The following is a 55740-nucleotide window of genomic DNA, read 5'->3' on the forward strand; positions in this document are numbered from 1 at the left end:
TCGCAGCGAGTCGGACGCCGACAACGACTGGTTCCGCGTACGCCATGAGAAAGCCATGAGCGCTGACGCCGTGGTGCGCCTGGCGGAAGCCGCCCACGCCCGTTACGGTTTCAAGGACTTCAAGCTCAAGGGCGGCGTGCTCAGCGGCGATGAAGAAATCGAAGCCGTCACGGCCCTGGCCGAACGCTTTCCCGATGCGCGCATCACCCTCGACCCGAATGGCGCGTGGTCACTGAAGGACGCGATCCGTTTGTGCCGGGACCAGCATCACGTCCTCGCCTACGCCGAAGATCCGTGCGGTGCGGAAAACGGCTACTCGGGCCGCGAGGTGATGGCTGAGTTCCGTCGCGCCACGGGGCTTAAAACCGCGACCAACATGATCGCCACCGACTGGCGGGAAATGGGCCACGCGATCCAGCTGCAATCGGTCGACATTCCGCTGGCCGACCCGCACTTCTGGACCATGCAGGGCTCGGTTCGCGTGGCGCAGATGTGCCACGAATGGGGCCTGACCTGGGGCTCGCATTCCAACAACCACTTCGATATTTCCCTGGCGATGTTCACCCACGTCGCAGCCGCCGCGCCGGGTGACATCACCGCCATCGACACCCACTGGATCTGGCAGGACGGCCAGCGCCTGACCAAGGCCCCACTGCAAATCGTCGACGGTTGCGTGCAGGTACCGAAGAAACCGGGGCTGGGGGTCGAACTGGATCTGGATCAGCTGGCCAAGGCCCATGAACTGTACAAGGGCATGGGGCTGGGCGCGCGGGATGACAGCGTGGCGATGCAGTTTCTGATTCCGGGGTGGAAGTTCGATAACAAGCGGCCTTGCCTGGTGCGCTAACCCCATCACAGCACCGCAATCCCCCCTGTGGGAGCGAGCCTGCTCGCGAAGGCGGCGTGTCAGTCAACTTAAATGTCGGACGTGACGCCCCTTCGCGAGCAGGCTCGCTCCCACAGGGGTTGTGGTATTTAACCGACTAACTGGGCGGCTTGCAAAAGCCATCCCTTGAACGCCGCCATCGCCGAGGTCTCGGGCCGCGACTGCAAACGGGTCAGCCAGTAGCTGCCGGTGGTGATGCCGATGGCGAACGGTTGCTCGATCGCACCTGCCGCCAGTTGCCGGGCGAACATCAGTGGCGGCGCCAATGCCACGCCCACCCCTTGCAGCGCGGCCTCCATCATCGCCAGCGACGAATCGAAGACGATGCTTCGAGGCGGCGCGACATGGGCCGGCAGCCCGGTGGCCTGAAACCATTCCGGCCATTCGTCCGTGCGATAGGAACGCAGCAGCGTTTGCTGCAACAGATCCTCGGGCGTGCGCAGTTGACGCGCGATTTGCGGCACGCACAACACTGACAACGGCGCCTCGATCAGGCGCACTGCTTCAATCCCGTGCCACGCCCCCGCGCCAAACCGAATCGCGAAATCCAGCCCTTCCGCCGCGACGTCGACCCGATTGTTGTTGGTCGACAGCCGTAAATCTATGTGCGGATATTTCGCCTGGAAGTCCGCCAGGCGCGGCAACAACCAGCCCACCGCGAACGTTCCCACGGCGCCCACCGTCAGCACTTCGCGAAAATGCCCGCCCTCGAAACGTCCCAGGGTTTCGGCAATGCGGTCGAAGGACTCGCGCAGCACCGGCAACAGGGTTTCCCCTTCACTGGTCAGCATCAAGCCCCGGGGCAAGCGTTTGAACAGCGTGACGTTGAGCTGGGCTTCCAGGCCCTTGACCTGATGACTCACCGCGGCTTGTGTGACGCACAACTCCACCGCCGCCCGTGTAAAACTCAGGTGTCGCGCGGACGCTTCGAAGGCGCGCAGTGCGTTGAGCGGTAATTGTGGCCGGATCATGTCCAATCCCTAAATTTTCTAATGGCTCATCCGAATTAACGTCGTTTGTCGACGACTGGAAAAGTGAATAGATTTTGCCACGCTCATCGACGGACCTATTTGAAACGGCTCGACGTGCAGCGGGGAAATCGATCAAAACCTCATGGACAGCGACGCTCTCATGCAAAACTCAAGACTCGGCAAGGCCTTATCCTACAGCGCTTTCGGGCTTCTATTCGGCACGGGTTATTGCGCTGCCGCGAGCCCGACCGACCAGCAGATCGAAACGGCCGTCAAAGACGCCGTCACTCCGGTCATGCAGCAACAACACATTCCAGGCATGGCCGTCGCCATCACCCTCAACGGCAAGCCGCATTACTTTAACTACGGCGTGGCGTCGAAGGAAACTGGCACGGCAGTCACCGCGGACACGCTGTTCGAGATTGGCTCAGTGAGCAAAACCTTCACCGCCACCCTGGCCGCCTACGCCCAGGCCAGCGGCAAACTGTCCCTGTCCGACAAGGCCAGTGAGCTCCTGCCCGCCTTGCGCGGCAGCGCGTTCGACCAGATCAGCGTGTTGCAACTCGGCACCTACAGCGCCGGTGGCCTGCCGCTGCAATTTCCGAGCGAGGCGGACAAAGCAGACAAGATGCTCGGCTATTTCAAGCAGTGGAAACCGCTCTACCCCGCCGGCAGCCATCGACAGTATTCGAACCCGAGCCTGGGCCTGTTTGGCTATCTCGCGGCCCGAAGCATGGGCCAGCCGTTTGATCAGCTGATGGAAAAGACCTTGCTGCCAAAACTCGGGTTGCAGCACACCTTCCTCAAGGTGCCGCAGGCCGAAACGGCGCGGTACGCCCAGGGCTACAACAAGGATGACAAACCGGTAAGGGTCGGCCCGGGGGCACTGGATTCCGAAGCCTACGGGGTGAAAACCAGCGCGGCGGATCTGCTGCGCTACGTTGAAGCGAACATGAAACCTTCGGGGCTCGAAGCACCGCTGCAACAGGCCATCGCCACGACGCACACCGGTTACTACAAGGTCGGCGACATGACCCAGGGCCTGGGCTGGGAGTTCTACAACTACCCGGTCAGCCTCGACACCTTGCTGGCGGGCAACTCGTCGCAAATGGCGATGGAGGCTCATGAAGTGAAATGGTTGAACCCGCCGCAGGCTCAACCGGGCAGCGTGCTGTTCAACAAGACCGGTTCGACCGGAGGGTTTGGTGCTTACGTGGCGTATGTGCCGGCGAAGGACATTGGCATTGTGATCCTGGCCAACAAGAACTATCCGAATCCGGAGAGGATCAGGATTGCTCATTCGATATTGAGCGCATTGGCCAAATAGCCGGGCAAGATTCGACCCCGATACAAAAAATGGGCGACCTGTTGAGGTCGCCCATTTTCGTTAGTACATCGCGATTTGAGTGTTCAATCGTCAGGCATTTCCGGTGGTTTGGCGGGCTTCGCCGGTTTCGTCGGCTTGCCCGCTTTCGTACCTTTTGCGTCCTTCGCCGGCTCGGCTTCAGTGACGGGTGCCGCGACGGTCGGTGGCGCGGCTTCTTTCTCGGCCATCGGCATCTGGTCGATGGCACTGAAGATCGCCTTCAGGTCCACCGTGTCTGATTGTTCGAGTTTCTTTTCGCCATCCTTGCCGACCAGGATCACCTTGGTCTTGGCCCCGGCACCCAGCTTGAGCGAGCGGATCAAGGCCGCCGTGTCTTGCGGCCCGAGGTCCTTGCCTTCGCGCTGGCCCATCAGATTGAGCACGGTGTACAGGACCATATTGCGGTCGGTGAACTCTTTGCGATTGGCCGGTTCATCCAGGGATTTTTTCAGGCTGATCCATGCCGGGTCGACCGTGCTTGGCGCAATGACAATCAATGGCCGGGACCTGCCCTTGTCCATGTCCAGCGGTGAGTCGCCATCGGCGGCGAGCAAGGGGCCGGCAATCGCCAGCAAGGTTGCCAGGGTCAAAGACCTGATGAGCATGCGCATCTCCTTTTGATATCCACGCTCTAATGATTGCGCATCGCGGCGATCGTTCCGGGTGACGCACCGCAATTGTGTTTCGCCCTGACCCAAGCTTAGGTCAGGGCGGACATAGCGCAACAGGCTGGCCTCATCTGGAAATCAGAAGGCGAGTTTGTAACCGATCAGCACCAGCATCGTGGCCAGGCAAGGACGCAGCACTTCATCGGAGATGCGGCCTGTCAGGTGGCTGCCCAGGTAAATCCCCGGCAGCGAACCAACCAGCAGGAAACCCAGCACGTGCCAATCCATGTTGCCCATGCTGGCGTGCCCGAGACCGGCGACCAGGGTCAGCGGTACGGCGTGGGCGATTTCCGTGCCGACCAAACGGCGGGTCGGCAGCAGCGGATAGAGGATGAACAACGCCACGGTGCCCAAGGCGCCGGCGCCGATGGACGTAAGGGCGACCATGGTGCCGAGGACCAGACCGGTGATCACGGTCAGCCCGTTCAAGCGTTTGCCGCTCGGGTTGTAGGTGCCGCCTGCGCGCTTGTGGGCGAAATCGAGCAAGCGTTTCTTGAAGAAAATCGCCAGCGCGGTGGCAAACAGCACAAAGCCCAGCGCCTGTTTGATCACAGCATTCATGGCGTCGGGGGACGTTTGCAGGCTGCTGAGGAACCACAACGTCAGCGCCACCGCCGGCACGCTGCCGAGGGTCAGCCAGCCGGTGATGGCCCAGTCGATGTTCTTGTTCTTGCGATGAACCAGCACGCCACTGGACTTGGTGATCGCCGCGTACAGCAGGTCCGTGCCCACCGCCGTCGCCGGGTTGATGCCGAACCAGAGCAGGATCGGCGTCATCAGCGAGCCGCCGCCCACGCCGGTCATGCCGACGATGAAGCCCACCACCAAACCCGCCACCACCAAACCGAAATTGACCAAATCCATTAACACGCCCGCACAAACGCATGAAAAAACTGGCCCGCAGGATAGCGATTTTTCTTATAACCACTTAGAACGATGCGGTCTATCGTTATACCGAAGAGCACTTGTAGGAGCCGGCTTGCCGGCGATGAGGCCCTCAAGATGTGCATCGCCGGTGCGGACGCCATCGCCGGCAAGCCGGCTCCTACAGGTGTGAGATTTATTGGACGGGGAGGAAGTTGAGGAACAGCAGGCTCTGCGCATAGTTCAGGCCGATCCGCCGGTAGCGCTCGTCGAGCATCTGGGTCAGCAGGTCCAGGCGTGCGGTGATTTTGCCGAACTCCACGGCGAAACTCAGGTTGCTGCCCTCCTCCGAGATCTCGTTGGAAAACAGCAGGAGTTCGCCGTTCTTGTCCTGCCGCTGGCTGAGGATCCAGGTGGCTTTCTCGATGTTGCGCGCGGCGTTGTTGACGAAGGTCGGGTTGATCGCATCGGTCATGTAGAACTCCAGCCGGTTGCCATGCGCGGTGACCAGCATGCTGCCGATGGCATAGATGAACGCACCGACCCGGTCGCCGAGAAACTCCGGACTCATGGCGTAACTCAGCGCCGCCAGATCCTTCTTGCCCCCCAGCGTCGGCAGCGGTTGTTGCTGTTCGATGGCCATGCGCACTTGTTTGACCGCCGTGCGCGCGTCGAGGAAACCGGATTTTTTCAGCTCCTGCGGATTACGCAGGTAGAGCTTGCCCATGAGCAGATAGAGGCTGTCGAGGTTATCGCGCATCGCCAGAGTGGCCATGCGGTCGACGCTGGTCTGGAGGAATTCCTGCGGCCGGCCTTCACGAAACTGGCTGACGATGTCCCGGCCTTGCTGCTGGCTGCATCCGCCAGTGAACAGCATCGACAGGACGGCAAGCAGCAGGCAATGGCGGCGGATGTGCACAGCGGTGAGGGGTAAAACTCGGGCCATGGGTGCTTGAACTTGGGCATGGGCCGGCAGAGGGAATCGCCGCTGGCTGCCAAGGATAGAGCCATGGATAACGAAAAAGTGCGGTGCTAACCGTTTACAAATCTGAATGGCCAACACATTAGTCATACTTTATTTTAGCGATTTCGCCAGAACCAGCTATAAATCCTTCCTTATCGAGTTGAACATCGATAACTAGTATGACTACTTATAAAAAACAAAAAGGAAGGTCAACCATGCTTCAATCCCGACACCCTCTTTGCATCCTTGGACTGTCCCTGATGATCGCCACCCTCAGCGCCCAGGCCGCCGGCCTGTCCAGCGAACACAAAACCTTCGGCAAAACCAGTGACGGCACGCCCGTCGAGCAATACGTGCTGCGCAACAGCCATGGCATGCAGGCCACCGTCATTACCTACGGCGCGACACTGCAGGCCCTCGCCGTGCCGGACAAACACGGCAAGTCCGAGGACGTGGTGCTCGGTTTCGATGACGTGCAGGGTTATCAGAGCGGCAAGGCCTACTTTGGCGCAACCATCGGACGCTTCGGCAACCGCTTGGCCAACGGCGCGTTCGAACTCGACGGCAAGCGCTTCCAGGTGCCGCTCAATGACGGCCCGAATTCACTGCACGGCGGGCCGGTGGGTTTTGACAAACGGGTCTGGAAAGCCGAGCCGGTCAAAGGCAAGGACTCGGTGGGCGTGACCCTGACGTACCTGTCGGCGGACGGCGAGATGGGTTTTCCCGGCAACCTGAAGACCGAGGTGACTTACAGCCTCAATGAGCAAAACGAGTTGCGCATCGAGTACAAGGCGTCCACGGATAAACCCACGGTGTTGAACCTGACCAACCACAGCTATTTCAACCTGGCCGGCGCGGGCAATGGCGACGTGTTGCAGCAGGTCGCGACCTTGCATGCCAGCCATTACACACCGGTCAACGGTACGTTAATCCCGACCGGCGAGATTGCACCGGTGGCGGGTACGCCGATGGATTTCACCCAACCGACAGCGATTGGCAAGCACATCAAGGCGGATCATCCGCAGTTGAAATTTGCTGAACCGAAACAGGGTGGCTTCGATTTCAACTGGGTGCTGGATGCCAAGGGGGATCTGGGCAAACTGGCGGCCGATGTCAGCGATCCACAATCCGGGCGGCGTTTGCAGCTGTATACGACTGAGCCGGGTGTGCAGTTTTATACCAGCAATTTTCTCGATGGTTCGGTGAAGGGTAAGGCGGGCAAGACGTATGCGCACTGGAGTGCATTTACGCTGGAGACTCAGCATTATCCGGATGCGCCGAATCAGCCGGGCTTTCCGAGTGCGCGGCTGGATCCGGGGAAGACTTATAGCCAGAGCACGGTGTTTAAGTTTTCGGCTCGTTAGGGGGGCTTTGGGGCTTTGGGTGAATATCCGTTGCTGCGGTAACGGCGGCTAATGATTTCGCCCTTACGGCGAGTCACTTGGAAGAGCGCCAAGTAACCAAGCGCTTTTGCCCCATTCGTTCGGTGCCTCGCCCAGGCTCGGCATTCCCTCGCTCCGGTCCTGCTCCGTGGGCCCGCCGCCATCGGCCATCCATGGCCGGGGGCGGCTAACCCGGCATCCATGCCGGGTTGCCCACTGCGCAGAACCTCCACTCGGCCTCTCGGGGGGCGTGCACCGCAAGATCAAAAGCCAAGGCGAGCTAACGCTAGGCCTGATGAGTGGTGAAAATCAAAAGCGTACGCGATCCCTGTAGGAGCCAGCTTGCTGGCGAAAAACGCCCAGGCACCGCGTTCATCCAGACAGCCCGCGTCATCGTTGACGTCCATCGCCAGCAAGCCGGCTCCTCCAATTTTGACCGCGTGAACCCAATCCCTTGTAGGAGCGAGCCCTGCTCGCGAAAAACGCCCAGACACCGCGTTCCTCCAGACTGCCCGCGTCATCGTTAACGTCCATCGCCAGCAAGCTGGCTCCTACAGTTTTGACCGTGTGAACCCGATCCCTTGTAGGAGCCGGCTTGCTGGCGAAAAACGCCCGGACACCGCGCTCATCCAGACAGCCCGCGCCATCGTTGACGTCCATCGCCAGCAAGCTGGCTCCTACAGTTTTGACCGTGTGAACCCAATCCCTGTAGGAGCCGGCTTGCTGGCGAAAAACGCCCGGACACCGCGCTCATCCAGACCGCCCTGCGCCATCGTTGACGTCCATCGCCAGCAAGCTGGCTCCTACAGTTTTGACCGTACGAACCCGATCCCCTGTAGGAGCGAGCCCTGCTCGCGAAAAGCGCCCAGACACCGCGTTGATTCAGGCATCCCGCGTCATCGTTGACGTCCATCGCCAGCAAGCCGGCTCCTACAGTTTTGACCGTACGAACCCGATTTTCTGTAGGAGCGAGCCCTGCTCGCGAAAAACGCCCGGGCACCGCGTTTATCCAGACAGCCCGCGTCATCGTTAACGTAAATCGTCAGCAAGCCAGCTCCTACACGGGGGGCGGTGTACATATCCGGAATGAGGGAACGCAGACACCAGAGAGCCAGGTCGGCTTTAAGGCCGCCTCGACGGCTGTGGCGGTGGTCGCCCCCTCGAGAGGCCGAGTGGAGGTTCTGCGCAGTGGGCAACCCGGCATGGATGCCGGGTTAGCCGCGCACGGCCAGGGATGGCCGATCGCGGCGGGCCCACGGAGCAGGACCGGAACGAGGGAATGCCGAGCCTTAGCGAGGCACCGAACGAAAGGGGCAAGAGCGCTTGGTTACTTGGCGCTTTTCCAAGTAACTCGCCGTAAGGGCGAAACCAATAGAAGCCGTTACCGAAGCAACGGATATTCACACATACCAGAACCCAACCCAAGGGAACCCATAAGCTATCCTGCTGCCAACCGAAGTATCCCTAAAACAACACAAAGGAGGCATTCATGCGCACCCTCGAACTCGCCGGCGTCCAGGTTCCCATCATCGGACAAGGCACTTGGCGCATGGGCGAAGATCCAACCAAGCAAGCCGACGAGGTCGCCGCGCTGCGCCTGGGCATCGAACTGGGCATGACCCTGATCGACACCGCCGAAATGTACGCCGAGGGTGGCGCCGAAGAAGTGGTCGGCGAAGCAATCGCCGGCCTGCGCGATCAGGTCTTCCTCGTCAGCAAGGTCTACCCGCACAACGCCAGTTGCAAAGGCATCCCCCAGGCTTGCGAGCGCAGCCTGCGCCGATTGAACACCGACTACATCGATTTGTACCTGCTGCACTGGCGCGGCCAGTATCCCCTTGAGGAAACCGTCGAAGCCTTCGAACGCCTGCGCGAAGACGGCAAGATCGGCCGTTGGGGCGTGTCCAATTTCGATGTCAATGACCTACAGGAACTGGCCGCCCCGGCCTGCGCCACCAATCAGGTGCTCTACAACCTGGAAGAACGCGGCATAGAATTTGATTTGTTGCCATGGTGCCAGCAGCATCGGCAGCCATTGATGGCGTACTGCCCTATCGGCCAGGGCGGGCAATTACTGGCCCACCCGACGCTGAACAAAGTCGCCGCCCGTCACGCGGCAACACCGGCGCAGGTAGCGCTGGCATGGATTCTGCGACAGGATGGTGTAATCGCCATCCCCAAAGCGGTCCGGCCTGAACACGTGCACCGGAATGCGCAAGCCGCGCAATTGCAACTTGAAGTCGGGGATCTGGAGGCGCTGGACCAAGCGTTTCGCGCGCCACACAGTAAACAGCGACTGGCCATGGTCTGAGCCATCGCAGTTCTGTCAGAGGGCTTCTCATGAGAAGCACCGATCAGCTCGACGCCTTTAATCTGCAACGCTTCATCCAGGCGCAGGACCCGGTGTTCGAGCGTGTGCAAAACGAACTCGGCGCAGGCCGCAAACGCAGCCACTGGATGTGGTTCATCTTTCCTCAATTCACCGGCCTGGGAGGCAGCGAAATGTCGCAGCATTTCGCGATCCGTTCCGGCGCGGAAGCAGCGGCCTACCTCCATCATGCGGTTCTGGGCCCGAGGCTACGGGCCTGCACGCAATTAGTGCTGGATATTCCGGAGCGCTCCATCATCGAGATTTTCGGCCATCCGGACAATCTGAAATTCCGCTCCTCGATGACCCTCTTCGCCCAGTTCGCGGCGGGTGACAGTCTGTTCCATCAAGCGTTGCTGCGGCACTTCCATGGCATTCCGGACGACTGGACGCTGTCGCTGCTGGACTCAAAACAGACCCAGCTGCCCACCAATCAGGGTTGAGAAGTCGTCGTCCACGAACGGCAGGATCGCATCCGCCACCGGCTGCAGCTGGCGGGTGACGTAATGGTCGTAGTCGATGGGCGCACTGCGGATTTCCAGCGGTTCGGGCCCGGCTACGGTGATGACGTAGCTGATCCAGCCGCCGTTCTGGTATTGCCGCGGGCGGCCCTGCTGGTCGTTGAACTCGTCGGCCATCCGCGCCGCGCGCACATGCGGCGGCACGTTGCGTTCGTAGTCGTCCAGGGTTCGGCGCAGACGCTTGCGGTAGACCAGCCGATCATCGAACTCGCCGGCCAGGGTCTTGTGTACGTAGTCGCGCACGTAATCCTGATAGGGCTGGCGATGGAAGATTCGCGTGTACAGCTCCTGCTGGAATTGCCGGGCCAATAGCGACCAGTCGGTGCGCACGGTTTCCAGTCCCTTGTAGACCATCTCGTCACTGCCATCGGCGCGTGTCACCAGCCCGGCGTAACGTTTCTTGCTGCCCTCCTCGGCCCCGCGGATGGTCGGCATCAGAAATCGTTTGTAGTGGGTTTCGAACTGCAGCTCCAATGCGCTTTCCAGCCCGTATTCCTGTCGCACATGCTCGCGCCACCACTGGTTGACGTGGTCCACCAGGGCGTGGCCAATCTGCGCCGCTTCCTGCTGACCGTGGGCGCGGCGCAGCCAGACGAACGTCGAGTCGGTGTCGCCGTAGATCACCGTGTGGCCTTGGGCTTCGATCAATTGGCGGGTGCGCAGCATGATTTCGTGCCCGCGCAAGGTGATCGACGAGGCCAGGCGCGTGTCGAAGAAGCGGCAACCGCTGGAGCCGAGCACGCCGTAGAAGGCGTTCATGATGATCTTCAACGCCTGGGACAAGGGCGCGTTGTGTTCGCGCTTGGCGGTTTCCCGGCCCTCGGCGACCCGAGCGACAATCGCCGGCAGGCAATGCCGGGTTCTGGAAAACCGCGCGCTGCGAAAACCGGGGACGGAGTCGCTGTCGTCCGGATGCTTCAAGCCTTCGATCAGCCCCACCGGGTCAATGAGGAAGGTGCGGATGATCGACGGATAGAGGCTTTTGTAGTCGAGCACCAGCACCGATTCGTAGAGCCCCGGCTGCGAATCCATGACAAATCCGCCGGGACTGGCCTGCGCCGGTTTGGTCCCGAGGTTGGGCGCGACGAAACCCTGGCGGTGCATCAGCGGCATGTACAGGTGCGTGAACGCCGCCACCGAACCACCGCTGCGATCCGCCGGCAACCCGGTGACGCTGGCCCGTTCCAGGAGGAATTTCAGCAATTCGGTCTTGGCGAAAATCCGCGTGACCAGTTCGCAGTCCTTGAGGTTGTAGGTGGCGAGGGCCGGTTTGTCCTCGGCGAACATGCGGTTGATTTCGTCCATGCGCTGGTACGGCGTGCTGATGGCCTTGCCTTCGCCGAGCAGGGTTTGCGCGACGTTTTCCAGGCTGAAGGAAGGAAAGCTCCAGGTCGCCGAACGCAAGGATTCGATACCGTCGATGATCAAGCGTCCGGCCGCCGCGGCGAAGTAATGGTTGCGGCTGCCATGCTCGCGCCATTGCATTTCTTCGCCGCCGCGCCCCAGTTTCAGCGGCACCGCCAGACGCCGGGCGTGTTCGTGGAGCACGCGCAGATCGAACTGCACGACGTTCCAGCCGATGATCGCGTCGGGGTCGTGGCGGGCGAACCATTCGTTGAGCTTCTTCAGCAGCAGGGTTCGCGAGTCGCAGTATTCGAGCTGAAAATCCACCGCGCTGTCGTCGCCATTCGGTGGGCCGAGCATATAGACCTGGCGTTCGCCACAGCCTTCCAGGGCGATGGAATACAGATCGCCTTGAGCGGTGGTTTCGATGTCCAGGGACACCAGCCTGAGTGCCGGGCGGTAATCGGGATCGGGCTTCATCTGCGCGTCGAGCAGCAGACCATCGGAGCCGGGCGTACCGCCGAAAACGACCGGCGCGGTGATGAAGCGCTCCATCATGTAGCGTTCCGGCGGGCGCACGTCGCCCTCGAACAGCTCGACGCCGGCCTTGCGCAGCGCGGTTTCCAGGCGCATCAACTGACCGTGCTGCTGGCAATACAGACCAAGCACCGGGCGATGCTCGAAATCCTGCAGGGCCAGGGGTTTCAACTCGACGTTTTTTTCGCCGCGCAGCACTTGTTCCGCCTGTTCGCGCTGCTCGGCCGGGATGAACGCCACCGACGGCTGATGAGGCAGGCGGATGCACCGGGGACCGGTATCGGTCGCCAGCCAGAACTCGACTTCCGTACCGCTCGGGGTATCGCGCCAATGCCGGGTCAGGACGAAGCCCCGCTGTAAATCCACCACTGCAACCTCACATCCGATTCAGAGCGCAATTCTACGCGTCATTCCCGCCGATAGCTGTGAACGCCTGATCTGGAATGCGGCCCCTTGTAGGAGCTGGCTTGCCAGCGAGGGACTCCAACCCACCGCGTTTAACCAGTCAGCACGCGTTATCGTTGACGACCATCGCTGGCAAGCCAGCTCCTACAGGTCGGTGGTGGGTTCAAAATGTGAGGTTTATCGAAGAAAAATCGCTGAATGACGTTTTTTGCGCGTTATCTGCCGTTTTCCGCCTTGCCCTCGGCGCTCGGGTCTACGATTCTTCAAGGACAACGACAACACCCGAGAAGCCACCATGAAAACCGTCGCCCAACTGCTCAAGTTGAAAGATCAGAAAAATCAGGAAGTGCACCAGATCAAGCCTGATCACATGGTGCTCGAAGCACTGATGAAGATGGCCGAGAAGAACGTCGGCGCCTTGCTGGTGGTGGAGAACGACGAAGTGCTGGGCATCATCAGTGAACGCGACTACGCGCGCAAACTGGTGCTGCATGGTCGCTCTTCGGTCGGCACGCCGGTGCGCGACATCATGGTGTCGCCGGTGATTACCGTGGACACTCATCAAACCGTCGACACGTGCCTGGGCATCATGTCCGACAAGCGTTTGCGTCACTTGCCGGTGGTGGAGAACGGCAAGCTGATCGGCTTGCTGTCGATCGGCGACCTGGTCAAGGAAGCCATTGCCGAACAGGCTGAACTGATCCGGCAGTTGGAGCAGTACATCCGCGGCGAGTAATGCGAGCCATTGTAGGAGCCGGCTTGCCGGCGATAGCGTCGTATCAGACGATAAAAATGTGTCGACTGACCCATCGCCATCGCCGGCAAGCCGGCTCCTACAGTTGACCGATGGTGTTCAGGCCGGCCAGTTCAGGCGGGCCAATGCCGCGCAAACACCGGCGCCAGCGTCGGATGCCGGTCAATACGCTCAAGCCAGGCAAAAAACCCCGGTCTGGCGCTGCGCAAATGCTCCCGACTCCCCGCCCACCGCGAAATCACCGCCGCCAGCAGGTCCAGCGCCCCCGGCGTCTCGTCCCCCAGGTACAACTCCCCCGAAAACTGATCGGCAAACACCTCCCAACTCCAGTGCAATCGCTGGCGAGCACCGGCCACGAGGTTATCCCTGGAAGTTTTGTCCGCCACCTGCAACCAGCGTTCGGGATAGTCGATGACGCCGATCGCCGCATAACAATTGCTGACGATGTACGCCAGGCCACGGATGGCCTGATCGCGCTCGGCGGCATCGTCCGGCAGCAATTGAGACGTGGGAAACGTCAGCCCGAGGTGAATCAGGATCGCCGCACTCTCGGTGAGAATGCTGCCGTCGGGCAGCTGCAAGGTCGGGATCTGCTTGAGCGGATTGAGTTTCTCAAGGGCCTGGGCCGCCTCCGTGGACGATTCAACGTCGATGAAGCGGTACGGGATTTCGCAGAGTTCCAGGGCGGCTTCGATCGCGGCGGCGCCGGAGTTCCTGTGTCCGTAGAGCTGGTACATAAACACCTCCATTGCGTGTTCTCTTTGTAGCAGCTGACGCTGACTGCGCCTGAAAATTTCTTTTTCAGGCGTGCATCCAAATCGCTTTCCGACGGGTAGTACCAGTAGCAGCTCCTTTTGCTGCATGACGGAATACTCACGAGCGGAGAGATGTTCATGAACGCCAGACAGCTGATTTGCCTTGCCGGTTTGCTTGCCACCGCCCCAGCGGCCCTGGCCCAGACCGCCCTGCCCGACAGCATCAAGGTGCCGGACGGGCACAAGGTCGCCCTGGAAACCACCGGGGTCGGCGAGATTACTTACGAATGCCGCGACAAGGCCAATGCCGCCGGGCAGACCGAATGGTTCTTCGTCGGCCCCAAAGCAGTACTCAATGATCGCAGCGGCAAGCAGGTCGGCACCTATTTCGGACCACCGGCCACCTGGCAAGCGAAGGACGGCTCGAAAGTCACCGGCACCCAACTGGCCGTCGCGCCGTCGAGTCCCGGCAACCTGCCTTATCAACTGGTCAAGGCCAACCCGGCCGAAGGCAAAGGCGCGATGAGCGGCGTCAGTTACATCCAGCGCGTGGCGCTCAAGGGTGGCGTCGCGCCAAGCGCCGAATGCACGGCGGCCAACAAGGGCAAGCAGGAAGTGGTGAAGTACCAGGCGGATTACATTTTCTGGGCGGCCAGCTAACCCACCTGCCCCACGCAATCCCTTGTAGGAGCCAGCTTGCTGGCGATGGCGTCCGTCCAGCCAATGAACGTGTGGACTGACACACCGCTATCGCCAGCAAGCTGGCTCCTACAAGGTTCCTGATTGTTTGCTAGATTGCATTCGGACTGCCCACACATAACGGCTGAGATCTGTGTCATTGCCCGAACCCATTTTCGACTATGAAGCCCGTCTCGCCGCCTGCGGCCGGGGCGAGCGTCAGGCCCTGCGGGATTTGTACGTGCAGGAAAGCCCGCGGCTGCTCGGAGTGGCCAAACGCCTGGTGCGCGACACCGCGCTGGCCGAAGACATCGTCCACGATGCGTTCCTCAAGATCTGGACCGGCGCCGCCGGTTTCGACCCGGCAAGGGGGTCGGCGCGGGGCTGGATGTTCAGTTTGACCCGGCATCTGGCGCTCAATTTCATCCGCGACAACAGCCGCGAGATCCAGGGCGATATCGACGTGCAAAACGACGCTGAAACTTTTGATGCCGACGTGCACTCATCACGCATTCATCGGTGCCTGGAACAGCTTGAACCCTCCAGGCGCACTTGCATCCTGCATGCCTACGTCGACGGTTATTCCCACGCGCAGATTTCACACAAGCTCGGCACCCCGCTGGGCACCGTCAAAGCCTGGATCAAACGGAGCCTGACGGCCTTGCGGGAGTGCATGGGATGACCACTCGCCCTGCGGATGAAAGCCCGGACGAACGCGACGAACTGGCCAGCGAATACGTGCTGGGCACGCTCTCGGCCGAAGAGCGCAGCGAGGTTCAACAACGCCTGCACGACGACGCCGAACTGCGCACGGCGGTCGATACCTGGGAACGGCGCCTGCTGGGCCTGACCGACCTCGCCGAGCCGGAAAACCCGTCGCACCACCTGTGGCAACGCATCGAGCGCAGCGTCAACGCGTTGAGCCGACAACCCATGGCGCCAACGGTCGATCTGTCATCCTGGTGGAACCGCCTGCCGCTGTGGCGCGGTCTCGCCGGTGCGGGGCTGGCGGCGACGTTGCTGCTCGGCGCGTTGCTGCTGACCCAGGCCACGGTCAAACCGACCTATCTGGTGGTGCTGGTCGCGCCGCAGGACAAAGCGCCGGGTTGGGTAATTCAGGCCAGCAACCGCCAGGAGATCCAGCTGATTCCGCTGGGGGTTGCCGAGGTTCCGGCAGACAAAGCGCTGGAGTTCTGGACCAAGGCTGAAGGCTGGCAAGGGCCGGTGTCGCTGGGTCTGGTCAAGCCGGGTCAAACCCTGTCGGTGCCGCTGGACAAACTGCCGCCGCTGGAACCGAACCAACTGTTCGAACTGACCCTGGAAAACCCCAACGGCTCGCCGATCGGCAAGCCGACCGGACCAATTCAGTTCATCGGCCGGGCGGTGAAAGTCATCTGATCGCAACCGCCGATCATCACCACACAGGGGAAGCCATCCGATTCATCACTGCCGTCGATGTTCACCATCACGTCAATGAAGTTCTCTTAAAAATCGTGCGGCGTAACATCAGCTCCATACCAACCAATAACACCCCGGAGCACACCATCATGAAACGCCAAATCCTCCTCAGCATCGCTTTCTCGGTTTTTGCAGTTAACGCTTTTGCCGCGCCTCATGCCCGTACGATGATCGCTGAAGGCGGATCGGATCGGTTGATTGAAAGCCGTGTGGCCGAGGGTGGTTCTGATCGTTTGATCGAGAATCGTGTGGCTGAAGGTGGTTCGGATCGCCTGATCGAGCGCCGCGTTGCTGAAGGTGGCTCCGACCGCCTGATCGAAAACCGCGTTGCCGAAGGTGGCTCCGATCGCCTGATCGATCGCCGCGTCGCCGAAGGTGGCTCCGACCGCCTGATCGAAAGCCGCGCAGTATGAGAATGGCTGTAAAACCCTGTGGGAGCGAGCCTGCTCGCGATGGACGTCAACGATGACGCGTGTTGCCTGATTGAACGCTTTGTCCGACGTTTTTTCGCGAGCAGGCTCGCTCCTACACAGGTACGCGCCTCGCCCACTTTTTATACCGTCATGAAAACGATCACTTCCCCGCTTTCGCCATGCAACGCTGATATCGCTCATCCACGCGCTTGGCAAACCACGCCGTCGTGAGTTTGCGGGTGATCTTCGGACTTTCCAGCACAATCCCCGGCAATACCGCTCGCGGTAACGCGCGACCTTCGGCCTCTTCGGCCAGTTCAAAGACCCGCTGATACAGCCGGGTGTCCTCGAACTCAAGGCTTTTGCCCTTCTCCAGTTGATCCCGTATCGCCGGGTTGCGCATGTCCAGGCGCTTGCCCAGGGTGCGCACGGCCAATTCCGTGGTGCCGGGCATGATCGAGTCGTAGCGCACCAGGTCGCCGTCCAGCGCCAGCGGAATGCCCGACGCACGGCTCACCGCATTCTGAAACGCGGCATTGCGGCTCGCATACCAACCAGCGTTGAAATCGGCGAAGCGGTACAGCGGTTGTTGGTAGCTCACCGGATACCCCAGCAAGTGAGCGATGCCGAAATACATGCCGCCGCGCCGGCTGAACACTTCATGGCGAATCGTGCCATCCACCGTGTACGGATAATTGCGCGCCTGCTGCTCGGCGAAATCGATGCTGACCTGCATCGGCCCACCGGTGTGCACCGGGTTGAAACCACCGAACAGCGAGCGCCCCATGGGCACCATGCCGATGAAATCATCGAAAATCGCACTCAATTCTTTTTCACTGCGCGCGGCATTGAGGCGGTCGCTGTAGCTTTTTCCGTTGCTCGAGCGCACCTGCAACGCCCCGCTCACCAGCAGGCTGGGGATGTGGACTTTGGCGGCACGACGGTCGATTTCATCCCGGGCGATCTTGCCCAGGCCCGGCACCGGCGGGTCCACCTGAAAGGTCGACTCCTGCTCGGTCACCGCCAGTACGGAACACAGGTTTTGCGTGGAGGGATAGATATTCTGCGCAGCGAAGGCGGCGTAAATGTCCGTGGCCCAGCCCTGACGATCCACGGTTTTAGCCGGCAGCAGGCGCACGATTTCGGCCTTGACCTCATCGGGTTTGCGTGCAGGCGCTTCCTGGGTGCGCTGCGTCCCGCAACCGGCCAGCACCAACAGCGCCGCGACGCTCATGATCAATCGATTGGCTTGCATGGTGCTCCATCAAATCCGTTGGACCGGGTTAACCATACGATCAATGGCATGGCGCAGGCTATGACTATGCCGCCCCGGTACTGTTCCCTCAAAAAACACAGCCGGCTCCTACTCGGTCTTTTTCCGTTGGGCGGGCCGTCCACCGGCCCTCATCGACTGAACCATACTTGAGCCAAACGCCGAGGAGGACAGGCTTGTGAACCGTAGCGACGTACTGATCATCGGCGCCGGCCCCACCGGGCTGGTGCTTGCGTTGTGGCTGAGCAAACTGGGGATCCGCGCACGGATTGTCGACAAGACATCAGCACCCGGCACCACTTCCCGAGCGCTGGCGGTGCAGGCGCGAACGCTGGAGCTGTATCAGCAGCTCGGCCTCAGCGACGCCGTGATTCAGCGCGGCCACCGCGTGGCGGCGGCCAACTTCTGGGTCAAGGGTGAACCGGTGGCGCGGTTGCCGCTGAGCCGCGTCGGTGAAGGCCTGACGCCTTACGCATTCCTCGAAATATTCCCCCAGGACGAGCATGAACGGCTGCTGATCGAGCGCCTGGAAACTTTGGGCATTCAGGTCGAGCGCAACACTGAACTGGAGAGTTTCGAGGAAACCGGCGACAGCATCAGCGCGCGGCTGCGCCTGCCGGATGGCCAGCAGGAAACCTGCCAGACCTGTTACCTCGCCGGTTGCGACGGCGCCCGGTCGATGGTGCGCAAAACCCTCGACACCGGTTTTCCCGGTGGCACCTACCAGCAGATTTTCTACGTCGCCGACGTGCAGGCCAGCGGCCCTGCGCTCAATGGCGAATTGCACCTGGACCTCGATGAAGCGGATTTCCTCGCGGTGTTTCCGTTGGCCGGTGAAGGCCGTGCGCGGTTGATCGGCACGGTTCGCGATGACCGCGCCGAGCACGCCGAAACCCTGCAGTTCGAAGACGTCAGCAGCCGCGCCATCGAACACCTGAAGGTGCAGATCGAACAGGTGAACTGGTTCTCGACCTACCGCGTGCACCATCGCGTGGCCGATCACTTCCGCCGCGGGCGCGCGTTTTTATTGGGCGACGCGGCCCACGTTCACAGCCCCGCCGGCGGTCAGGGCATGAACACCGGGATTGGCGATGCCATCAACCTCGCCTGGAAAATCGCGGCGGTGCTGAGCGGTGGCGCGGCCCCGCATCTGCTCGATACGTATGAAACCGAGCGCATCGCGTTTGCCCGCAAACTGGTCGCCACCACCGACCGGGTGTTCAGCTTCGTCACCGCTGAAGGGCGCATGGCCGACTTGCTGCGCACGCGCCTGGCGCCGTTCCTGCTGCCGAAAATGGCGTCGTTCGAGGCGTCGCGCGAGTTTCTGTTCCGCACCGTGTCGCAGATCACCCTCAACTATCGCGGGATGCCGCTGAGCAACGGAGTCGCCGGACACGTACATGGCGGCGACCGGCTGCCGTGGGCCCATGACGGTGAAGGCGACAATTTCGGGCCGTTGAAATGCCCGTGCTGGCAAGTGCATGTGTACGGCGACACCAGCGACGAAATGATCGCCTGGTGCAACGAACATCATTTGCCGCTGCATGTATTTGACTGGCGACCGGCGTTTGAAGCGGCGGGCCTGGGGCGCAACGGGTTCTACCTGTTGCGGCCGGACACCTATGTGGCAGTGGCGGAGACGAATTCGGACCCGAAGGTGATCGAGCGGTACTTCCGGGATCGCGGGATCCGGCCGTACTTCGGCCCTCACTGATTCACCCAATCCAAATGTGGGAGCGAGCCTGCTCGCGAAGACGGCGGCACATTCAAAATTGATGTGTCTGATACACCGCAATCGCGAGCAGGCTCGCTCCCACATTGGATGGGTGGTGGGTTTTAAATCCCGGCCAGCGCCAGGTCCATCGCGAAGTAGGTGAAGATCAGGTCCGCCCCCGCGCGCTTGATCGCGCCGAGGCTTTCGCGCACCACGCGGTCCTCATCGATGGCGCCGGCCTGTGCGCCGAACTTGATCATCGCGTACTCGCCGCTCACCTGGTACGCCGACAGTGGCAGGCGCGAGACCTCGCGGATATCCCGGATGATGTCCAGGTACGCGCCGGCCGGCTTGACCATCAGCGCGTCGGCGCCTTCCTGTTCGTCCATCAGCGATTCACGCACCGCTTCGCGGCGGTTCATCGGGTTCATCTGGTAGCTTTTACGGTCGCCCTTGAGCGCGCTGCCGCCGGCTTCACGGAACGGGCCGTAGAGTGCGGAGGCGAATTTGGTCGAGTAGGCCATGATCGCGGTCTGGGTGAAACCAGCCTGATCCAGGGCCCGGCGAATCGCCTGGACCTGCCCGTCCATCGCCGCCGATGGGGCAATCACATCGGCACCGGCGCGGGCCGCGGCCACCGCTTGTTTGCCGAGGTTGATCAGGGTCTGGTCGTTGTCGACTTCATTGTTGTGCAATACGCCGCAATGGCCGTGGTCGGTGTATTCGCAGAAGCAGGTGTCGGACATGACGATCATCTCCGGCACGGCGTCCTTGGCGATGCGTGCCATGCGCGAGACCAGGCCGTTGTCGTTCCAGGTGTCGCTGCCGCTGCTGTCCAGGTGATGGGACACACCGAAGGTCATCACCGACTTGATCCCGGCCCGGGCATAACGCTCGATCTCGCCGGCCAGTTTTGACTCGGGAATGCGCATCACGCCGGGCATGCTTTTGATCGGCACGAAATCGTCGATTTCTTCTTCGACGAAGATCGGCAGCACCAGGTCGTTCAAAGTGAACTCGGTTTCCTGGAACAGGCTGCGCAGGCTCGCATTGCGGCGCAGACGGCGTGGACGTGCTTCGGGGAACTGACTGGACATGAATTTTCCTGAAAAAACGGTACGAGACGAAAGTCGTAAAGGGGGCGAAAGCTTATGCCCTGTGCGGCGCCGGGCACAAACCCCGGCCAAGGAAAAACCCTTACCGTGTCAGCAACAATCCCCCTGTAGGAGCCAGCTTGCTGGCGATCGCGGTGTGTCAGGCACATCAATGCTGACTGATTGGCCGCCATCGCCAGCAAGCTGGCTCCTACAGGGATCGTGGTCAGTTGGAGACTGGCTTGGGAATTTCCAGCCCGCGAATCACCGCCGGCCGTGCCAGGAAGCGCTCCAGCACCCGCGTCACATTCGGGAAGTTCTTGATGCCCACCAGATCGCCCGCCTCATAGAAACCGATCAGGTTGCGTACCCACGGGAATGTGGCGATGTCAGCGATGGTGTAGCGTTCGCCCATGATCCAGTCGCGCCCTTGCAGGCGGCCGTCGAGCACGCTTAGTAGACGCTTGCTCTCCTCGACATAGCGGTCCCGTGGTCGTTTGTCTTCGTAGTCCTTGCCGGCGAACTTGTTGAAAAAACCGAGCTGGCCAAACATCGGTCCGATGCCGCCCATCTGGAACATCAGCCACTGGATCGTCTCGTAGCGTGCCGCCGATTCCTGGGCCAGCAATTGACCGCTCTTGTCGGCGAGGTAGATCAGAATCGCCCCGGATTCGAACAGCGCCAGCGGCTTGTCGCCCGGACCGTGGGGGTCGAGGATGGCCGGGATCTTGTTGTTGGGGTTCAGCGAAAGAAACTCGGGCGACAGCTGATCGTTGGTGTCGAAGCCCACACGATGCGGCTCGTAGGGCAGCCCGATCTCTTCGAGCATGATCGACACCTTGACGCCGTTGGGGGTCGGCAACGAGTAGAGCTGAATCCACTCCGGGTATTGGGCCGGCCATTTTTGGGTGATGGGGAACACGGACAGATCGGTCATCGCAAGGATCCGAGAAGAGATTGAGAGACACGATCATAGTGGCAGTGGCCGCGGGCGGCGATGTCCGCCGTATCGATATTGATGATTAGCAAGATCAATGGATAGCGGCCGGCTCCAGCGACGGGCCCGTGTACTGTGTCCATAAATCCGCAACATCCTGTCGATAACCTTTGCTCCAACCCGTTCAAGGTTATCGGTAGATTGCTGCGCTCTATGCCGGAATCGAACCAAACGGGCTTCAGTGGACTCTGAGCTTTGCCCTTTCGGAAACGGACCGGCTTCACGACATGGAAACCACCCGGTGCTGGGAGCTCGGGGTGCAAAGGTTTGTCAGCCTTAACCGAATGCGCTGAAGACCCTTTATTCCAATGACGAACTTTTTGAACTTCGCCAAACGCTTCAAGCATCGTGCGTATGTCTTGCTACCCTCCCTGTTGGCAGTCAGCGCGCTCTTCCTCTCGCTTGAGGTCAGTGAAAGCCGTGCCCAACCGGTGGACGGCACTCAGACGCTGGTATTCCTGCGCCACGCCGAGAAACCGGCAGGCGGCCTGGGCCAGCTCAATTGCCAGGGCCTGAACCGCGCCATCGACCTCGCGACCTTGCTCCCGGAAAAATTCGGCAAGGCCAACTACGTGTTTGCCGCCAACCCGACCCGCAATGTCGAGGAAGGCGAACTGGATAATTCCTACAGCTACATTCGCCCGCTGATGACCATCAGCCCGAGCGCGATCAAGCTTGGCTTGCCGGTGAACATCAACTTCTCGGCCAACGACACCAGCGACCTGGCCGACGAGCTGCTCCACGACAAGTACCACAATTCGGTGATCTACACCGCGTGGTCCCATGGCTACCTGCCCGAACTGATCAACAAGGTTGCCGGCGAAGCCGTCGGCAAGAAGCAGAACATCACGGATGACTGGGAGTCCAGCGACTACGACTCGCTGTATGTGCTCACCCTGACCTGGCACAACGGCAAGGCCAGCCTGCAGAGCCACAGCTACAAGCAAGGCCTGGATAACGGCCGCGAAACCTGCCCGACATAACCCCCCCCTTGTGGGAGCCAGCTTGCTGGCGATGGTGGGTCAGCCCAATCAATGTGACTGACATACCATCGCCAGCAGGCTGGCTCCTACAGGATGCGGGTTACGGCAGCAGGATGACTTTGTCGCCAGCCCCCTGATTCACCTCCGCATAACGCTCAAGCCCTTCGGCCAATGGCGACTCGAACAGCCCTTGTGGCAAGGGCAACAAATCCTGGTCGAAGAACTGCCCGAACTGATCCAGCATCGCCGCACACGCCTGCACGCCGTACAGCAACGAGTTGATCCCCACGACAGAGCCGCCCTTGCGATACAACGCCAGCGCCGGCAATTGCACCAGGCCGTCCACCGGCGCGGCGATGATCGCGATGCGGCCGAAAGTGGCCAACGCGGCCACCGAAGCCGGTAGCCAGAAGCCGGTGGTGTCGAAAATCACGTCGGCACCGCCGGCGTAGACCGCGTTCACCTGGGCGCCCAGATCTTCGGGTTTATCCAGTTGCAGGGTCTGATAGCCCTGGGCCTGCAAGTCCTTGACCTGCTCCGGCCGCCGCGCCGCCGCCAGTACCTGGGCGCCACGGACTTTGGCCAGCGCCAGCGCCGCGCTGCCGACCGCCCCGCCGCCGATCACCAGCAGCCGCGTCTGCGCCGTCACCAGGCTGCGCTCCAGTGCATCCCACGCCGTGGTGTAAGGCACGCCGAGGCTGGCGGCCTGGGCGAAACTCAGGTGCGTGGGTTTAAGCGCCACGCCGTTGGCCGGCAATTTGACGAACTGTGCATGGGACCCGTCGGCGAAAAAGCCCAGTTCACGGCCGGTGCCCCAGACTTCCTGACCGATCAATGCCTGCGGGCCCTCCACCACGACGCCGGCGAAATCACGACCGGGAATGCGCGGCAAGGTGGTGTAGGGAAAACGCCCCAGCACGTTTTTCACGTCGCTGGGATTGAGGCCGGCGGCCTTGATCTGCACCAGCACTTCATCGGCGCCGGGCACGGGGGTAGGCACCTCGACATAGCGCAGGGCCGAGAGGTCGCCGGTTTTATCGAACTGCAATGCTTTCATGGGAGTGTCCATCGAACGGGGAAAGGGAATTCAGGAGATCCAGCCAGCGACCAGTTGACGGCCCATTGGCCACAATTTTTCACCGGCGAGCATGCCCAGCAAGCCGACCAGCGCGATGGCCGGGGGTGCGGGAGAACGAAAATCCAGTGCGCCGTAGAGCAAACCGACGCCCAGACCGATGACCAGCGAGATGAGGTAGCTCATGGCAGACTCCGTGGGCAAATGAGGTATGCCCGCAGTCTAAAGTCCGGCCTGCGCGAGCACCGGCCAAGTACTTCTGAATTCCTGCCAAATACCCTGAGAACACCGAATACCCTGTAGGAGCGAGCCTGCTCGCGATAAACCGGAGAGTGCCGCGGGGTGTCAGGCATCCAGCGTGATCGTTAACGACCATCGCGAGCAGGCTCGCTCCTACAGGTTCGTGGAATATTGCGAAGGCGCGACACCCAGTTCCCGGCGGAACATGTCACTGAAGCTACTCGGCGAATAGCCCAGCTCCCGGGCAATCGTGCTGACGGCCACGCCCTGGATCAACTCGGCCGCGGCGGTCGCCAGTTGCACCTGCCGCCGCCACTCGGCGAACCCCATGCCCAGACCGTCCTTGAACAGCCGCGCCAGGGTGCGCACGCTGGCACCGGCGTTTTCCGCATGCTGTTCGAAGGGTATGTCCAGCGAGGGCGCGGCCATGACCGCCTGGCACAGGCTCATCAGGCGCCGGTCGGAATCATCCGGCAGCGGAATTTTCAACAGCGAACGCCTGGCCCGCCGCAGCTCCAGCAGTGCCAATCCGACCAGCGCTTCGTAATACTCCGGCGCCCCGTCGTCGCCCTGCTCCACCAGCCCGACGATCAGCTCACGCAGCAGGCCACCCACTTCGATCACCTGGACCGTGGCGTCCAGCGTCGCGGCCAATGACGGCCGCAAGTAGATGTTGCGCATCTGCAGGTCCGAGACCACGCGAATCCCGTGGGGCACACCCGGCGGCAACCACACCGCCCGTTGCGGCGGCACCACCAGTGCCTCATGCGGTGTTTCGACCCACATCACGCCGCTCATCGCGTACAGCAACTGACCCCAGACATGCTCGTGAGGCTCGATGAACAACCCGCGCGGGTAGGTTCGCGCCAGCGGTTGTACGGGCACATCGGTGTCACTCAGGTCAGGGGGTGCGGCAAGGGCCATGGTCAGCAATCATTGGGGTTTTCAGAGACCGCATGGTAACCAGCCGTAAGCCTTGTCGCCACTGGGGGCAGCCGTCTGACAATCCGACTGAATTTTCCGTACCCCCGACGATCCTTCTATTACCACAGGGAGGAATACGGGCTTTATGAACAACGCAAAACTTTTCGTCATTGAATACACCCTTCATGGCGACCCCAAGTCTTTCATTATCCGTCTGGACAAGATGGACAATGCGGAAGCCTGGCATTGGGCGAGCTGCGACGCCGGCGTGGGTCGGATCCCGCGCTTTGGCCGGGAGAAGGTGCAAAAGACCACGAAACCGATGGCGGAGAAATTCGGCGTTGAGAACGTCACGTGGCGCCCGGCAAGCTGACACCACGCTTTTCTGTAGGAGCGAGCCTGCTCGCGATGGACTCACGAGCGACGCGGTAAATCAGAAAACCCGCGTTATCGTTGACGTCCATCGCGAGCAGGCTCGCTCCTACAGTGAACCAGTGAAACCGTCAGCCGATCAGTGCTGAGCGCACTTGCAGCCTTCGCCCGCGCATTTTTCACCGTGTTCATGGTGTTTGGCGCACGCCTCGCAGCAGTAGTGCTTGCCGTGGCGGGCGATTGGATGCTGGCCCAGTTTGCAGGAGCATTTCGGGCAGTCGCAGATACTTTCGCTATCGATCATGAGTCTGACTCCTGGGGTGGTGGTCGTCGGGGATTGAACGTGCAACCCGTCTTACCAGTGTAGGAGTTGTCCAACGCGGCGCATGAACGAAAGGCGATCAGGCCTGGCGCGTATTGCTGCGATACATGAACACCAGCGCCAACCCGAGCAACACCATCGCCAGTATCCGGCTCCCGGACAACTCGATTGCCGGGTTGCCCAGCCAGCCGAAGTTATCGATCAACATCCCCATGCCCAACTGGCCGACGATCACCGCGACCGTCGCCACCGCCGTGCCGACCCGAGGCACCGCGCCCACCATGACCATCATGTAGACCACGCCGAACAACGCGCCGCTGAGCTGCCATTTCGGCACATCCAGCAAACTCACGGCATGGGCCGGCTCGAAAAACAGGATCAGCAAACCCGTGCTCACCGCGCCGACCACGAACGTCAGCAAACTGCTACGCAACACGCCGACCGTTTCGCCCAGACGCCCGTTGATCGCTGCCTGGACACTCAACACCGCACCGGCCGCCACGACCACCGCCAACAAAATAATCAGATTCATCATTAACCCCGAGCAATCAGAACAAGAGCCGCCACAATCAGCAGCAACGCCAGCCAACGTTCATCGTTGACCTTTTTACGGGTCGCGCCGAACCAGCCGAAGTGGTCGATCAGCACGCTTTTGCCGACCTGCCCGGACAGGATCGCGATCATCGTCATCGCAATGCCGATGTGCGGCGTGGCCAGGGTGAGCACCACCACGTAGATCGGCCCGAGAAAACCGCCGATCAACTGCCAGCGCGGCAAGTCGCTGAAGGCCGGCCCCTTTTGCGGGCCGCTGAACAACAGCAGGAGAAACAGGATCGCCGAGCCGACGCCGAAGATGCTCAGGGTCGCCCACAAATGGCCGACCTGAACCCCCAGCGGCCCGAGCAGCCCGGCCTCCACGGACAGGCCCATGCCGGCCAGGATCACCAGCGGCAGAAGCAACAGCCGCAGCCCGGGTTTGCTCGCGGGAACCGCAGCGATATCGATTGAAGAAGTTTGCATAGAGAACACCTGTGTAAACGATTAACGCGCGATTCCTGTAGGAGCCGGCTTGCCGGCGATAGCGATCTCGAGGACGCCATCGCCGGCAAGCCGGCTCCTACAAGGGATTCGCGTTGTCAGTGAGATTGGCGGGCATTATCGGGTGGCGCTGCTGTGCGATAAATGGGAGCATCCTGACAACACTTTTGCGTAACCCGCACAGCAGGATTCTTCATGCACGGCCTGAACGAATTGGGATTCAAGGCACTTCGGCTGTTCGTCGCGGTGCTCGACCATGGCAGTTTTTCCGAAGTCGCGCGCCGCGAGGGCCTGGCGCCCTCGTCGATTTCCCGGCAGATCCAGTTGATGGAACAGGCGTTGAGCCAGCAATTGCTCTACCGCCACACCCGCGCAGTCACGCCCACCGAGGCCGGGCGTATGCTCGGCCACCATGCGCGACTGGTGCTGGTCCAACTGGAGGAAGCCGAGCAAGCCTTGCAGGAACAGCAAAGCGAACCCACCGGGCTGGTGCGGATCAACGCGCCGGTGGTGTTTGGCCAACGGCACCTGACGCCTTGGCTCGGGCGTTTGTGCGAGCGCTATCCGAAACTGCAACTGGATATCCAGCAGACCGACAGCTACGTCGATCCGCTGCAGGAAGGCGCCGATCTGCTGTTTCGCATCGGCCCGCTGCATGACTCAAGTATGCAGGCGCGGATTCTGGCGCCCCATCGATTTCAGGTCGCCGCCAGCCCGGCGTATCTGGCGCGTCATGGCGTCCCGCAACACCCCGAAGACCTGGCGGCCCATCAGTGCCTGGCCTACAAAGGCGTGACCGGCCAGCAGCGCTGGTTTTTCCGACAGGATCAGCAGCAGTGGACACCTTACTCAGTGAGAGGGCCGATCACCGGCAACCATGCCGACACACTCACCCAGGCCGCCGAGCAAGGTCTGGGGCTGGTGATGTTTCCGTCCTGGCTGATTGGTGAAGCGGTGCGCAACGGCACGCTGGTGCCGGTGCTGGGGGATTATCAGGTGTCCAACAGCCTCGAACCGCAACAGATCGCCGTGCTCTGGCCGGGCAGCCGGCGGTTGTCGGTGAAGGTGCGGACCGTGATTGATTTTTTTGTCGAGTGTTTCGGCGATGTGCCCTACTGGGACAGGCCCTGACACAAATTGCACAACTGTAGGAGCCGGCTTGCTGGCGATAGCGGTGTGTCAGGCACTATCGATGTTGACTGACACGACGCCATCGCCGGCAAGCCGGCTCCTACAAGGTGGTGTTGTGTCAGGCGGCATTGGTGTTGATTGACACAACGCCATCGCCGGCAAGCCGGCTCCTACAAATCAGATGCGGAACTGGCCGACCAGGCTGCCCAGGCGCTGACCGAGATCGGCCAGGCTGCGGGAGGTCTGGGCGCCGAGTTGGGTTTCGTCGGCCACGTTGTCCACGGCCACCGCGATCTGATGCACGCTGCGGTTGATCTCTTCGGCCACGGCGGTCTGCTCTTCGGCGGCGCTGGCGATCTGTGCGTTCATCGAGTTGATGGTGGCGATCAGCTGGGCCATGGTGTCGAGCGACGCCCCCGCTTCGTTGGCCTGGGCCGACGTGCCGTCGCCGGCTTCGCTGGAACGGCGCATCGCTTCCACCGCCGATTGCGTACCGGCCTGCAAGCGATCGATCATGCCCTGGATTTCCTGGGTGCTGATCTGCGTGCGACTGGCCAGCGCGCGGACCTCATCGGCCACCACCGCAAACCCACGACCGGCCTCACCGGCACGGGCTGCCTCAATGGCGGCATTGAGCGCCAGCAGATTGGTCTGCTCGGCAATCGAACGGATCACCCCGAGCACGCTGACAATCGACGACACGTCCTTTTGCAGGCTGTCGAGTGACACGCCGCTGCTGCGAATATCATCGACCAGTGCATGAATCTTGACGATGCTGCCGGCCACCACACGCTTGGCGGCCTGGCCTTCTTCGTCGGTCTGCTGGGCAGCGACGGCGGCATTTTGCGCACTCTTCGCCACTTCCTGGGCGGCGGCTGACATCTCGTTGATCGCCGTGGCGACCTGATCGGTCTCGTGACGCTGACGCTCCATCGCCTGATCCGAGCGCTGGGCCTGATCGGACACCTGATTCACCAGCCCGGTCAATTGCGAAGTCATTTCGGTGATCTGGCGCACCAGGCCGTGGATCTTGTCGACGAAACGGTTGAACGAGCCGGCGAGCTGGCCGAGTTCATCCTGGCTGGTGATGCTCAGGCGCCGGGTCAGGTCGCCCTCGCCCGCCGCGATGTCGTCGAGGTTGGCTTTCATCAGGTTCAGCGGACGCAGGATGGTGTTGGCCAACAGCATGCCCGCTGCGGCGATCACCAGCAGCACGACGGCGGCAATGCCGATGATGCTCAGCAACACGCCTTCCATGCGGTCCTGGACCTTGGCCTCGACCACCGCCACCTGGGCTTCGATGCCGTCGAGGTTGACCGAGGTGCCGACCGCCATGTCCCACTTCGGCAGGTATTCGGTGTAGCCGAGTTTCGGCACCAGCACCTGGCTGTTGCCGGGCAATGGCGAGCTGTATTGCAGGTAGTGCGTGCCGTCCTTGGCGACTTTCACCAGGTCGCGGTTGACGTAGACACCGTTCGGGTCACGGTTGTCCTTGAAGCTCTGGCCCACGCCTTCAGGGCTGTTGGCCTTGAACAGGCGCACGGTGTTGGAGTCGTAGCCGAAGAAGTAGCCTTCCTTGCCGTAGCTGATGCTCGACAGCAGTTTGATTACCTGCGCCCGCGCGGCGTCATCGCCAGGGGCCGCGGCGTCGTAGAGCGGCTTGATCGCGGTCATGGCCACGGCCACGTAGCTTTGCAGGGTGGCCTTGGCATCGGTGAGCAGGCGCTGGCGCGTCTCTTCGACCTCCTTGCGGGCCTGTTCCTGCAGAACGAACAGCGTGGTCAGACTGATGACCAGCGCAAAGAGCAACACCGGGAGTACGGCAAGGGACAGGACTTTAGCCTTCAGGCTCAGGCGCATGACGGTTCACTCTTTTGATTTTATTGGCGTGGTTAAAGGCTTTAACGGCACGCGCAAGCAAAAGTTGAATCAGTGGCCAATGCAATCCCCCCTGTGGGAGCGAGCCTGCTCGCGATGGAGTGTCAGTCGCCATCAATCCAGCTGACAGACCATCGCGAGCAGGCTCGCTCCTACAGGTTTTTGAGGCGTTTACAAGACCATCGCGGCCACCCAGCCGAACGCCAGCAGCGGCAGGTTGTAATGCAGGAAGGTCGGGACCACGGTGTCCCAGATGTGGTGATGCTGGCCGTCGATGTTCAGGCCGGAGGTCGGGCCGAGGGTCGAGTCCGAGGCAGGCGAACCCGCATCCCCCAGCGCGCCGGCCGTACCGACGATGCACACGATGGCAATCGGGCTGAACCCCAGTTGCACGCACAACGGCACGAAGATCGCCGCGAGAATCGGCACCGTGGAAAACGACGAACCAATGCCCATGGTCACCAACAAGCCCACCAGCAACATCAACAAGGCCCCGATGCCTTTGCTGTGACCGATCCACGACGCCGACGCTTCAACCAGCGTCTGCACCTGGCCGGTGGCTTTCATCACTTCGGCGAACCCCGACGCGGCGATCATGATGAAGCCGATCATCGCCATCATCTTCATCCCCTCGGTGAACAGGTCATCGGTGTCGCGCCACTTGACGATGCCCGACACCGAGAAGATCAGAAACCCGACCAGTGCGCCGATGATCATCGAGTCCAACAGCAGCTGAATGATGAACGCCGCCGCAATCGCCACACCCGCGACCATCAGGCTCAGCGGGTTGTACTGCACCGCGACTTGCTCGACCTGCTCGATCTTTGCCAGGTCGTAGACGCGTTTCTTGCGGTAGCTGATGAAGGCAGCGGCGAGGCCGACGACCATGCCCAGCGCCGGAATGCCCATGGCATGGGTCACGTTGATGCCACTGATATCGACGCCGCTGCGGGCCACGTTGGCCAACAGAATTTCATTGAGGAAGATGTTGCCGAAGCCCACCGGCAGGAACATGTACGGCGTGATCAGGCCGAAGGTCATGACGCAGGCGATCAACCGGCGATCCAGTTGCAGCTTGGTCAGCACATAGAGAAGAGGCGGCACCAGCAACGGGATAAAGGCGATATGTATCGGCAGAATGTTCTGCGAAGCGATGGCTACCACCCACAGCAGGCCGATCAGCAGCCACTTCACCGAACCGCCGCCGTTGCTGTGCTGGCGATCGACCATCGCCAGCGCCTTGTCCGCCAGCGCATGGGCCAGGCCGGACTTGGCAATCGCCACCGCGAACGCGCCGAGCAACGCGTAGGACAGCGCCACGGTCGCCCCGCCGCCGAGGCCGCTGTTGAAGGCTTTCAGGGTGGCGTCGATGCCCAGGCCACCGGTCAGGCCACCCACCAGCGCGCCGACAATCAGCGCGATCACAACGTGCACGCGGGACAGGCTGAGTATCAGCATGACGCCGACCGCGGCAATTACAGCATTAATCATCGTTACCTCAAGGCAAGCGAAATGAGCCCGGCCGGCAAACCTGCGAAGAGGCGCCAGCGGGATAAGGAATGGGTTTTATTAGAGGGCGCGCACTGTGCCGCAGCGCTGGCACCTTGTCAAAGCGCAATCTCCCCCGAAGCGACACCGCCCACTGTAGGAGCCGGCTTGCCGGCGATAGCGGTGGTTCAGTCAACCCTTTATTGGCTGTGCGGACGCCATCGCCAGCAAGCTGGCTCCTACAGGGTTCGTGGATGATTCCATTTCGTCGGACGGCGTAAAGAAAGCGGATTTTCGGCCGCTACAGTGCAAAGTCTCAGATATTTATCGAATAAGGACGTCTCCATGTCGCTCAGACAACTTTCCATCCAGTGGAAAATCACCCTGCTTGCCGGGCTGTGCCTGGCGGGGATCGTGACCTTGCTGGTAGGTCTTTCGCTGTATCGCATGGGGCACAGCTCCGAGCTGGTGAAGGCCTCGAGCATGGAGATGCTCAACGAAGCCGCCCAGGCCCGGATCGAATCCCAGGGCGAAAACCAGGCGCTGGTGATTCGTCAGCAATTCATGGACGCCTATCAATACGGCCATGGCTTTTCCCGTCAGGTGCTGTTCCTGCGCGACCAGGCCGAAAAGCGTTTCCTCGATGCCTTCGACCTGCGTGAAGACCTGACCCGCCAGGTCAAGTCGGCGCTGCAAGCCAACCCGGAGCTGCTCGGCCTGTCCCTGGTGTTCGAACCCAACGGGCTGGACGGCAAGGACGAACTGTTCGCCGGCCAGGCGGAACTGGGCAGTAACGACAAGGGCCGTTTCGCCCTGTACTGGTCGCAACCGACCGCCGGCAAAGTGACGTCGATGGCGCTGCCCGAAAGTGACATGGCCGACACCAGCACCGGCCCCAGCGGCGAACCGGCCAACGCCTGGTTCACCTGCCCGCGCACTTCGCTCAAGCCCTGCGTGATCGAACCCTACTTCTATGTGATCGACGGCCAGAAGGTGCTGATGACCAGCATCGTGTTCCCGCTGATGGTCAACGGCAAAGTCATCGCATCGCTGTCGGTGGACATCAACCTCAACAGCCTGCAAACAATCAGCCAGGGTGCGAGCAAAAAGCTCTACGACGGCCAGACCAATGTCAGCATCATCAGCCCGGCCGGTTTGCTCGCCGGCTACAGCGCGGATGCCGGCAAACTCAGCCAGCGCCTGGACGCCGTGGACAAAACCAGCGGTGCCGAGCTGATCCGCACGCTCGCCGCCAGCACCAAGACCACCAGCCTGCACAGCGAACATCAATTGAAAGTGCTGTCGCCGTTCCAGCCGATTCCCGGTGGCAAGGCGTGGGGCGTGCTGCTCGACGTTCCGGAAAAAGTCCTGGTCGGCCCGGCTGAAGCGTTGAAAAAACAACTCGACGACAGCAACACCACCGGCAGCCTGGTTGAACTCTGCCTGGGTGTACTGGCGGCGCTGATCGGCCTGGTGCTGGTGTGGTTGATGGCGCGCAGCGTGACCAAGCCGATTCTGGGCGTGGCGCACATGCTCGAAGACATCGCCAGCGGTGAAGGTGACCTGACTCGCCGGCTGGCCTACGACAAACAGGACGAACTGGGTCAGTTGGCCGGCTGGTTCAACCGTTTCCTCGACAAACTGCAACCGATCATCGCCGACGTAAAACGCTCGGTGCAGGATGCTCGCAGCACTGCCGATCAGTCCTCCGCCATCGCCACGCAAACCAGCGCCGGCATGGAGCAGCAATACCGCCAGGTCGACCAGGTGGCGACCGCGTCCCACGAAATGAGCGCCACCGCCCAGGACGTCGCCCGCAGCGCGGCGCAAGCGGCACAGGCGGCCAAGGACGCGGATCAGGCCACCCGCCGTGGCCTGACGGTGATCGACCAGACCACCACCAGCATCGACAACCTCGCCGCCGACATGAGCGCGGCCATGGTGCAGGTCGAAGGCCTGTCGGCGAACAGTGAGAAAATCGGTTCGGTGCTGGAAGTGATCCGCGCCATCGCCGAACAGACCAACCTGCTGGCCCTCAACGCCGCCATCGAAGCGGCCCGCGCCGGTGAGGCCGGACGCGGTTTTGCCGTGGTCGCCGACGAAGTACGCAACCTGGCGCGACGCACCCAGGAATCGGTCGAAGAAACCCGCCTGGTGATCGAGCAGTTGCAGAGCGGCACCCAGGATGTGGTCGGGTCGATGAACAACAGCCATCGCCAGGCTCAGGGCAGTGTCGAGCAGGTCAGCCAGGCCGTGACGGCACTGCGCCAGATCGGCGACGCGGTGACGGTGATCAGCGACATGAACCTGCAGATCGCGTCAGCGGCGGAAGAGCAAAGCGCGGTGGCGGAAGAGATCAACAACAACGTGGCGACCATTCGCGATGTGACCGAGTCGCTGTCGGGGCAGGCCAACGAGTCGGCGCGGGTGAGCCAGTCGCTCAACAGCCTGGCGAATCAGCAGCAGAGCCTGATGGATCAGTTCCGCGTCTGACTGACAACACAGCCCTTGTAGGAGCCGGCTTGCCGGCGATGGCGATTTTGAGGACGCCATCGCCGGCAAGCCGGCTCCTACAGGTTATCGGGGGTTCCAACGTCAGCGTTTGGGCAGGTAAATGACAACCTTCAACCCGCCCCACTCGCTCTCCTCCAGCCGCAACACCCCGCCCCACGTATCGACGATGTCGCGCACGATGCCCAACCCCAGGCCATGTCCATGGGTCTGCTCGTCCAGTCGCGTACCCCGGCTGAACACCTGATCACGCTGGTCCTCGGGAATCCCCGGCCCATCATCCTCCACGCTTAACTCAAACCCTTCTGCCGTCTCGACCACGCTCAAGCGCACCTCGGCGTCCGCCCATTTGCAGGCGTTGTCCAGCAGGTTGCCCAGCAGCTCCAGCAAATCCTCGCGATCCCAAGGCAACTGCAAACCGGCCGGTGCGCGATAGCTCAGGGCAAGGTGTTCGCCGTGAATCATGTTCAACGTGGCGAGCAGGCCCGGCAGTTCTGCGTCGCAATCAAACAGCGCTCCTGGCAGTGCGTCGCCGGACAGCCGGGCACGGTTGAGCTCACGGTTGAGGCGCTGCTGAACCTGTTCGAGTTGTTCCTTGAGGACCTTGCGCAGCTCGGGATGAGCGTCGAGTTTTTCGCTGGACGCCAGGCTCAACAACACTGCCAGCGGAGTTTTCAAGGCGTGCCCGAGGTTGCCCAACGCATTGCGCGAACGCTTGAGGCTGTCTTCGGTGTGGGCCAGCAGGTGGTTGATCTGCGCCACCAGCGGCTCCAGCTCCACCGGCACCCGATCATCCAGTTGCGAACGCTGGCCCTGCTGCAACTGCGCGATCTGCTCGCGGGCCCTTTCCAGTGGGCGCAAGGCGCGACGCACGGTGAGCCGCTGCAACAACAGAATCAGCAACAAGCCCGCCAACCCAATCCCCAGACCCACTTGTTGCATGCGCTTGAAGCTCTCGCGCACTGGCGTGTAGTCCTGCGCGACGCTGATGGAAATCGACTGGCCCAAACGGCGATAGTCCGAACGCAACACCAGCAATTGCTGGCCTTCCGGGCCCAGTTGCAGGTTGCTGTGCAGGCCGGGGTGATCGAGGCGCGGCAACTCCTGGTCCCACAGCGAGCGCGAGCGCCAATGGCTGTCGGCAAAATCGATGCGAAAGTAGTGACCGGAAAACGGCCGCTGATACGCCGGTGACAGGTGTCGCTCGTCCAGTTGCAAGCCCTGGGGTCCGCGCACCAGCGCCACCAGCAGGTTTTCGCTGTCGTTGCGCAAACCGGCTTCGAGGTAGCGCTGCAAACCCATTTCGAACAGCCACAGGCTGGTTTGCGCCAGCACCAGGCCGACGATCACCATCACGCTGATCAGCCCCAGGCTCAAGCGGCGCTGGATCGACCTCACTGTGCTTGCCCACCAAACAGGTAACCCTGGCCGCGACGGGTTTCGATCACGCTGCGCCCGAGTTTGCGCCGCAGGTGATTGACGTGGACTTCCAGCACGTTGGAATCGCGCTCGGTTTCACCGTCGTAGAGGTGTTCGGCCAGGTGGCTTTTGGAAAGGATCTGCTCGGGGTGCAGCATGAAATAACGCAGCAGGCGAAATTCCGCAGCCGTGAGCTGGATGTCCGCGCCGTCGCGGGTCACGCACTGGCGACCCTCGTCCAGGTGCAATCCCGCCGATTGCAGGGTCGGTTGATTTACCTGGCCGTGGGAGCGGCGCAACAACGCCTGGACGCGCAGGTGCAGTTCTTCAGGATGAAACGGCTTGGTCAGGTAATCGTCGGCGCCGGCCTTGAGGCCTTCGATCCGTTCGGCCCAGGAGCCGCGCGCCGTGAGGATCAGGACCGGCGTGGCCAGCCCGCCCGCGCGCCATTGCGCCAACACTTCAAGCCCCGGCAACCCTGGCAGGCCGAGGTCGAGGATGATCAGGTCATAGGGCTCGCTGCGGCCCTGATACACCGCGTCGCGACCATCGGCCAGCCAGTCCACGGCGTAACCCTGACGGTTGAGGCCGGCCATCAGTTCGTCGGCCATGGGCACGTGGTCTTCCACCAGGAGCAAACGCATCGATCAATCTTCCTTGTCTTTCAGTAACTGGCCAGTGACGGCGTTGAGGTCCAGCTCACGGACCACGCCTTCGGCGGTCAGCAACTCGACTTCATAAATGTAGACGCCGTGTTTTTCTTCGAGCTCGGCTTCCAGCAATTTCGCGCCGGGGTAACGGTCCATTGCCTGCTCCAACATCTGTTCGAGCGGCAGGATCACGCCTTGCTGGCGCAGGCGCAGGGCTTCGTCCTGATCGAGGTCGCGGGCCGGTGCAACCGAGCAGAACGCCACAAGCGCCAACGCTAGAAGGCCGACGGCGCGCGCGGATAAATGCGGCAGAAACGATTTCATTAAGAGTCCTGATGATCCTTGCGCAGCAGCCCGTCGGTCGCGTCCAGCTCCAGCTCCCAATCCACGCCTTGCGGATCGGTCAGCTCGATCCGGTAGAGGTGAATGCCGTACTTGTTTTTCAATTCGATATCGATGATTTTCGAGCCCGGATGCCTGGCCATCGCGGTGGCTTCGACCGTCGCGATCGGCACAATGGTACCAGCGTCGATCAGCTTGCGGGCTTCGTCGGAACGCAAGTCCCGGGTGTGACCGAGGTTCGACGTCAGGCCGAACACAATGAGTGAGAGGAACAGGGCAGCCAGAATTTTCATAAGGTGTCTCCGAGACTTTTATCCTTTTTCGATGGGCAGCACCTTAGCGAATCGAACTTAATTGAAACTGAATGGCCATCACTGGATGCACCTAATCCTGTAGGAGCCGGCTTGCCGGCGATGGCGTCATTGAAATCGCCATCGCCAGCAAGCTGGCTCCTACAGGTTTTGCGTTCAACGTTGCCCGGCGACATGTTTATAATCCGCCCGCTTGCCAGACATCGAGAACGGTATGACCGCCATCCACATCAAATTCCCTTCCCTGACACTCAAGGCCGGCCCGCGGGCCTTTGCGCGCATCCGTGAGCAAGGGTTGCACGCCGCCGATGTCGGCACGCTGCCCGGTGCCGCCGGCGGGCCGAAGGCGTTGGGGATTCAGGGTCTGGACCTGGCGCTGTTCGGTGAATGGTTGCCCGCCGCGCCCCGGGAGCGTTCGCTGATCGGCGCGTCGGTGGGTTCCTGGCGCTTCGCCAGTGCCTGCCTGCCGGACGCCGCCGAAGGCCTGCGTCGGCTCGGCCAGCTGTACACCGAGCAGCATTTCGTCAAGGGCGTGACCATGGCGCAGATCAGCCAGAGCTCGCAGCGCATGCTCCACGACCTGCTCGACGGCCGCGACGCCTCGATCCTGAGCAACGCCCATTATCGGCTGAACATCATGGTGGTCAAAAGCCACGGCCTGCTGGCGGACGACCATCGCGGTCGCCTCGGGCTGGGCCTGTCGTCGGTGATCGCCGACAACCTGCGCGGTCGCGCGCGGCTGTCGCGGCATTTCGAACGACTGATCATCCACGACCCGCGCCTGGCACCGCCGGTGCATGCGCTGAACGATTTCCCCTCGCGCTTCGTCGCGCTGGAGGCCGGCAACCTGCGCCAGGCCTTGCTCGCCTCGGGCTCGATCCCGATGGTCATGGAGGGTGTGCGCGACCTGCCGGGTGCCGGCGAAGGCACGTTCCGCGACGGCGGTCTGCTGGACTATCACCTCGACCTGCCCTACAGCGGCACCGACATCGTGCTGTATCCGCACTTCACCGATCGGGTCATTCCCGGCTGGTTCGATAAATCCCTGCCGTGGCGCCGCGCCTGCACCAAGCGTTTGCAGGACGTGCTGCTGCTGGCGCCGTCGAAGGAATACCTGGCGCGCCTGCCCTACGGCAAACTGCCGGACCGCAACGACTTCAAGCGCTTCATGGGCGATGCCCCGAGCCGGCAGAAATACTGGCGCACGACAATGGACGAGAGCCGCCGGCTGGGCGATGAATTTCTCGAACTGGCCGCCAACGGTCGCCTTGGCGAACGCTTGCTGACCCTTTAGTCAGGACAAGCTGTTAAACTCGCCGCCTGCCCACATCGCTGCGGCGATCGCCACCTGACAGAGCTGAAAACACTGTGGAAATCTTCAAAGAATTTACCTTCGAATCCGCCCACCGCCTGCCCCACGTCCCGGACGGCCACAAGTGCGGCCGCCTGCACGGTCACTCGTTCAAAGTGGCGATCCATTTGAGTGGCGACCTTGATCCGCATACCGGCTGGATTCGTGACTTCTCCGAGATCAAGGCGATCTTCAAGCCGCTGTATGAGCGACTGGATCACAACTACCTGAATGACATTCCGGGGTTGGAGAATCCGACCAGTGAAGTGTTGGCGAAGTGGATCTGGGTTGAGTTGAAGCCGTTGTTGCCGGAACTTAGTGCGATTCGGATTCATGAGACTTGTACTAGCGGTTGCATCTATCGCGGGGAGTGAATTTTAGCGTGATAAAAAACCACCGTATTTGGTGGTTTTTTTTATTATTTGCACTAGCTGAAGGCAACCTAGTTACGAGCATGCGTCAGCATATGCCGTTGGAGGTTACCGCTTTGTTTAAAAGTTCGAAGGCATCCATTTTCATAGCACATATGAAGCGAGCTGTTCGTATGTGCTTGTCTATGTCGTGCCGCACTACTCGCATTCCCAAAAGAACGATTACAGTCTGCCCAGCCGCACTTATAAGGGCGCGCACTGGCATGCGTTTGCATATGCACCTGCAAACCTCGCTTTTGAGCGAATTTTTTGTTGCACGCCGTACAGAGAAAAGTCTTCTCGTTGCTGTGTACTAACTGATGTTCTCGTAGCTTGGAATTATCAGAAAATTTTTTGTCGCAATCCGTGCAGGCGAAAGGTTTGATATTCGCATGCATCTTCATATGCCTGGCACGATCACCAGATACCGAGAACCTTGCGGAGCAACTGGATTCAAAGCACGCGTAAGGTTTTTCCCCAGTGTGCGTACGTTGATGACGGACCAGCCCGTTAGAACGCGAGAACGCCTTACCACATGTTGGGCAAATGTGCGCCTGAGCTGATGCTGACGCCCTCGCTGACGAGAGATTGGCCGCAGGAGAACTTGCATAAGGCAACTCCCCCACTAACGCTCTGCCAAAAGTCAATTCGGCCGAAGTTATCGGCGCATTAAGCAAGCCTCCCAATGTGGAGTCCTGTGAGTTGAAATCCTCGGTTTCAGGGATAACTTCTGGCAGATCGCTAACTCCAGCCATCGCCAATGCAATCATCATGTGTGGAGGTGTCTCCAAAGACGAGTCGTCCCCAAACAACGAATCAACCGGACTTCCCACCCTACCATCCCGATCCACCCTCGCCACCGGCGAATTCCCCACAAACCCATACAAATTCAACCCATCCACCATCCCCGCCGGATCCGGATTGATCCACCGACTCAACCACGGCGCAAAGTACCGATACCCGTAGTAATACAACCCCGTCGCATCCCGTTCCTTGCCCGAATACCGAATAGTCTTGTACGCCCCGCCCTGATCGCTGTGATCTTCCCAGGCTGTGCCGCCAAACGGGTAATACACTTCGCGGCTCTGTACCCTGGCCTGTTCATCGAGTTCCAGTGCGCCGGAGCCCAGCTGATCAGTGACGTGATAGCGCAGTCGAAATGCCGGGGCGTTTACTCCATGCAGCCATTTCACCCGATTGCGTCCCGCTTCGAGATCAAGCACTTCATGTGCCTTGCCACCCGAACGGTTGTGCAATTCGAGTCCCGGCAAGTAACGCACCTCCGCGATCACCGTGTGCCTGGCAGCCAGCGTGGTGCGCACCTTGCGCAGGCGTTTGCCACCGCCGCCGTAACGGTAGAGTTCGGTGTCGTCGTCTTCATTTTCGCGGACCACCGGCGACACGCTGGACAGTTGGTTACGCGGGTCCCAGGTCATGGCTTGGCCACGTCGCAATAACTGCAGGTTGCCGTTAGCGTCGAAGTGACTGTCAAAATCTGGCGGCTGATCATCCTCAATCAGGCTTCGGTTGCTATTTGGTGCGATCGCCCAACGGCGGGTGAAGAGTTGGGCGCCAAGATGCCGCAACTCGGTCATATTGCCGGCGGAGTCGTAGCGGTACTCTTCCTGATAGTTGACTACAGCGTCCGCATTGACCGACGAAACGGGATAAACAGAAGTGCGTTCAGCTTCCCAGCCGCTGGCGCGAATCAACTGGCCCACGGTGTCGTACCCGTAAGTGCACCGAGGTTCAACGCGCTGGTTCTTGAAATAACGAATCGGCAACGCGTGATCGTCGATCTGGACGATATTGCCAACCGCGTCGACTTGGTAATGCAGATCCTGCACAGGAGCGGCATTCGGCACCCCGGCAGACAAGCGCACCAACCGACCATCGCTGGGCGCGTATTCCGCCTCGGTCACCACGCCGTTGCCGGCGGTTTCCCGTTCGACTTTGCCGCCTGGGTTGTAGCGGATGTCGTGGACCAGACGCTGTCCGGGCGCGGCGGTATTGGCCGGTTGCAACCAGCCTTCCTTGAGCTGGCCCGCCACGGTGTAGCTGAAATGGCGACGGTGATTTTTGGCGTCGGTGAGGCTGAGCAAATCCCCAAGCGGGTTGTAGAGCCAACGGCTTTCCAGACCTGTGCCGGTTTCCAGCAGTTCATTGCGAGCCGCTTCCTCCGCTGGCCAATCCGGCGTCTCAAGGCTTTCAAGGAAGTGGCTGATCTCGCTTTGCGCCAGCCCCAGCAAATCGTAAGCCGGCATGTGCCGGGTACCCGCTGGGTCGTCGTGACGAATCACCCGGCCACATTGGTTGTCGGCGCTGAAATCCACCGAACCGTATTCAAAACGCTCCACCACCCGCGCCGCGTCCCCGCACGCCTGCTCCGTCACCGCCAGCGTTCGCAACGACGTGTCGTACTCAACGTCCTGCCGGGCACCGCGACTGTCCCAACGGCTGCGCACTTCATCCGCTTGGCCGAACAGCAAAACCCGCTGACCGGCATCGACACCGTCACTCGCCAGGACCTTGCCGGACAGGCTGAATCCCGTGGCCAAGGCCGGCACCGACAACCGTACATCCCACTCTTCAATCCCGTGTCCCGCCGCATCGAACAGCTTGCGCGTCACCCGCGCCTCGGGCTTCTGGCCAACCGCTCCACGCCAGTACGCCACACTGCGCACAGCAAGGCTGCGGGGTTCAATAACCGCGAGCGTCGGCGTTCCCTGATGCAGGCTGAGGATTTCCATGACCTCTGGATAACATCCACGATCAAACGCCGTCTACTGTCAGAAATCACAGGTATTCACCCCGCTGATCCGATGGATCAAAAAAACTGCCGGGACCGGTGGTTTTTTTATGCCTATGCTTTTGCGCGGGCATTCGCCAAGAGGACGCACCCATGACTGACTGGCCGCTGGCTCAGACCTATCGCTTCAACGGGCACTCCGTTCGTTATGCCGTTCGGGGCGATGGCCCGCCGTTGGTGTTTGTACATGGCACGCCGTTTTCTTCGTATGTGTGGCATCGGATTGCGCCGCACTTCATCACCTCGCACCGGGTGCACTACTTCGACTTGCTGGGTTATGGGTTGTCCGAAAAGGTCGACGGGGATGTGTCTCTCGGCGTTCAGAACGAGTTGCTGGCCCAGCTGCTGGACCATTGGGGACTGACCTGTCCGGACGTGGTGGCCCACGATTTCGGCGGTGCCACGGTGCTGCGCGCGCACCTGCTCAATGGCAAGGATTACCGCAGCCTGACGCTGATCGATCCTGTGGCGCTGACGCCGTGGGGTTCGCCGTTCGTGCAGCATGTGCGCCAGCACGAAGCCGCGTTTGGCGGTGTGCCCGATTACATTCAGCGGGCCATCGTGCCGGCCTATATCCGCGGTGCGATCAAGCGCGACATACCCGACGAAGAACTCGCGCCCTATGTACAACCCTGGCTGGGTGATCCGGGACAAGCAGCGTTCTACCGGCAGATTGCACAGATGGACCAGCGCTACACCCGTGAAGTGGAAGGGTTGTACCCGACGATCCGGTGCCCGGTGCAGATTCTCTGGGGTGAGGATGACCAGTGGATCCCCATCGAGCGTGGCCGGGCCTTGCAGCAGATGATTCCGGGGGCGCAGTTTTACCCAATCCCCAATGCCGGGCACCTGGTTCAGGAAGATGCCCCTGAAGCTATCGTCTCTGCACTGCTGCGTTTCCTCCCCCAATCCCCCTGAAACCCCCGATTCCCTGTAGGAGCCAGCTTGCTGGCGATCGCGGAGTGCCAGTCGGCACATATGTTGCCTGCTACTACGCTATCGCCAGCAAGCTGGCTCCTACGAGGGAGCGCTGTGCTCCCGATCAATGGCGGGCATTTTTCTTTCGCGGTCGTGGTCAATATTTTCGTCTGGCCGATGCTCAATTGCCGCTGCGGCGCTAACGTAAGACTGACGGGCGATTCGGCGCGCAAGCGCCAACGCACTACTACAAGATCTTCTAAAGGATTCGCCTGATGCACATCATCAACGCCCGCCTGCGCAACCAAGAAGGCCTGCATGAACTGCACCTGGAAAACGGCCTGATCAGCAACATCTCCCGTCAGACCGAAGCCCCGACTTTGGGGCCTGAAGATCTGGACGCCGGCGGCAACCTGGTGGTGCCGCCCTTCGTCGAGCCGCACATTCACCTCGACGCCACGCTGACCGCCGGAGAGCCGCGCTGGAACATGAGCGGCACGCTGTTCGAAGGCATCGAGTGCTGGGGCGAGCGCAAGGTCACGATCACCGAAGAGGACACCCGGACCCGGGCGAAGAAAACCATCCAGACCCTCGCCGCCCATGGCATCCAGCATGTACGCACGCACGTCGACGTCACCGACCCGCAACTCACGGCGCTCAAGGCGATGCTCGAAGTCCGCGAGCAGAGCCGGCACCTGATCGACATGCAAATCGTCGCGTTTCCCCAGGAAGGCATCGAGTCCTACCGCAACGGTCGGGAGCTGATGGAAGAAGCGATCCGCATGGGCGCGGACGTGGTCGGCGGGATTCCGCATTTCGAATACACCCGCGACCAGGGCGTCAGTTCGGTGAAGTTCCTGATGGACCTGGCCGAACGCACCGGTTGCCTGGTGGACGTGCATTGCGATGAAACCGATGACCCGCATTCGCGCTTTCTCGAAGTGCTGGCCGAAGAAGCCCGTAGCCGCGACATGGGCTCGCGGGTGACGGCCAGCCACACCACGGCCATGGGCTCTTACGACAACGCGTACTGCGCCAAACTGTTCCGCCTGCTTGGGCATTCGGGGATCAGTTTTGTCTCCTGCCCGACCGAAAGCATTCACCTGCAAGGACGTTATGACAACTTCCCGAAACGCCGGGGCGTAACCCGGGTGAATGAGTTGCTCGAAGCGGGAATGAACGTGTGTTTCGGTCAGGACTCGATCGTCGACCCGTGGTATCCGCTGGGCAACGGCAACATCCTTCGGGTGCTCGAGGCGGGTTTGCACATCTGCCACATGCTCGGCTATCGCAACCTGCAAAGTGCGCTGGACCTGGTCACGGAGAACAGCGCCAAAGCCATGGCCCTGGGTGACCGTTACGGACTGGAGCGCGGGCGGCCGGCGAATTTGCTGATTCTGTCGGCGGACAGCGATTACGAGGTGATTCGCAGCCAGGGATTGCCGCTGTATTCGGTGCGGGGCGGGAAAGTGTTGATGAAGCGGCAGATGCCGGTGGTGGAATGGGCGGATAACCTCTGAAAAATGGGTGAGTGTGCGGGCCTCATCGCGAGCAGGCTCGCTCCTACAGGGGATCTGTGTCGTTCACAAATCCTCTGTAGGAGCGAGCCTGCTCGCGATAGCGGTTTTGAATTCAACCCATCAACTGCGCCGTACCAAACAGACTGACCCGACTCAATTCCCCATCCGTCTCCTCCAGCAAAACCGGCGCCGTACCGCCTGGCATCACCACCTTCACTTCCCCGCTGTTCACCCAACCCACCCGCCACGCCGCACACGCCACTGCACTCGCACTGGTGCCGGACGACGCCGTCGGCCCTTCCCCACGCTCAAACACCCGGGCCGCAATCCGCCCCGTTGACTCACGCATCGCCCATTGCAGATTGATCCCCGCCGGGCATGGCTGCCCTGCCCCGGCTGGCATGGCGTAGGCAATGCGCGTCAAGCCTTCGGACAAGCCCGCCTCACGCATCCGCTCATTGGCCGGCAATGCCCCGGCATCGTCCACCAGGGTCACGCAATGCGGATTGCCGACCCGCACGAACTGGCTGCGGGCCCAGGCTGGATTCAATGCCGACAGCGGCTGTACATGACTCAATTCGCGCCCGTTGAAAGTCACCTCGGCCACGTCCTGCGCACTGACCGCTGCCGGGCCGAACGCCGGTTTGCCCAGGTCCAGCCAGAAACCCTGAACACCTTCGACCTGCGCGGCGCGCACCGATGTCTCGCCCGGTGAAGGCGTATCGCGCTTGTCATGATGAACCCTGAGCAGGCACGCCTCGTGTTGCGGGAACAACCCCTGGTCGCTGAGCGCCTGGGAAAAAATCGTCAGTCCGTTGCCGCTGCGTTCGGCCAACGTGCCGTCAGTGTTGACGATCAACAGATCGAACGGCGACGCGGATTGAAACGGCCCCACCAGCAACCCGTCGCAGCGATGGTCCTTGCTGCCGGGCGGCTGCGTGCCCGGCACCCAGGCGCAGAACGCCTCGATGGCTGCCACCGCCCAGGTAGCGCGGGTTTGCGCCGCCAGGCGGGCCTGTTCCGGTAAATCGATCCCCGCGCGGCGCACCGCCTCAGGCGCCACCACCGCGTAGATGTTGCCCCGCGCATCGTAGAACGGCGTCATGGCGCCTCCCGTACTCACATCGAAGGCGACAACATATCGCGAAACAGCAAAGGGCTGTGCAAGGATGTCACCCTGCCTGAACGCAACCTCGTCCGGACGCTGATCGAACCTCATGGGTGAGTCACTGTCCCTTGGGGACGCGACGTTTTTTACCAAGGATCGATATGACCAGCCTCAACACCCAGACCACCTTCGTGCCCGGACGCCTGGAGCAAATGTCCACTCGCGTGGCTTTTTTCATTGCCGGGCTGGGGATTGCCGCGTGGGCGCCGCTGGTACCTTACGCCAAGGCCCGGGCCGGGCTGGATGAGGGAACCCTCGGCCTGCTGCTGTTGTGCCTCGGGGTGGGTTCGATTCTGGCAATGCCGATGGCCGGGATTCTGGCCACGCGTTTCGGTTGCCGGCGGGTGGCGGTCGGCGGGACCTTGTTGATTGGCACGGCGCTGCCCTTGCTGGCGACGGTCTCGTCGGTTCCGGCGCTGATTGTCGCGTTGTTCATGTTCGGCGCAGGGCTTGGCACGGTGGATTCGACGGTAAACCTGCAAGCGGTAATCGTCGAGCGGGCCAGCGGCAAGACCATGATGTCGGGCTTCCACGGGATGTTCAGCCTCGGCGGGATCGTCGGCGCGGCAGGCGTCAGTGCCTTGCTCGGCATCGGAATCTCACCGCTGGGCGCGATGCTGGTGGTGGTCGTGCTGCTATTGATCGCGCTGTTCAAGGCCGCGCCGCACCTGCTGCCCTACGGCAGCGAAAGCGCGGGGCCGGCGTTTGCCATTCCTCGCGGCATCGTGCTGTTCATCGGTGGCATGTGCTGCATCGTGTTTCTCGCCGAAGGGGCGGCACTCGACTGGAGCGCGGTGTTCCTGGTGCAGGAACGCGGCATCGACACGGCGTATGCCGGACTGGGTTACGCCGCGTTTGCACTGACCATGACGGTAGGACGGTTAACGGGCGACGGGATTGTCCGGCGCCTTGGCGCGACACGGGTGATCGTGTTCGGTGGGCTGACAGCGGCGGGCGGCCTGCTGCTGGCGACATTCGCCCCGAACTGGGAGCTGGCGCTGGTGGGTTATGCGTTCGTCGGCGCGGGCTGTTCGAACATTGTTCCGGTGCTGTACACCGCCGTAGGCAAACAGACGGTCATGCCGGAAAGCATCGCCGTGCCGGCCGTTACAACCCTGGGTTATGCGGGGATTCTGGCGGGGCCTGCGGTGATCGGGTTTATCGCCCATGGCAGCAATTTGAGCTTTGCCTTCGGCTTGATGGCGTTGCTGCTGGTAGCGGTGGCGATTGGCGGGAAGGTGCTGAAGACCTGAAAAGCATCGCGAACAGGGGATTTGTGAACGGCACAGATCCCCTGTGGGAGCGAGCCTGCTCGCGAAAGCGGTGTGTCAGGCAACACTCTATCCACTGGAAGTCCTTCGCGAGCAGGCTCGCTCCCACACGGGATCTTGGGCGAACGCAGATTCTGTGTTCGCCGCAGGGTCTGTCAGAACCCGACGCTGGCCTGCACGAAGAACGTGCGCGGCGCGCCGACGTACATACCCGAGTTGTTGTCGCTGGAGCGGGTGAAGTACTGCTTGTCGAAGACGTTTTTCACCCCGGCGCCGACTTTCAGGTTCGACAGCTGCGCGCCGAAGTCATAACCGCCGCGCACGTTCCAGGTCACGTAACCCGGAATGTCGCCGTACTGGCCATCGGCGGTGCCTTCGGTGATGTAGTTGTTGGTGAAGCTGCCGTCGGCGTTCACGGCAACGCCTGGCGAGCGCTGTTTGGACTGGGCAAACGCATCGATGTTGTAGGTCCAGCGGTCGATGTCGTAACGCAGGCCGGCAGTCGCTACCTGACGCGAGTAGAACGGCAGGTCACGGCCCTTGAAGCCGGGAATTTCGCCTTCGTAAACGGCGCGGGTGTAGGTGAACCCGGCGTTGGCGGTCAGGCCGTCGAGCCGCGGATCGAGTGCAGCCATGTCGTAGTGAACCGACGCTTCGATCCCCTGGTGCGTGGTCGCGCCGAGGTTGGTCCAGCCTGCGTCGTTGCTGATGTATTGCAACTCTTTGTCGAAGTCGATGTAGAACAGCGTCACTTCGCCGCCCCACACATCATCGTTGTAGCGCGTGCCGACCTCGTAGGTCTTGGCCTTCTCCGGCTCCAGGCCATTGGCGGTGCTGTCACCCGAACCGCCCTGCCCAAGCTGGAAATACTGCAGGCTGCCAAACGAGGTTTCGTAGTTGGCGAACAATTTCCACGCATCGGAGAGGTGATACATCACGCTCAGGGCCGGCAGCGGCTCGTTGCTTTCGATGCTGCGGTTCTTTTCCAGCACGCGCTTGCCGGCGGTGTCGAGCACCGGGCGATCGTGCCAGTCGGTGCTGATGTGCTCGAAACGGATGCCCGGGGTGATCGTCCAGTTGCCGACGTCGATTTTGTTGTCGACGTACACCGAGTTGGCTTCGGTACCGCCGGTACGGTCCTGATAGACATGGCCGTCCGAGGCCTTGGTCACGACCGGCTCGTTGTTGACCAGCGCCAGGCGGCTCGCCTCTTCGTGCATGCCTTCCTTGAGGTAGCGATAACCGACGCTGACTTCCTGGGTGGTCGGGCCGACGTCGAACACATGGGACACCCGCGGTTCGATGCCGAAGGTGTAGTAAGTGCGCGGGAACGAGCCGAGGGTCTTCTGGTCGCGGGCGGCGATGTTGCTGCCACGGAAACTGTCGGAGTAGTAGGTCAGCACTTCCGCCTGGGTACGGTCATCGATCTGCCGCGCCCACTTGAAGGAGATGTCCTTGCGACGTCCGCTGAAGTTGTCGTTGTTACGGTCGGACTGAAACGGATTGGCGTCGTACTGCGCCTGAGTCAGGCCGCCGGGCATGTCGGCGCTGGCGTCGTAGTAATGCAGGTTGAGGCTGAAATCGTCGACATCGGTCGGCGCCCAATGGGTCTTGAGCAGCACGTCATCGATGTCGTTGCCATTGTTGCGCTCACGGTAGCCGTTGCCGTTCACGCCCGAATACAATAGCGCCACGCCAATGCCGTTGTCCGCGGTGCCGCCAGCGAACGCGGTGTCGATGTGCTTCCAGCCACCGTGCTGGGAGGTTTCCAGGGTGGTGCCGATTTCAGCGGAGGCTTTTTCCGGGATCGCCCGGGTCACGAAGTTGATCACGCCACCCACGTTCTGTGGCCCGTAGCGCACGGAACCGGCGCCCCGTACCACGTCGATGCTGTCGAGGTTGCCCGAGGAAATCGGCGCCATCGACAACTGCGGCTGGCCGTACGGCGCGAAGGCTGCCGGCACGCCGTCAATCAACACCGTGGAGCGCGGAGACAGGCGCGAGGTCAGGCCACGCACGCCAACGTTCAGGGAAATATCGCTGCCGCCGGTGCCGTTAGCCTCTTGCACTTGCACACCCGGCACCCGCTTCAGCACGTCGCCGACGTTCATCGCGCCCTGCTCGACCATGGCTTCGCGACGAATCACCGTACGCGCGCCAGGGTGGTTCTGCACCACGGCGGCATCGGCATCGCCTAACCAGTCGCCGACCACCTTGATGTCGGTCACGCCCAGTTCCAGCGGGCCATTGGCCGCGGAAGTCGGCGCTGGGGTCAGGGTCACCGAACCTTCGTCGATCTGATACTCGAGGCCGCTGCCTTGCAGCAATTGGCGCAAGGCCTGTTCGGGCGAAAGGTTGCCATCCACCGCCGGTGCCTGTTTGCCGGCGACCAGTTCAGGGCTGAAAAAAACCTGCAGCGAGGTTTGCTGGCCCAGTTCACTCAAGGCCTGGCCCAGGGGTTGCGCCGCAATGTGAATGCCATCGGCCGCGAAGGCCTGAGGCAGCGCAACGTTGACCGCCAGCGAAAGCGCCAGCGGCAACCAAATGGATTTGTTGTTTTTAGCGGTGGTTTTTTTCACGTCGAACGTTGTCCTGTGGATCGCAAAAGTGTGCGCTTGTTAATGCAAACCAGTTGCAGTTGGACAAGAAGACGATGAACTCGAAAAAAACCTGAATTTATTTTGAAATTATTTCCTGACGACCGTCATCGAGGGTGCGCACGGCCACCGGGAGGATGGTCGGCAAGGCCTTGAGCAGTGCGTCGGTGTTGTCGGATTTGAACACGCTGGTCAGGCGCAACTGGCCGACTTTGTCGTTGCCGATGACCAGGGGTTGCTCCCGATAGCGCGACACTTCCTCGGCCACTTCGGCGAGGCTGGCGTTGTTGAACACCAGTTTGCCGCTGCGCCAAGCGGTCAGTTCCGCCGGGTTGACCGCGTAGGCGGCGGCCACTTTGCCCTGAGCATCGACCCGTGTGCCGAGTCCGGCGGTGAGGTTGATGAATTCGTTGTCGGGGGCACCGCGCCCCTGAACCCTGACCGTGCCCTGCTCCACCACGACCCGGGTGTCAGCTACGCCACGCCGCACATCGAAACGGGTGCCGGTGACCGTGACCTTGCCACTGCCCGCCTCGACCACGAACGGCCGATCGCTGTCGTGGGCGACGCTGAACATCGCTTCGCCCTCCGTCAGCTCGATGTTTCGATGGCCTTTTTCAAAGCGCACCTGAAGCCGGCTGCGGCTGTTCAGGTCGATCACCGTGCCGTCCGGCAATGCCACCTGGCGACGTTCGCCGAGGGCCGTCGAATACTCGGCGGTGTAAGGCGTCGGTTGATTCAAACCACTGAACAGCCCCAGCCCAAGCGCCACCGTCAGGACACTGGCCGCCACCGCATAACGCACCAGCGGCCGGCGTTTGCTGCGGGCTGGCGGCGTTTCACACAAGGCTTTCAGCCGCGCGGCCGGCACCAGCTCGGCCGCCGTCCACAGGCCCTGAAGCAACTGAAATTCGTCGCGATGCTGAGGGTGCTCGTTCAGCCAGCGCTCGAAACGTTGATGCTCTTCGACGTCGACAGCCGGTTCCTGCAAACGCACAAACCACTGCGCCGCCTCATCGCGAACCGTCGTTTGCCCGCACGCGCAATCACGAGTATCCATCATGGAAGTTCCTGTTTGGCTGGGGGTGAATGGGCGCGGCCGATCATGATTGCAGTCCGTCGAGGCGGTCACGCAGATGCCGCAGGGTGCGGATCATATACTTTTCCACCATATTCTTGGACAGTCCCAGGCGTTCGGCGATTTCCGCCTGGGTCAGGCCTTCGATCTTCTGCCAGACAAAAACCTTGCGGCAGTTGATCGGCAACTCGGTGAGCGCCCGTTCGATGGAATCAGCCAACTGGATCGCCTGCATGAAATGCTCCGGGTCGCCGGACGACGACACACTGAGATCGATCGCCTCCGACTCCATGGCGCCCCGCCGATCCTCACGCCGATAACCATCCACGGCGATGTTGCGCGCGGTCTGGTGCAAATACGCCCGGGGTTGCTCAATCGCCGCCGAATCGGACTCAAGCACCCGCACGAAAGTGTCGTGGGCCAGATCCTCGGCCTGCTGACGATTTCTCAGGCGACGGGTCCAGGTGCCAACCAACTCTTCGTAATGCTCGAAAAAGCCGTGTCTGCGGGGCAACTTGGGGGTCATTGCGGTGTGCTGTGATGACGGGGCGTGAATAGTAATGCTTCCTATTAACCGGAAGCAATGGATTCCAGACCGGCGCCATACGGGCAGTTTGTCGGGCTGCGCAACGGCAAAAGTTGATTTAGGCACGCAGGCAAAGGATTCTGGCAAGAATCCCAAAGAAGCCATTCACTGGCTGTAGCAAAGTGCGGTGATGCCCGTCATCGGCTTTCGTCCAGGAATTCAGACATGTTCACCTCTTTCGCCTCACTGAAAAGAAAACCCCTCGCCCGCCTCGCGCTGGCCATCAGCCTGAGCACGCTCGGCCTGTCTGGCTGGGTGGGCAACGCCCAGGCCCATGGCGGTCACGCCGAAATGGTGCCGCTGCAAGCGGGCCTCGAGGAGTTTGGCGCCACGGTCAAATGGGACGACTACGCCGACCTGTTCGTGATTGCCAAGGACGGCGTTTATCTCAAGGTCAAACCGGGCAGCAAAGTGGCGATGCTCAACGGCAAGCGCATGGAGTTGACGGTGCCGGTGGTGTTCAAGGGCAAGACGGCGTTCATGTCCAAGGACTTCATCAACCAGGTGTTCCAGTCCGGCCTGGACAAGACCTTTGTCGTCGAAACCCGCCCCAACCCGCTCAACCCGTTGAGCGCGGATGAAATCACCGCCGCGGTGGACATCGTCAAGAAATCCGAGCACTACCAGCCCGGCTTCCGCTTCACCGAAGTCTCGGTCAAGGAGCCGCCGAAGGATCAGGTGTGGAATTTCGTCTACACCGGGCAGAACGTCACCCAACCGCGTCAGGCCAGTATCGTGGTGCTGGACGGCAAGCACGTGATCGAAGCGCTGGTGGACCTCGACAGCAAGCAACTCAAGTCATGGACGCCGATCGAAGGCGCCCACGGCATGGTCCTGCTGGATGATTTCGCGACGGTGCAATCGGCCATCGAAGCAAGCCCCGACTACGCGCAGGCACTGGCCAAGCGCGGCATCACCGATGTGAAGAAGGTCGTGGCCACACCGTTGACGGTCGGTTACTTCGACGGCAAGGACGGCCTGGCGCAGGACAAGCGCCTGCTGAAGATCGTCAGCTACCTCAACACCGGTGACGGCAACTACTGGGCGCACCCGATCGAAGGCCTGGTGGCGATTGTCGATCTGGAACAGAAAAAGCTGATCAAGATCGAAGATGACGCGGTGATTCCGGTGCCGATGAAGCCGACGCCGTATGACGGACGCGGCCGTAAAGGTACCTCGGTCAAGCCGCTGGAAATCATCGAGCCGGAAGGCAAGAACTACACCATCACCGGCAACAGCATTCACTGGCAGAACTGGGATTTCCACGTTCGCCTCGATTCGCGCGTCGGCCCGATCCTGTCCACCGTCACCTATGACGACAAGGGCAAGAAACGCAAAATCATGTACGAAGGCTCGCTCGGCGGCATGATCGTGCCTTACGGCGATCCCGATGGCGGCTGGTACTTCAAGGCTTACCTCGACTCGGGCGATTACGGCATGGGCACCTTGACCTCGCCAATTGCACGCGGCAAAGACGCACCGGAAAACGCCGTGCTGCTGGACGCCACCATCGCCGACTACACCGGCGCACCGACCGCGATCCCGCGCGCCATGGCGGTGTTCGAGCGCTACGCCGGCCCGGAATACAAACACCAGGAAATGGGCCAGCCCAACCTCAGCACCGAGCGTCGTGAACTGGTGGTGCGCTGGATCAGCACCGTCGGCAACTACGACTACATTTTCGACTGGGTCTTCCAGCAGAACGGCACCATCGGCATCGACGCCGGTGCCACCGGCATCGAAGCGGTCAAGGGCGTGAAATCGAAAACCATGCACGAAGCCACGGCCAAGGAAGACACGCGCTACGGCACCCTGCTGGACCACAACATCGTCGGCACCACGCACCAGCACATCTACAACTTCCGCCTGGACATGGACGTGGATGGGGAAAACAACTCGCTGGTGGAAGTGAACCCGGTGGTGCTGCCGAATGACCGTGGCGGCCCGCGCACCAGCACCATGCAGACCGAAACCAAAGTCGTCACCAACGAACAGCAGGCCGCGCAGAAATTCGACCCGTCGACCGTGCGCCTGCTGACCAATACCAGCAAGGAAAACAAAGTCGGCAACCCGGTTTCCTACCAGCTGATTCCGTATGCCGGCGGCACGCATCCGGTGGCCAAGGGCGCCAACTTCGGCAAGGACGAATGGCTCTACCACCGCCTGAGTTTCATGGACAAGCAACTGTGGGTGACGAAATACAACCCGGAAGAGAAGTACCCGGAAGGCAAATACCCGAACCGTTCCGACAAGGACTCGGGCCTGGGGCAATTCACCCATGACAACCAGTCCATCGAAAACACCGACGACGTGGTATGGCTGACCACCGGCACCACGCACATCGCCCGTGCGGAAGAATGGCCGATCATGCCGACCGAGTGGGTGCACGTGCTGTTGAAGCCTTGGAACTTCTTTGACGAAACCCCGACGCTGAACCTCAACGTCCCGCAGTAGTACGCACAACCTCTGTAGGAGCCGGCTTGCCGGCGATCGCAGTGTGTCAGTCGACATTAATGTTTCTGATACACCGCAATCGCCGGCAAGCCGGCTCCTACAAGGGCTCGGCGGTGTTACTGAACCACAATCTTCCCGATCATCTGCGGATGCAGCGCGCAGAAATACTCGAACTCCCCCGGCGTGTTGAACACCCAGGAAAAGCTGTCATTCGTGTCCAGCGCCCCCGAACGAAACGCCTTGTGGGTTTCCGCCACCGTGTGCGGAATCTCGTCATCATTCACCCACGTCACTTTCGTACCGACGGGCACAGTCAGGTCCTTGGGCCCGTACATGAATGCCTTGATATCGACTTTTACCTCCTGAGCCCACACCGGCATCGCCAGCATCAAACCCACAACAGCCAACAGTCGCGTTTTCATTCAGCTGTCCTCCCCTAAACCAGTGTCGAATCGATCAACGCCAGCGGATGATCGCCCTGGGTCGCACGCACATCGGTGATTCCCAGGTAATTACGCAATTGATCGGCCGCTACGGTCATCGGCCCCGGTGTCGGCGCCGTGCCAGGTGCAGGTTGTGGATAAGCCGTGCCCCGGGCGGTGTGGAAGGTGATGTTGCCTTCGACCTTCTGGATCACCTGGTGGATATGCCCGTTCAACACCGTCACCGAACCGTACTTGCGCAGCAGGGCAATCGCCTGGTCACCGTCCTCGGTGCCCCAGCCCCACGGCTGATAAATCGTCCACAGCGGAATGTGGGTAAACACCACGATGGGCGTGCTGCTCGTCACCGCGCGCAAGTCATCGGCCAGCCATGCCAGTTGCTCGGCGCCGAGGGTCGCTTCCCGCCCGGCCTGGAAATTGAAGACATTCACCAGGGCGATGAAATGCACGCCGTGGTCATCGAAGCTGTACCAGCCATTGCCTTTGGTGCCCTTGCCGTAGCGCTCCAGATAAAGCTGGCCGCCGCCCTCGTCGAGGGTGTCGTGTTCGCCCGGTACGTAATGCACGGTGGCCGGCAACCCCTTGAGCAGTTGGGCGGCGGTGTCGAACTCTTCGGCCTTGGACAGGTGAGTGATGTCGCCGGTGTGCAGGATCAGCGACGGTCGTTTCGGCAGCGCGATGACCCTGTCGATCGCCACCTGCAAGGTCTTCACCGGTTCCGGATTGGCCTCCTTGTTGAAGCCGATGTGGGAGTCGCTGATCTGCACGAAGTGAAACGTGCTGGCCAATGCCTTGGGATCGCTGACGTTGCCCGCCTGATCCAGCGCGAATGCCCGGGGAATGCCGCCGCTCAGGGCCCAGATCACCCCCGCCCCGGCCCACGCCGAGCACTTGAGCAGCGTTCGGCGGTCAGGGTTCAACGGGCCGTCGGTGCGGCGTTGGTGTTTTGCATGAATGTCCATCGGTATGCCCTCGCTGGCGAACTACAGTGATGTAGCGACACGAGGTACAACCGGGCGGAACCGGGGTTTATTCCGCACTGAAAAATAAATTCTTTTCCGGGAATAAAACACGGCGATTCACAGTTTCATGGGTTGGACGGTGCGGAAACCACTATGAAGCGATTTGAGGAATTGATAGCGCCCCACCTGGACGCCGCCTACAACCTCGCGCGCTGGCTCACGGGCAACGACAGCGCCGCGCGCGATGTCGTGCAGGAAAGCGCACTGCGCGCGTTCAGGTTTTTGCAGCGTTTCGCCGAGGGCAACCCCAAGGCCTGGTTCCTGACCATCGTGCGCAACGAAAGCTACACCTGGCTCCGGGCCTCGGCCGGGCGCCATTGGGTGTCGATCGGCGACGAACTTGCTGAAGACGATGGCGCGCTGAGCCACAGCCAGACGCCGGAATTGCTGGCCATTCACACCGAAAACGCGGCGCTGCTTCAGCAAGCGTTGTGCGCCCTGCCGCCGGTGTTTCGCGAGGTGATTGTGCTGAAGGAACTCGAAGACCTGCCCTACAAGGACATCGCCCTGGTGGTCGATATTCCCATCGGCACCGTCATGTCGAGACTCGCCCGGGCCCGCGCCATGCTCAAGCTCGAACTGATGAAGTTGCACGACCATGAATAAACTCGCCTGCACGCAATGCCAGACGCTGATCCATGGCTATCTGGACCAGGAACTTGACCCGCCGACGGTTGCCGAGGTGACCGGGCATCTGGCCGATTGCGCCGAGTGTGCGCGGTTGCATGATCAGGTGCGTTTGCTGAAAGTCAGCGTGAAACGTCACGCGCCTTACTACCCGGCACCCGTGTCGCTGGCTGAAAGTGTTCTGGCCGCCGCGGCGCCACGACCCAGTGCAGTCGTTCGCTGGAGAAACTGGCTGGCACCGGTTTTTTCAACGGCGGCGCTGGCCTTGGCGATGGTGCTGTACGTCGCCACGCCGGGCAGCGAACAACCGTTGATGGATGAAGCCGTGTCGAGCCATGTCCGCTCATTGATGGGCGAACATTTGAACGATGTGGTGTCGTCGGACCGGCACACCGTGAAGCCCTGGTTCACCGGCAAACTCGACTTTTCGCCGCCGGTGCTCGATTACTCGGCGCAGGGGTTTCCGCTGTTGGGCGGACGCCTGGATTACCTGCAACACCAGACCACCGCGGCCCTGAGTTATGGGCGGGCCAAACACATCATCAACGTGTTTATCCTGCCCACGCCGGAGGCGGACAAACCGCAGCAGAGCCAGGCGATTCGCGGCTTCAATGTGGTGTCGTGGCAGGCCAACCACCTGCGGTTCGTGCTGGTGTCGGATGTGGAGAAAAGTGAGCTGGAGGCGCTGGGCCAGTTGCTCAAGCAATAGCCCCTGTAGGAGCCGGCTTGCCGGCGATGGCGGTGTGTCAGCCGACATTAATGTTTCTGATACACCGCTATCGCCGGCAAGCCGGCTCCTACAGGGGGATGTGTGTTCGGGGAAAGGTCAGGCGTGTTTCTTGCGGTACTCGCCCGGCGAAATGCCGAACCGGGATTTGAACGCGGTGGAGAAGTAGCTCGAATCCGAGAACCCCCAGGAATACCCCAGCACCGACAGCTTCTGCTCGGTCCGGGTCTGCCGCAGGGATTCGGCGCACAGGTCCAGGCGCCGATTCTTGATGTAGCGCGCGACGACCAACCCCTTCCTGGCAAACATCCGGTACAGGCCGCGCGTCGACATGCCGACCTCCCGCGCCAGCCATTCGGGGCACAGTTCTTCCGAGCGGATGTGCTCGTCAATAAACCCCAGGGTCTTGCGGAAGGCGCGTTCATGCGCATCCGCGCACTCTTCGCTGTGGCTGATGGCCGGCCGCAGCAGGCTGACAATAGCTTCCAGGGTCGCTTCGCTTTCCGTCCGGCTCAGGCACTGCTGACGCGTGGCATCCAGAATCAAACGGTGCGAGAGCATGGCGATGGGCGATGTCGCGGCGATCCGGTGACCGCACTTGACCTGATTGAAGCGCAGGGTCTGCTCGACCAATTGCGACGGCAGGATCAGCGACAACTGCCG

At 61.4% G+C, this 55740-nt stretch carries 51 protein-coding genes and 3 pseudogenes (2 of these 54 cut by a window edge); 24 read left to right on the forward strand and 30 right to left on the reverse strand.

The features are described 5' to 3' along the window. A protein-coding gene (gene gudD, locus ACF6ZU_RS03005) for a glucarate dehydratase (protein ID WP_392890445.1) crosses the window boundary here: on the forward strand, positions 1–847 show its 3' portion. 497 nt of this gene lie to the left of the window's left edge; the window shows 847 of its 1344 coding nt (coding positions 498–1344); its start codon lies beyond the left edge, outside the window; its stop codon occupies positions 845–847. 128 nt (positions 848–975) lie between these two features. Here gudD and ACF6ZU_RS03010 read toward each other — a convergent pair whose 3' ends face one another. Then, on the reverse strand, positions 976–1857 hold the full coding sequence (locus ACF6ZU_RS03010; RefSeq protein ID WP_392890446.1) for a LysR family transcriptional regulator: 882 nt from the start codon (positions 1855–1857) through the stop codon (positions 976–978). Positions 1858–2017: 160 nt separating this feature from the next. On the opposite strand from ACF6ZU_RS03010, the gene ampC reads away from it, so the two are divergent. Continuing rightward, positions 2018–3184: a class C beta-lactamase gene (gene ampC / locus ACF6ZU_RS03015; protein ID WP_392890447.1), complete on the forward strand. Its 1167-nt coding sequence runs from the start codon at positions 2018–2020 to the stop codon at positions 3182–3184. A gap of 83 nt (positions 3185–3267) precedes the next feature. Here the strand turns inward: ampC and ACF6ZU_RS03020 are convergent, their stop codons facing one another. The 3 genes from ACF6ZU_RS03020 to ACF6ZU_RS03030 form a co-directional block, all read right to left on the reverse strand. Next, the gene (locus tag ACF6ZU_RS03020; protein WP_392890448.1) at positions 3268–3828 is read right to left on the reverse strand and encodes a DUF4174 domain-containing protein; all 561 of its coding nucleotides are present in this window, start codon (positions 3826–3828) and stop codon (positions 3268–3270) included. Between the two features lie 141 nt (positions 3829–3969). Then, positions 3970–4755, reverse strand: a complete 786-nt coding sequence (locus ACF6ZU_RS03025) for a sulfite exporter TauE/SafE family protein (protein WP_392890449.1) — start codon at positions 4753–4755, stop codon at positions 3970–3972. 196 nt (positions 4756–4951) lie between these two features. Beyond that, complete coding sequence (locus tag ACF6ZU_RS03030) at positions 4952–5701, reverse strand: hypothetical protein (RefSeq protein ID WP_392890450.1); 750 nt, start codon at positions 5699–5701, stop codon at positions 4952–4954. Between the two features lie 233 nt (positions 5702–5934). On the opposite strand from ACF6ZU_RS03030, the gene ACF6ZU_RS03035 reads away from it, so the two are divergent. The 3 genes from ACF6ZU_RS03035 (at position 5935) to ACF6ZU_RS03045 (ending at position 9912) form a co-directional block, all read left to right on the forward strand. Next, a complete protein-coding gene (locus ACF6ZU_RS03035) occupies positions 5935–7083 on the forward strand; it encodes an aldose epimerase family protein (RefSeq protein WP_392890451.1) in 1149 nt (382 codons plus the stop codon). A 1507-nt stretch (positions 7084–8590) separates the two neighbouring features. After that, positions 8591–9412 carry an aldo/keto reductase gene (locus tag ACF6ZU_RS03040; RefSeq protein ID WP_392890452.1) on the forward strand — a complete coding sequence of 274 codons (822 nt, stop codon included), beginning with the start codon at positions 8591–8593 and terminating at the stop codon, positions 9410–9412. Between the two features lie 29 nt (positions 9413–9441). After that, positions 9442–9912 carry a DUF1810 domain-containing protein gene (locus tag ACF6ZU_RS03045; RefSeq protein ID WP_392890453.1) on the forward strand — a complete coding sequence of 157 codons (471 nt, stop codon included), beginning with the start codon at positions 9442–9444 and terminating at the stop codon, positions 9910–9912. Here ACF6ZU_RS03045 and ACF6ZU_RS03050 read toward each other — a convergent pair. Continuing rightward, positions 9877–12237 (reverse strand): DNA polymerase II, encoded by a 2361-nt coding sequence (locus ACF6ZU_RS03050; protein ID WP_392890454.1) that lies wholly within the window; start codon positions 12235–12237, stop codon positions 9877–9879. The genes ACF6ZU_RS03045 and ACF6ZU_RS03050 overlap by 36 nt on opposite strands. 334 nt (positions 12238–12571) lie before the next feature. Here ACF6ZU_RS03050 and ACF6ZU_RS03055 point away from each other — a divergent pair, with 334 nt between their 5' ends. After that, a complete protein-coding gene (locus ACF6ZU_RS03055; protein WP_162441009.1) occupies positions 12572–13012 on the forward strand; it encodes a CBS domain-containing protein in 441 nt (146 codons plus the stop codon). Between the two features lie 131 nt (positions 13013–13143). Here the strand turns inward: ACF6ZU_RS03055 and ACF6ZU_RS03060 are convergent, their stop codons facing one another. Beyond that, a complete protein-coding gene (locus tag ACF6ZU_RS03060; RefSeq protein WP_392890455.1) occupies positions 13144–13767 on the reverse strand; it encodes a glutathione S-transferase in 624 nt (207 codons plus the stop codon). Positions 13768–13923: 156 nt separating this feature from the next. Between ACF6ZU_RS03060 and ACF6ZU_RS03065 the strand changes: the two genes are divergently transcribed. The 4 genes from ACF6ZU_RS03065 (at position 13924) to ACF6ZU_RS03080 (ending at position 16334) form a co-directional block, all read left to right on the forward strand. Next, the gene (locus tag ACF6ZU_RS03065) at positions 13924–14445 is read left to right on the forward strand and encodes a DUF3455 domain-containing protein (protein ID WP_392890456.1); all 522 of its coding nucleotides are present in this window, start codon (positions 13924–13926) and stop codon (positions 14443–14445) included. A gap of 172 nt (positions 14446–14617) precedes the next feature. After that, positions 14618–15145 (forward strand): sigma-70 family RNA polymerase sigma factor, encoded by a 528-nt coding sequence (locus tag ACF6ZU_RS03070; RefSeq protein WP_392890457.1) that lies wholly within the window; start codon positions 14618–14620, stop codon positions 15143–15145. Further along, complete coding sequence (locus ACF6ZU_RS03075) at positions 15142–15861, forward strand: anti-sigma factor domain-containing protein (RefSeq protein ID WP_392890458.1); 720 nt, start codon at positions 15142–15144, stop codon at positions 15859–15861. Before ACF6ZU_RS03070 ends, ACF6ZU_RS03075 begins: the two co-directional genes overlap by 4 nt. A gap of 149 nt (positions 15862–16010) precedes the next feature. Next, positions 16011–16334 carry a hypothetical protein gene (locus ACF6ZU_RS03080; protein WP_392894009.1) on the forward strand — a complete coding sequence of 108 codons (324 nt, stop codon included), beginning with the start codon at positions 16011–16013 and terminating at the stop codon, positions 16332–16334. Positions 16335–16494: 160 nt separating this feature from the next. Here the strand turns inward: ACF6ZU_RS03080 and ACF6ZU_RS03085 are convergent, their stop codons facing one another. After that, the gene (locus tag ACF6ZU_RS03085; RefSeq protein WP_392890459.1) at positions 16495–17589 is read right to left on the reverse strand and encodes a DUF1615 domain-containing protein; all 1095 of its coding nucleotides are present in this window, start codon (positions 17587–17589) and stop codon (positions 16495–16497) included. A 196-nt stretch (positions 17590–17785) separates the two neighbouring features. Between ACF6ZU_RS03085 and ACF6ZU_RS03090 the strand changes: the two genes are divergently transcribed. Next, positions 17786–19321: an FAD-dependent monooxygenase gene (locus tag ACF6ZU_RS03090; RefSeq protein ID WP_392890461.1), complete on the forward strand. Its 1536-nt coding sequence runs from the start codon at positions 17786–17788 to the stop codon at positions 19319–19321. 122 nt (positions 19322–19443) lie between these two features. Here ACF6ZU_RS03090 and hemB read toward each other — a convergent pair whose 3' ends face one another. Beyond that, positions 19444–20418 carry a porphobilinogen synthase gene (hemB, locus tag ACF6ZU_RS03095; protein WP_392890462.1) on the reverse strand — a complete coding sequence of 325 codons (975 nt, stop codon included), beginning with the start codon at positions 20416–20418 and terminating at the stop codon, positions 19444–19446. Positions 20419–20641: 223 nt separating this feature from the next. Further along, entirely contained in the window at positions 20642–21352 is a 711-nt protein-coding gene (locus ACF6ZU_RS03100) for a glutathione S-transferase family protein (RefSeq protein WP_392890463.1), read from the reverse strand. A 368-nt stretch (positions 21353–21720) separates the two neighbouring features. On the opposite strand from ACF6ZU_RS03100, the gene ACF6ZU_RS03105 reads away from it, so the two are divergent. Beyond that, positions 21721–22395, forward strand: coding sequence for a histidine phosphatase family protein (locus ACF6ZU_RS03105; RefSeq protein WP_392890464.1), 675 nt, complete (start codon positions 21721–21723; stop codon positions 22393–22395). 100 nt (positions 22396–22495) lie between these two features. Here the strand turns inward: ACF6ZU_RS03105 and ACF6ZU_RS03110 are convergent, their stop codons facing one another. The 3 genes from ACF6ZU_RS03110 to ACF6ZU_RS03120 form a co-directional block, all read right to left on the reverse strand. Further along, complete coding sequence (locus ACF6ZU_RS03110; protein ID WP_392890465.1) at positions 22496–23452, reverse strand: zinc-binding alcohol dehydrogenase family protein; 957 nt, start codon at positions 23450–23452, stop codon at positions 22496–22498. Positions 23453–23482: 30 nt separating this feature from the next. After that, the gene (locus tag ACF6ZU_RS03115; RefSeq protein ID WP_081744004.1) at positions 23483–23656 is read right to left on the reverse strand and encodes a DUF1427 family protein; all 174 of its coding nucleotides are present in this window, start codon (positions 23654–23656) and stop codon (positions 23483–23485) included. Between the two features lie 207 nt (positions 23657–23863). After that, positions 23864–24634 carry an AraC family transcriptional regulator gene (locus ACF6ZU_RS03120; protein WP_392890467.1) on the reverse strand — a complete coding sequence of 257 codons (771 nt, stop codon included), beginning with the start codon at positions 24632–24634 and terminating at the stop codon, positions 23864–23866. 145 nt (positions 24635–24779) lie between these two features. Here ACF6ZU_RS03120 and ACF6ZU_RS03125 point away from each other — a divergent pair, with 145 nt between their 5' ends. Then, positions 24780–25007 (forward strand): DUF6555 family protein, encoded by a 228-nt coding sequence (locus ACF6ZU_RS03125; protein ID WP_392890469.1) that lies wholly within the window; start codon positions 24780–24782, stop codon positions 25005–25007. 138 nt (positions 25008–25145) lie between these two features. On the opposite strand, the gene ACF6ZU_RS03130 is transcribed toward ACF6ZU_RS03125, so the two are convergent. From ACF6ZU_RS03130 to ACF6ZU_RS03140, 3 genes are all read right to left on the reverse strand, one after another. After that, positions 25146–25310, reverse strand: a complete 165-nt coding sequence (locus ACF6ZU_RS03130; protein ID WP_392890471.1) for a metallothionein — start codon at positions 25308–25310, stop codon at positions 25146–25148. Positions 25311–25407: 97 nt separating this feature from the next. Continuing rightward, positions 25408–25860, reverse strand: a complete 453-nt coding sequence (locus ACF6ZU_RS03135) for a DMT family transporter (protein ID WP_392890473.1) — start codon at positions 25858–25860, stop codon at positions 25408–25410. Positions 25861–25862: 2 nt separating this feature from the next. Continuing rightward, positions 25863–26348 carry a DMT family transporter gene (locus tag ACF6ZU_RS03140; protein ID WP_392890475.1) on the reverse strand — a complete coding sequence of 162 codons (486 nt, stop codon included), beginning with the start codon at positions 26346–26348 and terminating at the stop codon, positions 25863–25865. A 213-nt stretch (positions 26349–26561) separates the two neighbouring features. Here ACF6ZU_RS03140 and ACF6ZU_RS03145 point away from each other — a divergent pair, with 213 nt between their 5' ends. Next, positions 26562–27497 carry a LysR family transcriptional regulator gene (locus ACF6ZU_RS03145; protein ID WP_392890476.1) on the forward strand — a complete coding sequence of 312 codons (936 nt, stop codon included), beginning with the start codon at positions 26562–26564 and terminating at the stop codon, positions 27495–27497. A gap of 177 nt (positions 27498–27674) precedes the next feature. Here ACF6ZU_RS03145 and ACF6ZU_RS03150 read toward each other — a convergent pair whose 3' ends face one another. The 3 genes and pseudogenes from ACF6ZU_RS03150 to ACF6ZU_RS03160 form a co-directional block, all read right to left on the reverse strand. Beyond that, positions 27675–28496 carry a methyl-accepting chemotaxis protein gene (locus tag ACF6ZU_RS03150; protein WP_392894011.1) on the reverse strand — a complete coding sequence of 274 codons (822 nt, stop codon included), beginning with the start codon at positions 28494–28496 and terminating at the stop codon, positions 27675–27677. An 84-nt stretch (positions 28497–28580) separates the two neighbouring features. Next, positions 28581–29357: pseudogene (locus tag ACF6ZU_RS03155) on the reverse strand (cache domain-containing protein); the annotation flags it as partial. A gap of 189 nt (positions 29358–29546) precedes the next feature. Beyond that, positions 29547–30863: a Na+/H+ antiporter family protein gene (locus tag ACF6ZU_RS03160; RefSeq protein ID WP_392894013.1), complete on the reverse strand. Its 1317-nt coding sequence runs from the start codon at positions 30861–30863 to the stop codon at positions 29547–29549. A gap of 564 nt (positions 30864–31427) precedes the next feature. On the opposite strand from ACF6ZU_RS03160, the pseudogene ACF6ZU_RS03165 reads away from it, so the two are divergent. Together ACF6ZU_RS03165 and ACF6ZU_RS03170 are read left to right on the forward strand one after the other, a co-directional pair. Continuing rightward, positions 31428–32450 (forward strand): annotated as a pseudogene (locus tag ACF6ZU_RS03165) (chemotaxis protein); the annotation flags it as partial. Positions 32451–32777: 327 nt separating this feature from the next. Then, positions 32778–33356, forward strand: a pseudogene (locus ACF6ZU_RS03170) (methyl-accepting chemotaxis protein); the annotation flags it as partial. A gap of 102 nt (positions 33357–33458) precedes the next feature. On the opposite strand, the gene ACF6ZU_RS03175 reads toward ACF6ZU_RS03170, so the two are convergent. The 4 genes from ACF6ZU_RS03175 to ACF6ZU_RS03190 are packed head-to-tail and all read right to left on the reverse strand — an operon-like array spanning position 33459 to position 36078. Next, the gene (locus ACF6ZU_RS03175) at positions 33459–34772 is read right to left on the reverse strand and encodes a sensor histidine kinase (RefSeq protein ID WP_392890477.1); all 1314 of its coding nucleotides are present in this window, start codon (positions 34770–34772) and stop codon (positions 33459–33461) included. Continuing rightward, positions 34769–35437, reverse strand: coding sequence for a response regulator transcription factor (locus ACF6ZU_RS03180; RefSeq protein ID WP_392890478.1), 669 nt, complete (start codon positions 35435–35437; stop codon positions 34769–34771). The genes ACF6ZU_RS03175 and ACF6ZU_RS03180 overlap by 4 nt, the downstream gene beginning before the upstream one ends. 3 nt (positions 35438–35440) lie before the next feature. Then, the gene (locus tag ACF6ZU_RS03185; protein WP_392890479.1) at positions 35441–35767 is read right to left on the reverse strand and encodes a PepSY domain-containing protein; all 327 of its coding nucleotides are present in this window, start codon (positions 35765–35767) and stop codon (positions 35441–35443) included. Beyond that, positions 35767–36078: a PepSY domain-containing protein gene (locus tag ACF6ZU_RS03190; protein ID WP_392890480.1), complete on the reverse strand. Its 312-nt coding sequence runs from the start codon at positions 36076–36078 to the stop codon at positions 35767–35769. The genes ACF6ZU_RS03185 and ACF6ZU_RS03190 overlap by 1 nt, the downstream gene beginning before the upstream one ends. A 232-nt stretch (positions 36079–36310) precedes the next feature. On the opposite strand from ACF6ZU_RS03190, the gene ACF6ZU_RS03195 reads away from it, so the two are divergent. Both ACF6ZU_RS03195 and queD read left to right on the forward strand, forming a co-directional pair. Continuing rightward, on the forward strand, positions 36311–37390 hold the full coding sequence (locus ACF6ZU_RS03195) for a patatin-like phospholipase family protein (protein WP_392890481.1): 1080 nt from the start codon (positions 36311–36313) through the stop codon (positions 37388–37390). 74 nt (positions 37391–37464) lie between these two features. Beyond that, positions 37465–37821, forward strand: coding sequence for a 6-carboxytetrahydropterin synthase QueD (gene queD / locus ACF6ZU_RS03200; protein WP_065884039.1), 357 nt, complete (start codon positions 37465–37467; stop codon positions 37819–37821). A 68-nt stretch (positions 37822–37889) separates the two neighbouring features. Here queD and ACF6ZU_RS03205 read toward each other — a convergent pair whose 3' ends face one another. Next, positions 37890–40607, reverse strand: a complete 2718-nt coding sequence (locus tag ACF6ZU_RS03205; RefSeq protein ID WP_392890482.1) for a C2H2-type zinc finger protein — start codon at positions 40605–40607, stop codon at positions 37890–37892. A gap of 152 nt (positions 40608–40759) precedes the next feature. On the opposite strand from ACF6ZU_RS03205, the gene ACF6ZU_RS03210 reads away from it, so the two are divergent. Beyond that, complete coding sequence (locus ACF6ZU_RS03210) at positions 40760–41584, forward strand: alpha/beta fold hydrolase (protein WP_392890483.1); 825 nt, start codon at positions 40760–40762, stop codon at positions 41582–41584. A 275-nt stretch (positions 41585–41859) separates the two neighbouring features. Then, entirely contained in the window at positions 41860–43104 is a 1245-nt protein-coding gene (gene codA / locus ACF6ZU_RS03215; RefSeq protein ID WP_392890484.1) for a cytosine deaminase, read from the forward strand. Positions 43105–43216: 112 nt separating this feature from the next. On the opposite strand, the gene ACF6ZU_RS03220 is transcribed toward codA, so the two are convergent. After that, positions 43217–44209 carry a diaminopimelate epimerase gene (locus ACF6ZU_RS03220; protein WP_392890485.1) on the reverse strand — a complete coding sequence of 331 codons (993 nt, stop codon included), beginning with the start codon at positions 44207–44209 and terminating at the stop codon, positions 43217–43219. Positions 44210–44373: 164 nt separating this feature from the next. Here ACF6ZU_RS03220 and ACF6ZU_RS03225 point away from each other — a divergent pair, with 164 nt between their 5' ends. Then, positions 44374–45525 carry an MFS transporter gene (locus ACF6ZU_RS03225; RefSeq protein WP_392890486.1) on the forward strand — a complete coding sequence of 384 codons (1152 nt, stop codon included), beginning with the start codon at positions 44374–44376 and terminating at the stop codon, positions 45523–45525. A 173-nt stretch (positions 45526–45698) separates the two neighbouring features. Here ACF6ZU_RS03225 and ACF6ZU_RS03230 read toward each other — a convergent pair whose 3' ends face one another. The 3 genes from ACF6ZU_RS03230 to ACF6ZU_RS03240 all read right to left on the reverse strand — a co-directional run bounded on the left by ACF6ZU_RS03230 (position 45699) and on the right by ACF6ZU_RS03240 (position 49744). Beyond that, a complete protein-coding gene (locus ACF6ZU_RS03230; RefSeq protein ID WP_392890487.1) occupies positions 45699–48122 on the reverse strand; it encodes a TonB-dependent siderophore receptor in 2424 nt (807 codons plus the stop codon). A gap of 97 nt (positions 48123–48219) precedes the next feature. Next, complete coding sequence (locus ACF6ZU_RS03235; RefSeq protein ID WP_392890488.1) at positions 48220–49203, reverse strand: FecR family protein; 984 nt, start codon at positions 49201–49203, stop codon at positions 48220–48222. 40 nt (positions 49204–49243) lie between these two features. Next, complete coding sequence (locus ACF6ZU_RS03240; RefSeq protein ID WP_392890489.1) at positions 49244–49744, reverse strand: sigma-70 family RNA polymerase sigma factor; 501 nt, start codon at positions 49742–49744, stop codon at positions 49244–49246. A gap of 225 nt (positions 49745–49969) precedes the next feature. Between ACF6ZU_RS03240 and tynA the strand changes: the two genes are divergently transcribed. Continuing rightward, complete coding sequence (tynA, locus tag ACF6ZU_RS03245) at positions 49970–52258, forward strand: primary-amine oxidase (RefSeq protein ID WP_392890490.1); 2289 nt, start codon at positions 49970–49972, stop codon at positions 52256–52258. A gap of 116 nt (positions 52259–52374) precedes the next feature. On the opposite strand, the gene ACF6ZU_RS03250 is transcribed toward tynA, so the two are convergent. Continuing rightward, on the reverse strand, positions 52375–52680 hold the full coding sequence (locus ACF6ZU_RS03250; protein WP_392890491.1) for a cupredoxin family copper-binding protein: 306 nt from the start codon (positions 52678–52680) through the stop codon (positions 52375–52377). A 14-nt stretch (positions 52681–52694) separates the two neighbouring features. Then, positions 52695–53663: a metallophosphoesterase family protein gene (locus tag ACF6ZU_RS03255; protein ID WP_392890492.1), complete on the reverse strand. Its 969-nt coding sequence runs from the start codon at positions 53661–53663 to the stop codon at positions 52695–52697. A 153-nt stretch (positions 53664–53816) separates the two neighbouring features. Between ACF6ZU_RS03255 and ACF6ZU_RS03260 the strand changes: the two genes are divergently transcribed. Next, the gene (locus ACF6ZU_RS03260) at positions 53817–54329 is read left to right on the forward strand and encodes a sigma-70 family RNA polymerase sigma factor (RefSeq protein ID WP_392890493.1); all 513 of its coding nucleotides are present in this window, start codon (positions 53817–53819) and stop codon (positions 54327–54329) included. Continuing rightward, the gene (locus ACF6ZU_RS03265) at positions 54322–55059 is read left to right on the forward strand and encodes an anti-sigma factor family protein (RefSeq protein ID WP_392890494.1); all 738 of its coding nucleotides are present in this window, start codon (positions 54322–54324) and stop codon (positions 55057–55059) included. The genes ACF6ZU_RS03260 and ACF6ZU_RS03265 overlap by 8 nt, the downstream gene beginning before the upstream one ends. A 117-nt stretch (positions 55060–55176) precedes the next feature. On the opposite strand, the gene feaR is transcribed toward ACF6ZU_RS03265, so the two are convergent. Then, on the reverse strand, positions 55177–55740 hold the 3' portion of the coding sequence (feaR, locus tag ACF6ZU_RS03270) for a transcriptional regulator FeaR (RefSeq protein ID WP_392890495.1). 351 nt of this gene lie beyond the right edge of the window; the window shows 564 of its 915 coding nt (coding positions 352–915); its start codon lies off the right edge, out of view; its stop codon occupies positions 55177–55179.

It is taken from the genome of Pseudomonas migulae (genome assembly GCF_043225285.1).
Classification (GTDB): Bacteria; Pseudomonadota; Gammaproteobacteria; order Pseudomonadales; family Pseudomonadaceae; genus Aquipseudomonas; species Aquipseudomonas migulae_C.

What these genes read in the sequence shown, in the direction of transcription:
- ACF6ZU_RS03010 (WP_392890446.1), bottom strand. Translation starts at nt 1,857, where the DNA reads ATGATCCGGCCACAATTACCGCTCAACGCACTGCGCGCCTTCGAAGCG.
- ampC (WP_392890447.1), top strand. Translation starts at nt 2,018, where the DNA reads ATGCAAAACTCAAGACTCGGCAAGGCCTTATCCTACAGCGCTTTCGGG.
- ACF6ZU_RS03020 (WP_392890448.1), bottom strand. Translation starts at nt 3,828, where the DNA reads ATGCTCATCAGGTCTTTGACCCTGGCAACCTTGCTGGCGATTGCCGGC.
- ACF6ZU_RS03025 (WP_392890449.1), bottom strand. Translation starts at nt 4,755, where the DNA reads ATGGATTTGGTCAATTTCGGTTTGGTGGTGGCGGGTTTGGTGGTGGGC.
- ACF6ZU_RS03030 (WP_392890450.1), bottom strand. Translation starts at nt 5,701, where the DNA reads ATGGCCCGAGTTTTACCCCTCACCGCTGTGCACATCCGCCGCCATTGC.
- ACF6ZU_RS03035 (WP_392890451.1), top strand. Translation starts at nt 5,935, where the DNA reads ATGCTTCAATCCCGACACCCTCTTTGCATCCTTGGACTGTCCCTGATG.
- ACF6ZU_RS03040 (WP_392890452.1), top strand. Translation starts at nt 8,591, where the DNA reads ATGCGCACCCTCGAACTCGCCGGCGTCCAGGTTCCCATCATCGGACAA.
- ACF6ZU_RS03045 (WP_392890453.1), top strand. Translation starts at nt 9,442, where the DNA reads ATGAGAAGCACCGATCAGCTCGACGCCTTTAATCTGCAACGCTTCATC.
- ACF6ZU_RS03055 (WP_162441009.1), top strand. Translation starts at nt 12,572, where the DNA reads ATGAAAACCGTCGCCCAACTGCTCAAGTTGAAAGATCAGAAAAATCAG.
- ACF6ZU_RS03060 (WP_392890455.1), bottom strand. Translation starts at nt 13,767, where the DNA reads ATGTACCAGCTCTACGGACACAGGAACTCCGGCGCCGCCGCGATCGAA.
- ACF6ZU_RS03065 (WP_392890456.1), top strand. Translation starts at nt 13,924, where the DNA reads ATGAACGCCAGACAGCTGATTTGCCTTGCCGGTTTGCTTGCCACCGCC.
- ACF6ZU_RS03075 (WP_392890458.1), top strand. Translation starts at nt 15,142, where the DNA reads ATGACCACTCGCCCTGCGGATGAAAGCCCGGACGAACGCGACGAACTG.
- ACF6ZU_RS03080 (WP_392894009.1), top strand. Translation starts at nt 16,011, where the DNA reads ATGAAACGCCAAATCCTCCTCAGCATCGCTTTCTCGGTTTTTGCAGTT.
- ACF6ZU_RS03085 (WP_392890459.1), bottom strand. Translation starts at nt 17,589, where the DNA reads ATGCAAGCCAATCGATTGATCATGAGCGTCGCGGCGCTGTTGGTGCTG.
- hemB (WP_392890462.1), bottom strand. Translation starts at nt 20,418, where the DNA reads ATGTCCAGTCAGTTCCCCGAAGCACGTCCACGCCGTCTGCGCCGCAAT.
- ACF6ZU_RS03100 (WP_392890463.1), bottom strand. Translation starts at nt 21,352, where the DNA reads ATGACCGATCTGTCCGTGTTCCCCATCACCCAAAAATGGCCGGCCCAA.
- ACF6ZU_RS03105 (WP_392890464.1), top strand. Translation starts at nt 21,721, where the DNA reads ATGACGAACTTTTTGAACTTCGCCAAACGCTTCAAGCATCGTGCGTAT.
- ACF6ZU_RS03110 (WP_392890465.1), bottom strand. Translation starts at nt 23,452, where the DNA reads ATGAAAGCATTGCAGTTCGATAAAACCGGCGACCTCTCGGCCCTGCGC.
- ACF6ZU_RS03115 (WP_081744004.1), bottom strand. Translation starts at nt 23,656, where the DNA reads ATGAGCTACCTCATCTCGCTGGTCATCGGTCTGGGCGTCGGTTTGCTC.
- ACF6ZU_RS03120 (WP_392890467.1), bottom strand. Translation starts at nt 24,634, where the DNA reads ATGGCCCTTGCCGCACCCCCTGACCTGAGTGACACCGATGTGCCCGTA.
- ACF6ZU_RS03125 (WP_392890469.1), top strand. Translation starts at nt 24,780, where the DNA reads ATGAACAACGCAAAACTTTTCGTCATTGAATACACCCTTCATGGCGAC.
- ACF6ZU_RS03130 (WP_392890471.1), bottom strand. Translation starts at nt 25,310, where the DNA reads ATGATCGATAGCGAAAGTATCTGCGACTGCCCGAAATGCTCCTGCAAA.
- ACF6ZU_RS03135 (WP_392890473.1), bottom strand. Translation starts at nt 25,860, where the DNA reads ATGAATCTGATTATTTTGTTGGCGGTGGTCGTGGCGGCCGGTGCGGTG.
- ACF6ZU_RS03140 (WP_392890475.1), bottom strand. Translation starts at nt 26,348, where the DNA reads ATGCAAACTTCTTCAATCGATATCGCTGCGGTTCCCGCGAGCAAACCC.
- ACF6ZU_RS03145 (WP_392890476.1), top strand. Translation starts at nt 26,562, where the DNA reads ATGCACGGCCTGAACGAATTGGGATTCAAGGCACTTCGGCTGTTCGTC.
- ACF6ZU_RS03150 (WP_392894011.1), bottom strand. Translation starts at nt 28,496, where the DNA reads ATGACTTCGCAATTGACCGGGCTGGTGAATCAGGTGTCCGATCAGGCC.
- ACF6ZU_RS03180 (WP_392890478.1), bottom strand. Translation starts at nt 35,437, where the DNA reads ATGCGTTTGCTCCTGGTGGAAGACCACGTGCCCATGGCCGACGAACTG.
- ACF6ZU_RS03185 (WP_392890479.1), bottom strand. Translation starts at nt 35,767, where the DNA reads ATGAAATCGTTTCTGCCGCATTTATCCGCGCGCGCCGTCGGCCTTCTA.
- ACF6ZU_RS03190 (WP_392890480.1), bottom strand. Translation starts at nt 36,078, where the DNA reads ATGAAAATTCTGGCTGCCCTGTTCCTCTCACTCATTGTGTTCGGCCTG.
- ACF6ZU_RS03195 (WP_392890481.1), top strand. Translation starts at nt 36,311, where the DNA reads ATGACCGCCATCCACATCAAATTCCCTTCCCTGACACTCAAGGCCGGC.
- ACF6ZU_RS03205 (WP_392890482.1), bottom strand. Translation starts at nt 40,607, where the DNA reads ATGGAAATCCTCAGCCTGCATCAGGGAACGCCGACGCTCGCGGTTATT.
- ACF6ZU_RS03210 (WP_392890483.1), top strand. Translation starts at nt 40,760, where the DNA reads ATGACTGACTGGCCGCTGGCTCAGACCTATCGCTTCAACGGGCACTCC.
- codA (WP_392890484.1), top strand. Translation starts at nt 41,860, where the DNA reads ATGCACATCATCAACGCCCGCCTGCGCAACCAAGAAGGCCTGCATGAA.
- ACF6ZU_RS03220 (WP_392890485.1), bottom strand. Translation starts at nt 44,209, where the DNA reads ATGACGCCGTTCTACGATGCGCGGGGCAACATCTACGCGGTGGTGGCG.
- ACF6ZU_RS03225 (WP_392890486.1), top strand. Translation starts at nt 44,374, where the DNA reads ATGACCAGCCTCAACACCCAGACCACCTTCGTGCCCGGACGCCTGGAG.
- ACF6ZU_RS03235 (WP_392890488.1), bottom strand. Translation starts at nt 49,203, where the DNA reads ATGATGGATACTCGTGATTGCGCGTGCGGGCAAACGACGGTTCGCGAT.
- ACF6ZU_RS03240 (WP_392890489.1), bottom strand. Translation starts at nt 49,744, where the DNA reads ATGACCCCCAAGTTGCCCCGCAGACACGGCTTTTTCGAGCATTACGAA.
- tynA (WP_392890490.1), top strand. Translation starts at nt 49,970, where the DNA reads ATGTTCACCTCTTTCGCCTCACTGAAAAGAAAACCCCTCGCCCGCCTC.
- ACF6ZU_RS03250 (WP_392890491.1), bottom strand. Translation starts at nt 52,680, where the DNA reads ATGAAAACGCGACTGTTGGCTGTTGTGGGTTTGATGCTGGCGATGCCG.
- ACF6ZU_RS03255 (WP_392890492.1), bottom strand. Translation starts at nt 53,663, where the DNA reads ATGGACATTCATGCAAAACACCAACGCCGCACCGACGGCCCGTTGAAC.
- ACF6ZU_RS03260 (WP_392890493.1), top strand. Translation starts at nt 53,817, where the DNA reads ATGAAGCGATTTGAGGAATTGATAGCGCCCCACCTGGACGCCGCCTAC.
- ACF6ZU_RS03265 (WP_392890494.1), top strand. Translation starts at nt 54,322, where the DNA reads ATGAATAAACTCGCCTGCACGCAATGCCAGACGCTGATCCATGGCTAT.